General features: G+C 58.2%; 28 protein-coding genes, 2 tRNA genes and 1 pseudogene (1 of these 31 only partly in view). 17 read left to right on the top strand and 14 right to left on the bottom strand.

Going from position 1 to position 42855, the window contains the following annotated elements; all coding sequences use genetic code 11:
* Positions 1–220: 220 nt before the first annotated feature.
* Together EN846_RS19595 and EN846_RS19590 are read right to left on the bottom strand one after the other, a co-directional pair.
* On the bottom strand, positions 221–3523 hold the full coding sequence (locus tag EN846_RS19595) for a UvrD-helicase domain-containing protein (protein ID WP_135898838.1): 3303 nt from the start codon (positions 3521–3523) through the stop codon (positions 221–223).
* Entirely contained in the window at positions 3523–6165 is a 2643-nt protein-coding gene (locus EN846_RS19590) for a PD-(D/E)XK nuclease family protein (protein WP_135898840.1), read from the bottom strand. Before EN846_RS19590 ends, EN846_RS19595 begins: the two co-directional genes overlap by 1 nt.
* An 842-nt stretch (positions 6166–7007) precedes the next feature.
* On the opposite strand from EN846_RS19590, the gene EN846_RS19585 reads away from it, so the two are divergent.
* Entirely contained in the window at positions 7008–8600 is a 1593-nt protein-coding gene (locus tag EN846_RS19585; RefSeq protein ID WP_135898842.1) for a LodA/GoxA family CTQ-dependent oxidase, read from the top strand.
* A 1195-nt stretch (positions 8601–9795) separates the two neighbouring features.
* Positions 9796–11082, top strand: coding sequence for a hypothetical protein (locus tag EN846_RS19575; RefSeq protein ID WP_128346346.1), 1287 nt, complete (start codon positions 9796–9798; stop codon positions 11080–11082).
* A 548-nt stretch (positions 11083–11630) separates the two neighbouring features.
* Here the strand turns inward: EN846_RS19575 and EN846_RS35890 are convergent.
* A pseudogene (locus EN846_RS35890) lies at positions 11631–11804 on the bottom strand (IS21 family transposase); the annotation flags it as partial.
* A gap of 630 nt (positions 11805–12434) precedes the next feature.
* Positions 12435–12980: a hypothetical protein gene (locus EN846_RS19555; protein ID WP_128346347.1), complete on the bottom strand. Its 546-nt coding sequence runs from the start codon at positions 12978–12980 to the stop codon at positions 12435–12437.
* An 878-nt stretch (positions 12981–13858) separates the two neighbouring features.
* Here EN846_RS19555 and EN846_RS19550 point away from each other — a divergent pair.
* On the top strand, positions 13859–15226 hold the full coding sequence (locus EN846_RS19550) for a hypothetical protein (RefSeq protein WP_128346348.1): 1368 nt from the start codon (positions 13859–13861) through the stop codon (positions 15224–15226).
* A gap of 499 nt (positions 15227–15725) precedes the next feature.
* On the opposite strand, the gene EN846_RS19545 is transcribed toward EN846_RS19550, so the two are convergent.
* Together EN846_RS19545 and EN846_RS19540 are read right to left on the bottom strand one after the other, a co-directional pair.
* A complete protein-coding gene (locus EN846_RS19545; protein ID WP_128346349.1) occupies positions 15726–16181 on the bottom strand; it encodes a MucR family transcriptional regulator in 456 nt (151 codons plus the stop codon).
* Positions 16182–16364: 183 nt separating this feature from the next.
* Positions 16365–19133 carry a UvrD-helicase domain-containing protein gene (locus tag EN846_RS19540; protein WP_245493361.1) on the bottom strand — a complete coding sequence of 923 codons (2769 nt, stop codon included), beginning with the start codon at positions 19131–19133 and terminating at the stop codon, positions 16365–16367.
* 258 nt (positions 19134–19391) lie between these two features.
* On the opposite strand from EN846_RS19540, the gene EN846_RS19535 reads away from it, so the two are divergent.
* From EN846_RS19535 to EN846_RS35885, 4 genes are all read left to right on the top strand, one after another.
* Positions 19392–19937, top strand: a complete 546-nt coding sequence (locus EN846_RS19535; RefSeq protein ID WP_128346350.1) for a DUF6650 family protein — start codon at positions 19392–19394, stop codon at positions 19935–19937.
* Between the two features lie 71 nt (positions 19938–20008).
* Positions 20009–20998 carry a hypothetical protein gene (locus EN846_RS19530; RefSeq protein ID WP_189379623.1) on the top strand — a complete coding sequence of 330 codons (990 nt, stop codon included), beginning with the start codon at positions 20009–20011 and terminating at the stop codon, positions 20996–20998.
* A gap of 168 nt (positions 20999–21166) precedes the next feature.
* Positions 21167–21859 carry a TIGR02391 family protein gene (locus EN846_RS19525; protein WP_245518727.1) on the top strand — a complete coding sequence of 231 codons (693 nt, stop codon included), beginning with the start codon at positions 21167–21169 and terminating at the stop codon, positions 21857–21859.
* Entirely contained in the window at positions 21762–21968 is a 207-nt protein-coding gene (locus EN846_RS35885) for a TIGR02391 family protein (protein WP_348630827.1), read from the top strand. The genes EN846_RS19525 and EN846_RS35885 overlap by 98 nt, the downstream gene beginning before the upstream one ends.
* A 21-nt stretch (positions 21969–21989) precedes the next feature.
* Here EN846_RS35885 and EN846_RS19520 read toward each other — a convergent pair whose 3' ends face one another.
* Positions 21990–24161: a hypothetical protein gene (locus tag EN846_RS19520; RefSeq protein ID WP_128346351.1), complete on the bottom strand. Its 2172-nt coding sequence runs from the start codon at positions 24159–24161 to the stop codon at positions 21990–21992.
* A gap of 193 nt (positions 24162–24354) precedes the next feature.
* Here EN846_RS19520 and EN846_RS19515 point away from each other — a divergent pair, with 193 nt between their 5' ends.
* Both EN846_RS19515 and EN846_RS19510 read left to right on the top strand, forming a co-directional pair.
* Entirely contained in the window at positions 24355–25101 is a 747-nt protein-coding gene (locus EN846_RS19515) for a hypothetical protein (RefSeq protein WP_128346352.1), read from the top strand.
* Between the two features lie 157 nt (positions 25102–25258).
* Positions 25259–25882 (top strand): hypothetical protein, encoded by a 624-nt coding sequence (locus EN846_RS19510; protein ID WP_128346353.1) that lies wholly within the window; start codon positions 25259–25261, stop codon positions 25880–25882.
* A gap of 16 nt (positions 25883–25898) precedes the next feature.
* Here the strand turns inward: EN846_RS19510 and EN846_RS19505 are convergent, their stop codons facing one another.
* On the bottom strand, positions 25899–27026 hold the full coding sequence (locus tag EN846_RS19505; RefSeq protein ID WP_135898844.1) for a hypothetical protein: 1128 nt from the start codon (positions 27024–27026) through the stop codon (positions 25899–25901).
* A 228-nt stretch (positions 27027–27254) separates the two neighbouring features.
* Between EN846_RS19505 and avs3a the strand changes: the two genes are divergently transcribed.
* From avs3a to EN846_RS19485, 4 genes are all read left to right on the top strand, one after another.
* Entirely contained in the window at positions 27255–33560 is a 6306-nt protein-coding gene (gene avs3a / locus EN846_RS19500; RefSeq protein ID WP_245518725.1) for an AVAST type 3 anti-phage nuclease/ATPase Avs3a, read from the top strand.
* A 7-nt stretch (positions 33561–33567) separates the two neighbouring features.
* A complete protein-coding gene (gene avs3b / locus EN846_RS19495; RefSeq protein ID WP_128346625.1) occupies positions 33568–34335 on the top strand; it encodes an AVAST type 3 anti-phage proein Avs3b in 768 nt (255 codons plus the stop codon).
* 86 nt (positions 34336–34421) lie between these two features.
* Positions 34422–34859: a hypothetical protein gene (locus tag EN846_RS19490; RefSeq protein WP_128346626.1), complete on the top strand. Its 438-nt coding sequence runs from the start codon at positions 34422–34424 to the stop codon at positions 34857–34859.
* A 356-nt stretch (positions 34860–35215) separates the two neighbouring features.
* Complete coding sequence (locus EN846_RS19485) at positions 35216–36109, top strand: zincin-like metallopeptidase domain-containing protein (protein ID WP_135898846.1); 894 nt, start codon at positions 35216–35218, stop codon at positions 36107–36109.
* 50 nt (positions 36110–36159) lie between these two features.
* Here EN846_RS19485 and EN846_RS19480 read toward each other — a convergent pair whose 3' ends face one another.
* Together EN846_RS19480 and EN846_RS19475 are read right to left on the bottom strand one after the other, a co-directional pair.
* Entirely contained in the window at positions 36160–36408 is a 249-nt protein-coding gene (locus EN846_RS19480; protein ID WP_128346620.1) for a conjugal transfer protein TraD, read from the bottom strand.
* Position 36409: 1 nt separating this feature from the next.
* The gene (locus tag EN846_RS19475; RefSeq protein WP_189379721.1) at positions 36410–36736 is read right to left on the bottom strand and encodes a conjugal transfer protein TraD; all 327 of its coding nucleotides are present in this window, start codon (positions 36734–36736) and stop codon (positions 36410–36412) included.
* A gap of 172 nt (positions 36737–36908) precedes the next feature.
* On the opposite strand from EN846_RS19475, the gene traA reads away from it, so the two are divergent.
* Positions 36909–39944: a Ti-type conjugative transfer relaxase TraA gene (gene traA / locus EN846_RS19470; RefSeq protein ID WP_128346622.1), complete on the top strand. Its 3036-nt coding sequence runs from the start codon at positions 36909–36911 to the stop codon at positions 39942–39944.
* Positions 39945–40180: 236 nt separating this feature from the next.
* Here traA and EN846_RS19465 read toward each other — a convergent pair whose 3' ends face one another.
* The 4 genes from EN846_RS19465 to EN846_RS19455 form a co-directional block, all read right to left on the bottom strand.
* A complete protein-coding gene (locus tag EN846_RS19465; protein WP_128346623.1) occupies positions 40181–40582 on the bottom strand; it encodes a DUF5615 family PIN-like protein in 402 nt (133 codons plus the stop codon).
* The gene (locus EN846_RS19460; RefSeq protein ID WP_128346624.1) at positions 40579–41217 is read right to left on the bottom strand and encodes a DUF433 domain-containing protein; all 639 of its coding nucleotides are present in this window, start codon (positions 41215–41217) and stop codon (positions 40579–40581) included. Before EN846_RS19460 ends, EN846_RS19465 begins: the two co-directional genes overlap by 4 nt.
* A gap of 62 nt (positions 41218–41279) precedes the next feature.
* Positions 41280–41441, bottom strand: a complete 162-nt coding sequence (locus EN846_RS35195) for a hypothetical protein (protein WP_189379720.1) — start codon at positions 41439–41441, stop codon at positions 41280–41282.
* Positions 41442–41562: 121 nt separating this feature from the next.
* Positions 41563–41637, bottom strand: a tRNA-Asn gene (locus EN846_RS19455).
* 217 nt (positions 41638–41854) lie between these two features.
* Here EN846_RS19455 and EN846_RS19450 point away from each other — a divergent pair.
* The 3 genes from EN846_RS19450 to EN846_RS19440 form a co-directional block, all read left to right on the top strand.
* Positions 41855–42112 carry a hypothetical protein gene (locus EN846_RS19450; protein WP_127311795.1) on the top strand — a complete coding sequence of 86 codons (258 nt, stop codon included), beginning with the start codon at positions 41855–41857 and terminating at the stop codon, positions 42110–42112.
* A 267-nt stretch (positions 42113–42379) separates the two neighbouring features.
* Positions 42380–42453 (top strand) — tRNA-Cys (locus EN846_RS19445).
* Positions 42454–42548: 95 nt separating this feature from the next.
* A protein-coding gene (locus tag EN846_RS19440) for a protein-L-isoaspartate O-methyltransferase (RefSeq protein ID WP_127392898.1) crosses the window boundary here: on the top strand, positions 42549–42855 show its 5' portion. Its footprint extends 368 nt past the window's final position; 307 of the gene's 675 nt are visible here — the first part of the coding sequence; it begins with the start codon at positions 42549–42551; the stop codon falls past the right edge of the window.

The following is a 42855-nucleotide window of genomic DNA, read 5'->3' as shown; positions in this document are numbered from 1 at the left end:
GCGCGCGGGCTCGTGATCGCTGGATTTAAGCGTAAGCTCTGAAATCGTCATGTGTCGAAGCCCTCAAAGGCTCCGAACATCGTCCTTCACGCCGATCACCGAAAGGTGCCGTCGGGACATCGCTTACGCACGACCGCCCCCGTGGTGCCGTTTAAGTCTAGCAAATAGCGTCGACTGATCCGCTGGCTCGGCATGCGTTTCGGTTGTCTTGCGCGTCCGGTCACCGGGCTGGCAGTACGGAAACGATCTCGCCGGTGGTCATGTATATGATTGAACCGCGCGGCGCCGATGTCACCTCGAGATAGCGCCGCAGTTGCTCGACATGGGCAGCGCGCTGCCGATTTGTGTCATGGTCGCTTTTCCAGTCCAGCACTTCAAGGACTATGCCATTCTCGATCGCGATTGCATCGACCCGGCCTGCTAGAAGGTCGCCTGCGTCTGTCTCGCCCCATACGGAAAGTTCAGGCACAAGGATAGGCAATAGACGTTGCACATAGGGTAGCTGACAGGTCTTGAGGGCGGTGGCGGCAAGTTCGGCCGGGGCCGGGATCGGCTCATGAAGATCCTCGATAGCGGCAAGCTCGCGAAGCAGTTTTTCAGCGCGTGCAAAGACACCTCCCTGCGGGCTCAGTTCGCGTGTCAGAAGTTCCTCCATCAGCTTATGAAGCACTAGGCCCCGGATCCTGCCGGCGCCGACGGGTTCGATATGTTCGAATGCGCCATCCGGTTCGGCAGCGACGGCCTGCGTGGTGATTGCCGCTCGGTCCTGATCGTGAGAACTGGGGTTCACCCAGCGCAGCGTCGGCGAGGCTAGTCGAACGATGGCGGCCTGGTTTGCAAAAGTGTCCGCGTCCTGCGGCAAGACCACCGTTTCGGAAGAGACGACCGTTTTTCGCGTGAGCTGGTGGAAATCAAGCTCCTTGAGCAGATCAAACCTCAGGTTGAGCAGCTTCGACCACGCGCCTGTCTTGGCAGAAGGAAGATAGGGCACGACCAGAAGGTCGCGGGCGCGCGTACAGGCGACATACCACATGCGCTGATTTTCCAGCGCCTGGCGCTGCGCTTTTTCCTCGCGGGCACGTGCTAGCGCAGACGAAGACACGCCGCCAATAACCCAATGCAGCGTGTTGTCGGATGTGCGGTGGACGAAGCGGGGGGAGGGGCGTGCCAGCGTCCCCATATTGATGGGAATGACGACGGGCCATTCCAATCCCTTGGCAGTGTGGATGGTTACGATCTCAACTGCATCCGACGATGCGTCGATCCGACCTTCTTGCCGCATGGCGCGACCTTCCCATTCTCGCTGGAGATGGCGCACGAAGGCGCGAAGGCCCTTGACGTCGAAGGGCCGGGCGAGTTCGACGATCCGGTCCAGGTTGGCAAGCGAACGCGCGGCCCGGTTGTTACCGCTGCGCGCGGACAATGCGATGCGCAGCTGAAGCTGCTCGATCGCTTCGGCAAGCAGGATGCGCGGCGTTGTGATGTTCACGCGTGAGCGTAGCTGTTGCATGATTTCGAGGACGGCGCGCGCGACGCCGTGCGAAACCAGGGCAGGAGGTGTTGTGATGTCGAAAAGCCCGGTCGGTGAGGCGTCAGGTCCGGCCTTGTGGATTTCTTCGGCAATGTCGAGCAATTCCTCGTCGGTCAGTCCAACCATCGGGCCTCGCATGAAGGAGCCGAAGGCCAGCCGGTCACGCGAATCCGCCAGCGCACGCAACAGCGCCAGGACATCCTGCGTCTCCTGTTGTAGGAACAATGTCTTGCCGGCTTGCGATGCGACGGCTAGCCCATGCGATTCAAGCGCGCGTTCGTAACGCCAAAGTTCAGTGCCGGCTGGGGCAAGCAGCGCAATGTCGCCGGCTTGAAGCAACCGATGCCTGCCATCATTCATGTCCTCTATCTCGATCGCGCCGACAAGCTTGGAGCATATCAGCGCAACGGTCGATGCCTCCTCATCGCGAAGTTCCACCATGGACATCGTCCGACCGTCGCCGATGGGCACCTGTGATGCGCAGGACAGATTGTGGAAGGCGCCGTCGCGCGTAGCGGTGAGGGCGCTGTAACTTGGCTGGCCATCCGCGTCGAGCACCGGTTTGAAAACCGCATTCACGTAGCCGACAATGCCTGGCTGACAGCGAAAATTGGCGCCGACGTGGATGACGCGTTCGTATCCCAGACGAGCAATTGCCCTCTTGGCCTCGTTGTAGCTGTCGATATTGGCGCCGCGAAAGGCGTATATCGACTGCTTGGGATCTCCCACCGCAAAGAGTGCTCCGTCGCGAAGCTCGGCGTCCTGCCATCGCTCTGGCAGAGTGTTCGCTGCGATCGAAAACAGAATACTGGCCTGGATCGGGTCGGTGTCCTGAAACTCATCGACAAGGATATGGGCGAATCGCCGGCCCACTGCCGCTCGCACGACCTCGTTGGTGGTGACAAGGTCATGGGCGCGTAGCAAAAGGTCGTCGAAATCCAGGACAGCAGCCTCACTTTTGCGCTCGCTGTAGAGGCTGGTTACCGGGTCGAGCGCACGCGACATCTGGCCGACCATGGCATCGCCAATCTGGCCAACGAGCTCGCCAAACTGCGCCTCGCAATTGTGGAAGTGCAGCTCGGCCTGTTGGTTGAGCGTTTGCCCTTCGTCCTTTCCGTAGGCTGATCTCCAGCGGCCGAGATTGCGCTTCTCGGTGAAGGAGAACTCGTTTCGCTTCATCGATGGAGTTCGCGGTGGGTCGGCGAGTTGCCACAGTTGCGCGAAATTGGGCTCCGTCTCGAAGCAATTGTCGTAGAAGGCGGCGAGCGTTTCGAGCTCACTGATCAGCGCCCCGGTGCTGCGCTCCTTCGGGTAGCCTGCATGCCAGCGTCTGAACGCGCGCACGCTTTCGACGAACTCAATATCCTTGCGCAGTGACAAATCAACCGGCACCGTGCCGGCTCCAGGGTGTTCAAGCTTGAGCTTGGCGAGATCGAAGCTGTCCTTGACGACCTTCAGGGGCTCGAACCTGGAAAGGATCGCAATAGGATCCTCGCTTAACCTCGCTGGCAGGGAGAGCCGGTCATAGAGCCATTTGGAAATGACCGCCTCGAACATAGCGTCCGCGGCCGGCGCGTCCATCATCCGCGACCCGGGGTCGAGCCCCGTCTCGACGGCGTAGGCCATGATGATCTGCTGGCAAAAGGCGTGAATTGTGCAAGCAGTGATCTCGTCGAATGCTTCGATCGCCGAGCGGAGCACTGACTTCTTCTTGTGAAGCAGTTCAGCTGTCACTGCGCCGCGCAAGACTTTCGGGATTTCTCCGGCCAGGAGCTCGGTCGCGTAGTCGCGGATGCGCAGAGAGAGTTCACTTGCGGCCAGTTCGGTGAACGTGATCGCGGCGATGCTGCGCGGCGCCACGCCGTTAAGCATCAGCATGACCACGCGGCCAGCAATCAAGGACGTCTTACCTGTGCCAGCCGCCGCTTCGACTAGCAATGTCTTGTCAAGTTCGGTCAGAACGCGAAAGCGTTCAACGGCGTCGCTCAGCATCACCGTTCCGCCCACAATCGTGCCAGTTCATGTTGGGCGGCATCGAAGTTTTCGTCCTTGCGCCGCTGATAGCTATCCAAGGCTGCCGGCAACGCGATCCTGAGATCGTTGAAATTCGCGAACGCATCCGGTCCTGGATAAGCCGCTCCAGCTCTCAGTGCTTCGACAGCAACATCGATGAAATCGAGGAGGGTCGTCACCGCGTTTTCTAAAGCGTCACCAGCAAGGTTGGCCGGCGGTTCCATCGTATCAAGGTAGACAAGGCGCGAAATGATTGTGGAGGCTTCGGGCATGAGCTGCTTGATGGCGGCGGCGTAGAGCGCGCGCTGTACTTCCCTGCCTCCGTCAATGACAATCCCGTGGAGGTCCCGTGGCCGCGTCCCGGTCTTGTAGTCGGACATGCGAACGCCGCGACGGTCTGGCTTCACATCGATGCGATCAATGCGCCCCTTCAACCGGATGCCAGAGCGGCCGATCAGGACTTCCTGGTCTTCACGCCATGGCTCGACCCGCCCTGCCTGCGAAACATTCGTGCCGAACAGAACCTCACTGAAGCTGCGGGTTCCGGGACCGAAGCGATCATCGACCGTCAGGCCGCGGCGAGCCCGCCGGCGCGCCTCCGCGATGGTGTCAAGCCATAGCAATCTTGGTGGCACCGGCTGGCTGAGCGGCCAGCGCGTCGCGATGCTCTCTGCAGCTGCCTCCAGAACATTGTCGATCTCTACGGGCGTTGCACGAACCAGTCCAGGCAAGGGCTCGATCATGTCGACCGCAAGGCGAAGCATTTCGTGCACAAGCTCACCGAAAGCTGCTGGGTCGAGCTGCAGAGGCTGAACCGCCAGCTCGGGTGCGGTCATCCCAAGGACTTTGAGCCAGACAAACCCCAGCGGATCACGCAGCAGCCGCCGCAGCGAAGTCGCCGATTGAGGCAAGGACAGCGCGCGCATGACCGCAGGATGGTCTTTTCTGAAACCACCGTCATGCGCGGTGATCTCGGGCCTGCGTGTCCAACTTGTCCAGCAGGAAATGACGCGCCGGATGCGCGGCAACGCCTCGGCGTCGCTAGTCCGCGCCAGAAGGCGATCGCCTTCGCTGAAGGCGTGCTCTGGCGATCGCGTTCTAGAAAGAGGACGTTCCACAATACTGCGCTCAAGCAACGCGCTCCTGGCAAGAACTGTGCCCTCGGCGGATCGCCTGCTTCGCGAAAGCGTAATTTGAGCGGCCGGATGACCAGACAGGATTTCAAAGCTCAGACGGTCGCGGTCAAGGCGCGACAGGTCCACCAGTGCGCGCGCGCCAAGGATATGATCGGGCAAAAGGGGATCGGCGCTATCACCGCGCGGCCAGGTTCTGCCCGACAATCCAACCAATCGCATATGCTTGCGTGGTGCTCCCACAAGGTCTGCGGCTCGCGCCCACACCACATGATTGACGGGATCCTTTTCGTCAGCGACGCGAAGCGAGGCCAGGGTCATTTCCATTGCCGCAGCCGGGGCTCGGCGGAGGGCCTCCTGCCAAAGGCCGAGGCTCTTGCCGCGCAGCAGCTGAGTTCCAAGCCTGAGCGCTGATTTCGGACCATCGGCGACGTCCTGCAATATCGGCATAAGGATCGTTGCGAGCACGGCACCGTCAATGGAAGTCAGCCCGTGCAAGCTTCTCGCCCAGTGCTCCGGCTCGAAAAGACCTGCCTCGGACGGGATCGCCTTCATCCAGTCGGTGGCCAGCGTCTCAGACAGATAGGGAGAAAGCAGCGATAGGCGGCGAATGCGATCCTGAGACAAGCCGTTGATCATTGCATCCGCGAGCGCCGCGCAGGTCTGGCCTGCACGCGTGCTGAGAGCGGTGATCCCGCTGGCGAAGTGAACAGGAAGATCGCCCTGGCTGGCGAGCACGAGCATATGATCGTCCCACGTGCTGAGATCCGTACTCGTGATGGCGATATCGCTGGCTTTCGTCACGCCGTCACTTAGCAATGCGCGCGCCCAGCGCAGTGCCTCCACCACCTCCGCCCGCGGGTCGGCACAGACCTCGCAGATCATTGGACGATCTATCGAAAGGGGTGGTGATAGCATCTTTCCTGGAAACCAGGATCGGTCGCACCTGCCTGGAGCGTCCCATGTTGTTTCGACAACCGAGGCTAAGGCCCCGATCAATGGCCGCCACAACGGATCGACTGAAACGAGGCGATGAAGATGGATAGCGCCAGTCACGGCGCGCGCATGAGTAACGCGCGACAGCGCACGATCGCGCAAATCTCTCGGTAGCAGCTGACCTTCCGCAAGACGCTCGCGCAAATACACCTCGATACGGCCAAGATCACTCAGCCTCGGGCCTACGAAGGCTGGATCATCAAACCGGATGTTGGCCGCCCACATGCGTTCCAGGCTTGCGAGCACAGCGCGAGCCATACCGGGCCTCGCCTTGACCGGGTCTAGCTCGTCAAAAGCGAGCTCATGCAGCGCACTGGCAATGATTGGCATCAGGGTCGCATGATCGGCGGGTCGGACAAAACCGCCGGCCAGCCGCGCTGCCAGCAATGGCAAGGTGGTGATATCGAGCCCATGATCATCGTTTCGAGCGGCTTCGACGCGCTGCATGCGAAAGGCAAGAGTGCTTTCGACGACGACGGTATGACGCTTCATTGTGACAAGGACATTCGTTGCAGGCGTTACGAGTCGGCCGGTCCAGGACGATTGCAAACTGAAGTTAGACTAACAGTCATGACCTGCAAAGATCAGCCCAGAGGCCGCGATAAGTTTGACGCTCACCTACGACACACTGCCAGTCTTAAGTCATGGCCACCATAAGTGGCTTGTCATGCAAGCATTTTCCGCCTGTATTGGGTCAGTTGCCGGAGAGCAGGCATCCGCTTCGAGGACCCATACACCGGGCAGTCAGCTAGCGGCCCCAATGCTGACAGTTCTACAATTGGCCATCCGCTGGGGTTCCTGGAAGCTTTTCGAACTTTCTGGGTCGCTCCGCAGTCCGAATTGCGGGTGCTCATGGATAAAGTGGGATACTAGATTCGGCTTTTGCATGGCTCTGTAAGGGATCGACCCCCTAGCACGTTGCGCTCGATAGCGCGACGGCACGACTTCCAAGTACTATGTTTTGAACGGCAGCTTCGCGCCTCATGGCAGACGTTAGGGCAGAATTTTTGAGCGCCCGAAAGCGGATGTTTGTGCGGAAGCTTTTCGCGGTCATGCGCAAACCAAGATTCTAGCTTGTCGTTGCGGCGAGTATTGCGGCCGCCGCAGCCTGGAGACAGGGCTCTCGGTATGCGAAGGCCGGCATCGTCCTCACCGAACTCCTGCCTCGTGGTTCTCACATGACCTGAGCCCGCCCTTGTGCGCACTCGACTCGCCTAATCTATGGCATGAAAACAGAAAGAATCTAGACGCCCCTTGACTCATTGTAGCTTTCGATTTGTATTTCAGACAAGTACTCCATGTATTGAATTTTCGAGACGATCGAGGGGCGGGACATGGTTGCGTACTATAAAATTCATCCCGGTATTGGTATTGCAAGGGTAGGGAGAAGTCCGGACGGCTTCTTTCTGCGGGCTGAATTTGAGGAAGGCGAACCGTTCGAGCTAGCTGCCGGGGAAGAAGTTGCGTTCGGCGGCTATAAAGACGCAAGTCGGCTCATTCGCCGACAAGGCGTGCGATTTCGGATATACGAGTACGATAGAGATCCGGCGAGTGGATCGCTGACGTTCGTACGAGAAGTCACTCCCGACGTTGCGAGCATCGAATGGCGAGTGACGCTCGCGAATAGTAAGGCTGCCGGCTTGGAGATGACTGCCGGGCCTGGCCTAGGCGACTCCCTCGCTATCGTGCCGAACACTCAGGGGGTGCGCCGAAACGTTCCGCCAGCGGGCGGGAACGTCCAAGACTTCGTTGCCTCGGTCGATTTCACGGTTGCGGGGCTGAACCAGCCGTTTGGTCCCCGCAAAACCGGTACCGTAGGAGGTGTGGATGTATTTCTAGGGGAAGTGTGTACGGATGCGAGCGGCCGGCTGGTCGTTTTGGGCGGCGAAGGAAAGTCACAAAGCTGGGTGGCACCGGCGCCAAGGCTAGAGGATTACCTCAATAATCCCGGTTGGTTCGACGATGTTGCGGACGGGCCGGTAGACGCGACGATCACCATCGCGGGTCAGCCCGGTGCAGTGCCCGTCAATGAAGGCGCCTGGGTCGTTATTGGTCCGCCCGATTTCGCCCCCGATGTAGTACCGATTGTGAGCCTCTATGACATCATGTCGAACGCGCTCCAATTCGGAACGCCACCTGCCATATCCTTTGTCCAGGATGTGCTCCCCATCCTCCATCGCGTGGCCTCACACTTTTGGACCAACCGTCTGCGTGAAAACGAATGGCAAGCGGTACGAACCGCATTGAATGCAAATTTGTCCAGCTTGGCCGATCCTAGCGATGCCGCAGACCAACTGCGCCTCACCATTTTCAACGCAGTACTGAAAGCGCAAGACCTCAGACAGCTGCGGCTCACGCCGGCACAACAAGAAATTCTTGAGGACTGGCGCGATGGGAGCTTCCTCCCAGGGCCAGACCCTAGTCGACCAGTTGGGAACGAAGCCGACCGATTGGATGAGGTTGCGCTTCTTCGCACAATAGGCGGGGGCTTCTTCCCAGGCATCGAAGCCGGGTTCATCATGACCTATCCGTCGATCTATGCCGGAAAAGCCCGGATCACGAGAGGGCAATTCAAAGATTTCGACGGCCAGATGCGCCGCACCTATCCGGGATTGCTGACCGAGCGGATGGCCGTTCCCTGGCAAGCAGACTTCGTTGAGTGTGAGGGGTTGTGGTGGCCCGCGCAACGCCCCGATCTCGCCAGGTTCTCCGAGACCGGTCAGCCGCTCCCACTATCCACGAGATGGGACAGGCTTGTGGCAGTGACCGGCCTTGATGGAGCACTTGCTCACAACGCAGCAAGCCGGGCGAATATGGTCTCAAACTTCGCGCTTTTGGGCGTGGTCGAGAAACGTACTTTTGGCGGCCAAGAGGTGTTCGCGGAGATAGGACGTGCGGACGACAGTGAGTTCGCAATGGTGAGCTAAGAGACCTGCATGGCAAGGCCGGACATCGCTATCATCGGGTGCGGGCCAGCCGGAATGGCAGCGTCCATGGTGCTCGCTCGTCGTGGCTTCAGCGTCATCGCTTTCGATAGAGCGACGAAAACGACGACGCCCGGAGAAATTATCAGCCAAGATGTCAGGTTTGCCTTGTCGTCGCTCAACCTCTGGACAGCTGCTCAAGAACTTTTCCCACTTCGCGTTCAAGGTCGCATATCTGTTTGGGGCGGCGAGGCCACAGAACTCGACGCCACGCTCGACGCCCTAGACGGCGAAATCCTTCTTGAACGTAAGGACTTTGCCAGGTTCTTGCGAGATGCCGCTGTCACGCAAGGCGTTCAGCTGGTGAATGACGCATGCCATCTACGCGCAGACACCAGTCACTCCAGCCCAAGTCTTAGTTGGAGTGACCCAGCCGGTAGGCGACGTACTGCAAAGGTCGATTTTGTCATAGAGGCCACTGGTAGATCAGGCGGAACTGCAGGCTTACGGGCTAGGCATGCATTTGACGCCTTGGTCGGTTTGCTTGTGTATCCTGACACGACAGGCGACGGCGGGTTCGGAACACAGTTTCTCGTCGAGAGTGCTCCGCTGGGCTGGTGGTACTCGGCACCGCTGCCGGGATCACGTTCCGTATTTGCTCTTATGACCGACGCAGACAACCTGCCAACCGGCCGCCGGGCTCGCGCTGAATTTTTCATGCGCAATTTGCAAGCAGTGCCAAACACACGCGACCGATACGCGAAAACTGGCGGCCGCGCGCCTGATCCGGTCGTCGTTCCCTCGCGGAGCTCTGTTCGGCTATCCATCGGAGGCCCCAACTGGGTCGCCGTCGGAGACGCAGCGGTTTCGTATGACCCCATCACCGGAGCGGGCGTTGCCGCGGCTATGTCCAAAGGTGCCGCAGTTGCGCGCCTAATCTCCAACGAGCAATCATTCCATCGCGCTATCGCACAGTATGCCAATGCAGAGAGGGAAACGCTCGACCAATATCTGCGTCAATGGACAGCGATCTACGCACTCGAGACGAGATGGCGAAGGCAAAGATTTTGGCAACGCAGGGAGAGGGTGCGACATGTGCCCGAGTGCCTTCGCATACTGAATTAGAAACCATAGCTCGTTGAGACGCAACGCGGCGGAACATAGACCTTTCGTGGAGGAACTAGTGATGAGGTACTCGATGCCAGGCTTCAACAAGGCACTAGTCGCCGCGGCATTATCTGCCGTCCTGCTGTCCTTGCTTAGTTCACAAGCTCAAGAACCTGTTCCCGAAATAAGGATCTCAGAGTCGACTGGTCTACCGATAGTCTATCCGTACCACGGCATGCTCTTGAACCACGATCTTACCGTCATACAACCCACGGCTGAAAACATTGCGGCCGTGCTCACTGCGTTCAATACGTCGCTTGAGGAAACTCTGACGGATACCAGCAAAACGCGATTCTCTCCCATCAAAGCTGACGCTCGCCAAGCCTTTGCGGGTAATCCAGAAGGCCAGCTTCTAGCAGAAGCCAGCCTTACCTATTGGCTGATAGACAATGGATCATCTCAGCAGCAGCGATCCTATTATTCCGTTTTCAAGGCCGTCGAGGCCTGGGCAGGTTTGGCGCCGATATCAAGTAGCAGAATTAGGTTCAGCAAGTTACCTGCCGTCACGACGGAACTCCAAGGTATGGGTTTGGATCAGTTTTTTGCAGAGACTCCAGCAGCGGCGAACTATATTGAGACTTGTCGACAGAGCCGCGTTCCTATTCCTCCGGATTGGGGTTCGTCGCAATGGATACTCCAAGGGACGCTAGACGGAAATTATACGTTTGCTGGAGACCCGACCAATATCACGCAGGTATTTGCGTATTCTGATCCAAACGTCCCAGGTGCATGTCTCGCACTGCCACGCCGCGATAAGGATACAAATGAGATAGGTCTTCTCGGAATTATCTGCCAAAGTGCAGAGACTGGAAAAGCTTGCTTTTGGGATAACATCGACAAGACAACTGGACAACGGCTATCAGGCGCGGCCGGGGAAAAATTTGCTATCACGTCAATTCAAGATGGGTCCAACGTCGCTGAAAATTGTACGAACTGTCACCGAGGCTACAACGTATTCTTGATCCACCCTGGTACTGCACTCGAAGTTTCGGACCCGTTCATTACTGACCCGGCAGCGCGATACGAGCCAATATCGGGACAGCCCACATGGGGCAATCCAGCTCCACTTCTCAATGCAGGCAATGCTCCGTGCGCTCTATGCCACGAAATCCCTACCTTTGGAGGAAACAACAATACCCTCCCGCCCTTCGATTCGGCATTCTGCAAGATTCTAGAGGGCGTTGTTGATAAGACGATGCCGAGCATCGCGAAGCCGGCTGGATGGAAAACGCCCGCGCCGAAATTCGCGCCCCACGTCAACATGTTTAGAGAGATCTGTGAGGGAGTGGCGGTAGCTGGTGGCGGAAGCGGTGGCTAAATATCACCTGAATCGCATGTGGACTGCTCTCAAACCCCTCAGACGTTTAACACCCACCAGATCGGAGAGAATAGGTGGCACAAGTCGCTAATGTGGCAGAGCAAGCCGCGTATTTCGTCTTTGAGCAGAGCTCACCTGAAGGCCTAACAAAACAGTTTGTGTTCAAACTGATTGATCCTGCCAAGATCGCGGAGGCGCGCGCCATTGTTGCAGAGGGGCGGCGAAACGACAGCGTTCAAGGCACCGTAATACAGCGGCAAGTGCCATATAATCCATACTGGTCGTTCCACTTGGCGCCGAATAGTATCGGCTTTTTCGAGTGGCAAATTGAGGTCTGTGACGCGAATGTCACTTACGTCGAGGCGCATCTCGAAGAAGTTGGAGGAAGCTTCCTCCCACGCAGCTTTTGGTGCCCGTGGTCGTCGAAGCTGGTATCGGAGGTCACCGAACGCATTGATGAGGCAAGCGAGGTTCTTCTTCGGTAAAGTCGTGACCCCGTATTTGAGATGGAAACGGCTGATGTTACCACAGTCGTAGTGCGCCATCGGCCGAGGTACTGGAAGAATGCGTTCGTAGCGGAACTCGGTCTCGTCCGATCGCAGCACCTTGCGAACAACACAACCTTCCGGGGAGATACCAAGCTCCCGGCAGATAGCCTTGATCGACTTTCCCTGCACCGGCGACAGCCGACGCATCTTTGCAATCGTCTCCACCACCAACATCCAAAACACAAATGCCTCCGATCAAACCGGAGGCATCTTGATGACCCCACGTTAAGGGGTCCCGTTTGGACGAAAATCATCCCTCAAACGGGGTCGACGGGTCGACGCGTGCCGCTGAGCGTTTCTTGTAGACCGACGGTCTTGGTGGTCCAAGATAAATGGCAGCTTCCGACCTTTGAAGTCCAGGAGCCGACCGTCTCCTTCCGGCCCAAAAGCGGACGCCAGAGATTCTACTATTGGCCATCGACCAGGGTTCCTGGAAGCTTTTCGAACTTTCTGTTTTGCGGCTCCCGTCGAGATGCGCGCGCTTCTGAAGGAGGTCGGGGCGTCTGGATCCGATGTGGTGCAACCTTGATCCAAGCATATGGGGGTTCGAGTCGGTAGAGCGCTACCGCCTTTCCCCCCACTCGGAAACCTCGCGATATTTCCTACGGTCTTGGGCATGATGATCTGTATCGATGTTGCAAACACCAGTGGGTAAGGGCAAAACGCACCCGGGGCGGGCGCTCGTCCCTATGACGCAAACGGCAGCTTTGCGCCTCATGCCGATCGCTCACCTTCGACAACCCCTTTCGCCTTACTGCGCCAGATCGGCATCGCGGTATGGAAAGGGCGATAAGATTGATGCCCTTAGAATAAATTCAATAATGTACTTTCTGAGTTCTCAAGCAAAATGTATGGCTTCCTATTCCGTAACAAATCCTTATCAGATATTGCATATCGCCATTGTCTAAGGTTATCTCTTTCAAAATATGTGCCTATCAAAGGAACAAATTTTTCTGTATAACCGTTATCGGATCCTGCGCTTGCAATTCGAAATAGCATACACGTTCGTGCTAGAAACCTTCCCTTATTTTTGCTGAATGGGACAATAGCTACCTGAACGATACCTTTCTCGTCTAAGCTTACGCTGGAAGTTGATCCCGAATCGAGTAAATCTTTGTCGTTTACTTTGACGCGCAGAGGAACGACCTCTCCAGCTTTTACGATCGTTGCTGGGTGAATAATATTTAGAGATGTTTGACCCGGGTAGCCGTATTCACAATAATCATTTGAATTTGTATTTAGATATTTTTCGCCACCTGGTTGTAAAATGATTATTTTTGCGTCCAGAACGACAATATTCCTGTTGCCTTTATTTACGTATACCAAATCGATATCGGACCAAAGTTCCATAGTGTTTCCAGATGTGTATGTTCCACTCTCGTCAGATTTATACGAAGTCACTGCGTCGTTAATCGATAGAGCTAAGGGGGCTCCAAACACAACGCTAAGGTCGTCAATTTGCCGTAGCGAATTCAAATACAGAGAGGTAACAGACAGAATTAGTGCCGCCATGGACGTTGCCATGGATATTATGTCTTTTGTCGTCAATCGCGTCGGTATGGCCGGCGGTGATTGTCGGGCGTTTCGTCTTCCTGAACTGATACGACGTATCTCGGAGGATAGGCGTTTCGCAAACAACCAGCTCTGTCTGTGTCGATTTGCCATGTTTGACCGGTGGAACTGGCATCTGCTTTGCTTAAGATGAACGGATGGTTGTCAAGAAGTCAACCAGGGCTGATGCTTGGAATTCGCCAGATGCCTGGCCAACCAGAACGTCTTTTTTTTGCCAAAGCGATCTCATCGCTTCCTTAATATGTTCCCTGCCGCGAAAGATAGCCCCCCCCATGCGCAGCGTCGCTGCTCGAAAAGATAGATGGCGGAGTTGGCAGCCTAGGTTACTGAGCGAATGGGTCTCCAGAGAAAGTCATCCTGCTCTATGGCCATCCTGTCTTTTCAGCGCCTACAGGAAACAACTCGACCGCACTTGCGCTGGGATTGTCCGCAACTATCATGCACGCTATGTCCTGCATTGGCTGCGAAGCAACGAAGACCACTACTACGCACCTAGTCCCGACGCCGTTCGTCACCGGGACTAGAGCCGATCGCTGTGTGTATATAGTGGCGCCAGCAAGAGCGTCCGAGGCGAGGAGGCTGGGCCATTTGCTGGGCTCAGGTTCGTCTGCCGAGGAGTTCGTCTGGGACATGTGCGTCCATACGCGCCTGCAGGCATGAAGAGCAGTTGGATTTCGACGCTCATAGCGCATTTGCAGGCGAAGCCTATTGCTCTTTTGCGGCTAGACGCGGCCGAATGGTCGGCACTTAGCGCGTCGCGGAGAGGCATAGGCGAGTTCACGATCGCCATCCATCATCGCGCACTCGCTTCACTGAGGGCGCCGACGCTATGTTTGCTGGTCGCCGGCACGAAGAGTGGCGCCAAGATGATGGCCGGCGTAATTGGAAATCCGAGTGCGATCACGACAATTCAGTCGCGTGTGAAGCTCAAACGGGTATTTTCGATCGAGCCCTCGTCGCCGGACGGCCTCGTCGAGCTCCTCGACGATCCCACACATATTGCGGCGCTTCGAGCTAGGCTTGCGGAGCAGGAGCAACTTACCATGCTTTCAGCAAAGCTGAGCGGTCACATCGCCGAGAAGCTGGCAACGATCGAGAATAACTACGTCGCCTTCCGATCAATCTCGGCGTCGTTGAGCGTTCCACGTCGCGTGAGGGGAAACGATGCACTTCAAGAACAGAGCCTTAGGACGGCGCTCCGCTCGTTCGGGCTATCGTCCGAAGCGCCGGCGGAATTCGTTGAGCTTCTAGATGAAGATGAGACCGCGATCTCGCGAGTTGCCGTCGACGAAAATGACGATTCTGGAAAGTTTGACGCTTTCGAATCCAGCCGAGGCTCGCGCACGCATGCCATCGAAGACGGCTTCGTTGAGCATGACGCCCGGTGGGTAAGCGGCATGGATCTGGTGGGAAGCGATGCAACCGGCCGCGCGGTCTACCGCCGCGGCGACGAGCGCCTCGAAGTCATCACCGCGAACCGTCGTCCGCTTGAGCACGCGCTCGGAGTTGACCTCATTTACATTAACACCATCCAGCGCAACGTGGTGATGGTACAGCATAAGATGCTTGAGCCATCCGGAGGCGGCTGGGTCTATCGACCCGACGAGCAACTCGCGCAAGAGATTGCACGGATGGGCGCGTTCGGGCGACCAGGGCGTGGGGATGACACCGAGTATCGATTGCACTCGGGCGTGTTCTATCTGAAGTTCGTAAAGCGAAACGCGGCGATCCGGCAGGGGGGCGTCCTTCTGCCACTTGACCATTTCAAGTTGTTCGTTACGACCCCCGCGAGTCAAGGCCCGCGCGGCGGGTTGCGTATCGATTATGACGCACTTGGTGGACGTTACATGCGCGAACAGCCGTTCGTTGACCTGATCCGTGCAGGCTATATCGGGGCTTATGCGAACGACACGACGCAGTTGCAGACTATCGTGGAGGCGATACTGGCAAACGGCCGTGCGGTCGTCACCGCAATACAGTCTGCAGCAGCGCGGTCGTCGCCGGAGCATCAAGACCACTGGTGAGGCCAATTGCCGCCAAGGATCGCCCTGAACGACTAGGACACTGCCGCGCAATGCCGGCGATGCCGACGCCGCGATCGTCGCTGCAGGTATGGGGGGTGATAGATAACTGACCGCTTCAATCCGGATGTTCGCCGAGATGTACGCGAATCTAATTGTTCCCCGCGGCGTTTGGTTTGCCTTGGGTTATTGGAAGCTTTTCGAACTTTCTGCCTTGAGCCTTCAGCCGAATTGCGCGCGCTGATGAAGGAAATTGGCGGGTCTCGATCCGCAGTGTTGCGACTTTGATCGAAGCCCTTTTCTCGGCGTTCGAGTCGGAAGACCGCTACATCGCGAGACCCACTATCGAGGAAGCACTCTTCTGCTATCGGCGACGCTCAGTCTAAAGCGCAAAACGTCGCCGAAGATCGCACGGAATGATGGTGGACGCGCGGGTGGTCTCGATTGGCTACCCGCACCTGTTGAGGCGCCCGAGGTTGGACGTTCCGACTGCTTGGCTTCACTAAGCCCTGAGTTTGCGTTTGGCAGGACCCTTTTTGGCCGGCGTTGGTTGCGGTTTGCGTCCGAGCCCCGCAGCCTTCGCGAGCGTAGATCTTTGGGCCGCGTAGTTCGGTGCTACCATCGGGTAGTCTGGCTTCAATCCCCACTTTTCGCGGTATGCGTTCGGAGCCAGCCCATAGTGAACCGCAAGATGACGTTTCAGCGATTTGAATTTCTTCCCGTCTTCCAGGCAGATGATGTAGTCCGGCGTTACCGACCTTTTCGGATTGACGGCGGGTTCCTGCTGAGACGACTCGGGCACATTCGGCTGACCAAGGCCCGTAAGCGACGAATGGATCGACGCGATAAGGTCTGGCAATCCAGCGACGGGCAGGGGGTTTTGGCTGACGTAGGCAGAGACAATGTCTGCCGTCAGCCCGACCAGATCGGCCGTCGCGGCTTCGTTTTGATCACTCAAGTATTCGCTCCTGGTATGGGGTCAAATCCGCATCGCCCATTTTCCGTATATCGCAATTTTGAGCGATGCCGAGATAAATCTACCAGCCGCTTCTTTCCCCCGTCAGGCCAAGGCTCAGCTCAACGATCCTTAGAGCGTGAGTTCGTAAAGGTCCTAGTTCACCGTCACAATGAGTGCAGGCGGTTACCGTCTTCGCACTATGCTCGCCGGTTCCGTGTGCTTGCAGTCTGGAAACTGATTGCACCCACGAAACATCGATCCGTCCTTGCTGCGTCGCTCAACCAATTGGCCAACGTGGCAGGCCGGGCATTGGCTCAATTCCGCTCCCTCAATCGTCTCGAAGCGGACTTCATCGCCGGCGATCTCGCAAAGCTCTTGGATATAGCGGGACGGCTGACGGCGATTGGTGAGCATGTAGACCCCTCGGCTCGCGCGCGTTAGCGCCACGTAGAACAGGCGTCGTTCTTCGGCGTAGGCGAAGGTCTCGGGGCGGGGAATGACCAGGTTTAGCAGCTCATCGTCTTCGATGCGGCTTGGTACGCCGTAATTGCCCTCGCTGACATCGAGCAGGACCGTGTAGTCGGCCTCAAGGCCCTTGGCTCGGTGAAACGACAGCCCGGCCACCTCAATGTTTGCAAAGGACGGCGGCCGCCCCTCGAATGGATCGAGGACGTTGTAGCGCCACAAAACCAGAACCTTAAGCTTGTCGCGCTTTTCGTCGCGCCACCGGTCGGCGATCGCACCCAGAGCGGCATCAAGCCGTTGGAGCAGGCGCTGGCAGGCCGCCGCAAAGTCCGGCTTGTCGCGCTTATCCTCAATGGGAATGACACGGATCGATCGCGGGACGGCCGGTCGCGTTGAGCGGACGGACTTCTTGATCTGTTCAGGGTTGCGCTGGACGAACTTAGCGGCCGTTTCGGCAATGAGCTGGTTACAGCGATACGTCTGTTCAAGGCGCCCCTGCCAACTGGTCCCGAAGTTCGCTTCGAACCGTGTAAATATCGTAATGTCCGATCCGGCAAAGCGATAGATCGACTGCCAGTCGTCTCCGACCGCGAAGACCTTGCTGAACGCTTTCTGCTGTTTGAGCGCCTTGATGAGGTTAGCGCGCGGCTCGGAAATGTCTTGAAACTCATCCACGAGTATCAGCGAATAAGGGCTTCGATATCGGCCTGTCTCGACCAGTCGGACCGCATCCGCGATCATCGAATCGAAGTCGATCCGTTTCGTTTCCTCGAGCTTTCGGGAATATCCCTGAGTGATCGCCCAGACCACGCGAGCGAACAATTTGGCACGCTCCTTGTCGTGCAAGGTCTTGGCACGTTCGAGCAGCATGTCGAGCGTGAGGTGGCTGGCACGTATGTGCTTCAAGCAGGTAGATATCAGCTGATGATAGTGTTTGATAACGACCGGATCGAGCGCTTTGGTGATTTCAGTGTAGCTCCTGCGCTCGAAGGGTATTGAGCGACGCGCCAGTTCGGATTCTAGCGTGCTGAGTAGCGTCTCGTCGCTGGCCTGAGCGGAAGTGGTCTCGAAGAAATCGATTTCATTGCGGCGATATGCCTTTCGCTTGTTCTCGGCGTGCTCGGCGTAGTCCGCGAAGGGCGAGCTTCCGTCCGCATCGAGCGCGAAATGCTCATGCACAGTTTCAGTCTGCGGATAGTAGAAATCCGGGTGCAGATGGCGGACGCTGCCATCGTCTTCCTCCACCGCAATTTGCCGTTCGTATTCGAAGGCGACTGAATGCAGCCAAAGCCAGTTGGCGATCTTCTTCTCCTGCAACGACTTTACGATCACTGCGGACAAGGAACCGATCGTGGCATTACCCTTTCTAAGGGTGTCCGATACGTAGCGCCGGTAGTCAGCCTCCCCATCGAATACCTCTATCGGGATGTCCGCCTTGGGATGCACGACGAGAAGCTCGGCCCACATCCGGGCGAATTCCGGGTCGCCCTCGCTTAGATTCTGGATGATCGCCTCGATAACCCTTGTTTCGCCAGCGGGATGATCCACCCAGTTGGCGAGCTGGGCTGGCCGGCCCTCGATCTCCTCGATGATTCCGCGCCCAAGCGCATGAAACGTCGTGACGCGGCACTCCAGGGCGTCCTCCGGGACCTGCAGCTGCGCAGCGATCCTCGTCCTGAGTTCATCGGCTGCGCTCTTGTTATAGGCTAGGAGCAGGATCTCGTCGGGCCGATAGAGTTGCTTCTCCAGCACGTAGGCAACCTTGCCGACCATCGTCGCGGACTTGCCGGAGCCTGCCGAGGCGACCAGCAGGTTGTTGTCCTCCAGGCGGATACAGGCCTCGCGCTGCTGGTGGGAAAACGAGCGCCGATCGAGATCGTCGAAGAACGGCTGAAACCTCATCAATTCCGAGCGGACGAAAGCCTCGTTGTAGGCATGGCGGACGCCTGGGTCGGTTATCATCGCGAACGAGGCCGGAAGGGAGGCCTTCAGTCCTGCTGGCATCATGTCTGGGTTTAAAAGCGGGTGAGAGAGGGCGGCCGCAGCGGCGCCAGGGACTTCGGCAACAGCCCTGCCCAGATCGCCCTGTGCAAGATACTGTCTGTTGCCTTCGGTAAGCTCGCGAAGTCTGTCGTTGACCTCGAGCAGGCGCCCCTTCTCGGTGGCGATCAGCCCGAAAAGGTGAGTGTTAATGAAGGCATGAAGGTCCGCGGCCAGCTGTGTGGCCGCGTCACCCGATAGTGCCGATAGCAAATCTGTTCTGCCACGAGCGCGGATCTCAACAGTATGCCACAAGAGGGCCCTGCTGGTGGAAATTGACACGATTTCGAGGCAGCTAAGCTGCACTTCGCCATCTTGAGCGAGCCGAAAGTATCCCGAAGTTTTCGGGTCTAGGGTCAGTTTCCATTTTCCCCCTGGAAACATCCGCGCAAAGAAACCAGGCCGGTAGGTGCGCGAGCGGCCAGGTAGCAATTTGGTCAAAGCCACGTTCAATACGCCCGCAAAATAGGAGGTCTTCGAGGGCGAATATCAGCAACAGATTGAAATGTTCCAAATCATCGTCGTCGGACATTGATCGGGCCGCGATGTAGGCATGGCTCTTTTCGTCGCCCGTCACGGGAAACAACGCGAGAGCGTCCGCGCGTCAACGATTTCATTAGATGGTTGCGGCGAGTTACGCCCTGCCGGGCTTTCCTTTTACGTCCTACCGCGCCAATGATGCGAATCTGGAGTGGGGGAGAGTAGATGGCGATCGTTCGGCGAAGCTTCGATGCCATTCGAAGCAGGCTCACCGGCATCGGGTTCCTTAGTATTAGCGCGAGCTGGAATCCGCCAGTCGCGCAACGGACGGTGATCTTGCGGCTGTTCAATTTCTTAGAGAATCGGCGTGTGCTCTTCGTGCCGATGCATTTCGAGGTTCCGGACCAAGTTGATCAGTCGATGATTCAGATTCGCAATGAGCTTACGCAAATCTTGAACGACCTTCCCGAGAACTCATCAGCTGCACGGCGCGTCCGGCATTTGCGCACAGCCTCTCGGCATTTTCTGGAGGATGCCCTGCCGGACTACCGAAACATCGCCTATCGGCTGCGCGACGACGTTGATCATGGATCACCCGCCCGGTGGCATGATCATGGCGAGCGCCCGCTGACGCCCGGCTATTTCGTCGCGTTGGGGGAGTTACGGGCAATCTTTGGATTGCAGCTTTCGGCGCTCGCCGCCGAATTCGAGATAGACGTGGAGGAAGACCTTGCGTCGACCTTCCCCGTAGCTGTCGAGCGCCATGATTGAATCTGTAGCGCTAACAAAGCTGACGCAATACTGGCATGTGCGTTCGGATAAACGTCGAGCTGGGGGGCTACGTGACCGAACGTAGGGGTAAGGATTCAACCGGCGAGTGGCCAACTATTACCGAAAAGCATTGGTATGTGCTGTCTATCGTCAGTGCGACGTTCACGGCCGTGGCTATCGTAGCCGCCTTTCTCTTCATTTTCGGTAACGGCTTCGATGGGGAGCATGATACCCGCTTGGCCCAAGCGCTCGCCCCCTTCGGTGTTGCACTGTTCGCGTTGGTAACTTTTTGCACGGTTAGCTGGCGAGGCTCCATTAGCGTTAGGCAGGCCAATCAAGCTGAGAACGAAGGGCGCGCAAAACTGCTTCAGGAGGGAGCTAAACTTTTGAGCGAGCCAAGCAAACCATCCCATGTGTCTGCCGGTGTCGCCACCCTAAGTGTGCTCATTCATAGCGGGCAAGCGGACTATGCGCGAAGCGCAATGAACCTGCTCGCTGATTTTGTCGAAGATCATATGCGTAACTATCACGGCAACCGGCATCGAGAAGAGATTTCCGGTGTCATGCGATCGGGAGACGAAGCGGGTTTTAACACTGGTCGAAGCATCACCTTTTACGTTGTAGAACCAGAAGAGGATTATCATTACGACGATGATCCTGTATACTGGCACTACATTCCAGGGTTCGCCTCTGTAAAATATTTTGGAGGAGAATTTCCGTTCGATGACGAATATGAAATTGACAGCCTAAAGAATGCGTCATTTAACGGCGTAACAGTAGCGCGATGGAAGTACGTAAAAGTCGATGGTCGATTTGATAAGTCGATGTTCAAGAACTGCGGTATCGCCCGTGTCGACTCGATTGATTCACTAAATCATCATGCGAACTATAAATATGCTTTTGAGAGATGTGATTTTTCGAATTGCATATTCTCTGATGAGAAAATACTCGCGGTGGATTTTCGAGAGGGCGAAAATTACTTTTGGGCTGATGCCCCTCCTACACTCGCTGGCGGAACTGCGGCAATCGACTGGGCTGCGTTACTAAATCGGAGAGAATGACTGAACCTCATAAATCAATAACCTCCCTTTTGGGCCTTTCAGCTTCAGGTCCTGAGGCTTTGGCGGTTGTCCGCTTCGAACCAGTCGCCGCTTGGCTATCGAGGGATTCTACATGCTCTGTGACAATTTGGGGCTGATACGCTACCACGTCAGAACACAGGGGTTGTTGTGGCTTCGTTTTCCCAAGAACAGCTGCAGGCAATTGCGGATGCACTCGCGGATACGTCGGAGGGATTGAGAGGCCCCGAAATTGGTCACCTTCTGACGAGTTGTCGTATCAAGGATACCGATCCCGCCATCACGAAAAGACATCGCCTCTACAACGCCTTCGCGCATGAGCAGAATACGCGCCGCGATCGCACTCGCATCATTGGGTTCATCCGGAAGGCCATGAAGCCGGCGCGGTTTGTCAGCGAGCCTGAACGCTTCGAACCAATGCGTGCGAATCTCAACCGGGCGCTCGCGTTCACGGGGCTTTCGGTCGCCGCTTCTGGCGAGCTATCGAAGGCAGAAAAAGTCGAGACGCTCGGGCAGGCAGAGCGGCGGGCGCGAGAGCTGCGCGAAGACCTCGCTTCACGAGGCGTGCATCCGGACGTAATGAAGTTCTGTCGGCAAGAACTGCTGCAGGACAACTATTTCCACGCCGTGCTCGAAGCGGTGAAAAGCATCGCCGCCAAGGTGCGAACTCGCACCGGGCTCGATGACGACGGCGCCGTGCTCGTCGATAGGGCGTTCTCGGGGACACCTCCGATGCTGGCAATCAATGCCCTCGCTACCAAAAGCGAGGCAGGACGAGCAGAAGGGCTTCGGCAATCTCCTGAAAGGGACGTTCGGGATGTTCCGCAATCCCATGGCACATGAGGCGCGAATAAACTGGGCGATGTCAAAGGAAGACGCCGAAGACTTGCTGTCGCTTGTTTCGTTGATTCACCGTCGCCTGGACGCTGCCAGCATGCCTCCGCGGAGCTGATAGAAGGCGGTTGGCCTCCCTCTATTCGCCTAAAGCCGGACGCCGCTTTCGAAGTTCGCGCCACGCGCGGTCTTCTCTTCGCAGGAGTGACTGTTTATGCCTTGCACGCACGTTCTTAACCGCGTGTCCGACCTTGGCGATGTCGGCACGCAGCCGATCTGGTGAAGCGCCCAATGTCTCAGCTATAGATTCCGCCGTGGTGTTTTCCCGCATGAATTCGCGAGAAACCACTGCCATCTCGGGACCAACGGGGAATATGCTGCGGTGGATATCTATGTGGTTACCCACGATTTCCAACTGGAAGGGGTTGTCCAAAGCCCGGATGAAACGATCCGGCGTCGGCTGATCCCCGTGCCATAAATCGTAGAGAGCGGATCGATGCAGCAGAGTCACATCATCGGTGACGTGGTGCGCCGTCTTTGCGTGCACATACCTGTCCTGGAAGAACCTGGTAACAGCAGACCAGTCCGTGAAGTAGACGCCATCTTGCAACCCTGGCAAAGAGAACGGCAGCGAATTCAGGATGCAAGGGATGACCTCCTTGTTTGCAGCGTCCGGGCCAAATTCCTCGGTTAGGATATCCGGATGTTGCCGAAGCGCGCCCGCCAGGCGCTGGAGTTGGCGCGCGTTAGAGCGGTTTTCAAGCGCGAAGTAATATGCCTGTACCGGGTTTCGGCCCGAGAGACTGCGATTCTTACACTCAAACAGAAAAATACGGTCGCCCCAGACAAGGATGGCATCGAATTCATATACCTCTCCCTGGCGTTTGACCTTAAAGCCCCGGCAATCCATTCCGCGATCAATGAAAAACTTGCGTACGCTGGTCTCGAAAGCGGCTCCCTTGCGTGACAGCTGCTCACGCAGTCTGGAGAGGTTTGAGAGGACGACGCTGACGATATGGGTGGCGAGAACGGCCGGAGCGAACAGAAGAAGCTTCCCGCTCGAGGTCCTTACCAGCGGGCAGTCATACATGTCACGGCTAGTCCGTCCCAAGGACACATGCCCGAGAAAGATTCGCGTCGCCTCCGCAGAGAGCCCTACTTGCTGCAATCTGGCCGACAGTTCGGCCTCTTCGATGAGGATTACGCCAGCAGCGCTACTTTCGAAGCGCTCCTCCGCTAGGCCTTTCAAGAATGCGTAGCCACGCAGCCATTCGATCAAGCGGAGTTTGCCGGGCCGAGCAAGATCCTCGACCACCGCGTAGCCTAGTATTGCGGACAACGATACGGCCGAATGAGCCTCCTCGGCCGACACGTAAGCATCGGGAAGCAGAGGAGCAGGGCCAGCGATGCCGCGTAGTCCCTGACGCATTCGCGTTTCAAAGGACATCTCCAGGAATGTCTGCACCAGACGGTCCTGGAGCCGTTCGTTGGCGATGAAATCCCACAGCCACGTTTCCGTCGGGCCTGTGTCGATTACGAGCTGGATATTGTCGGGCAGCCCCTTTGGACGGGCCTCGCCCGTCAGTTCGGTCCACTCCGTCTCTAGAAATCTGTGGTGTTCCTCAGTGCGTTCCCACCGACCCCAACAGATACCGAGGATTTCGGTGGAGCCCGCCTTGTAGATACTTTCCTCATCCGCAGGTTCGAAATCTGGCACGACGAGCAGGCCGTTCTTGTCGAACCAATCGTTGGTATGCCCTTCCATCAAGAGGGTGCTGGTCAGAGTCCTGACGATCGCGTCGGTGGCCGCATCAGGCGAAAAGTCGTTGCCATCGTCGTCCTTCAGGACAACGCCTGCCATGGCCTCAAGCGTTTCTCCCTTGCGTATGGCCGCAGCGACGCGCTTATTTACGTCCTTATACTGAGCGTTTGCGCGCTGAAGATAAGCGGCTACCCGTACGTCAGGCAGCAACTTCGATATCTCAGCGCGAGAAAGCAATGTTAGAATGGCGCGGTAGCCATTCTCGATCGTTCGAAACGTCGTGCGGACGCCCTCAAAGCTAGACAGCGCGCCGTCTCCCAAGCGTTCCCTGAGGTATCCGGCCAGTCCGTCGAGCAGACCGTCTCGTAGCTTCTCGCGCTTCGGGTCTGGATGCCTGAGAACTAACCGCCCGCATCGCTTTACGTGGCCCAGCAGTTCGTCGGCGAGCGCTTCATCGAGCTCGATCGCGTCTAGGTGAGCTTTAAGTTTTTGCCACGACAAGTCGTCGAGGGCGTCTTTGATCTCGCCTTCACTAAGTTGCTTTTCCATGTGACTTATCTGCGGCTTGAATGCGCCGGAGTCCTTTTCAACCAAATGGCTGCAATCTCTGAGCGCAGATCTGGTGCTTTCGCAAGGGCACGTGCAACATTCAGTTGAGAACTCTACACGGCTCACCGTGAAAATTATGGTTTAGCTACTGAATGAGCCGATTAGAGTGCCAGCTGGCTCTTGGGAATCTGTCATGATCATCGACCAGAAGCATCCCATCTCTTGGTCCCTCGTCGAGCGCGGCGCAGACGGCCGGAAAGTGATGACGGATCCCGCAATCACAAAACCATTCCTCTATCACATGCTGGAATGGCGTTACGCCAAGCTGATTTTCGAAACAAACAAACTGCGGCTCTCGCCCGTTCGATGTTGGCAGGACCCCTATGAGCGGTGGTGGTGCGATCGTCTGTTCAATCGCCCCGGTCCGTTGTCGGGATTTCAATCGTACGGCTCGTGTTGGACCACAGGTGCACATGACGAACCGCGTTGGCGAATGGCAGGCTTTGGTCCCGACAAGGAAACTCCTGTTGTGCGAATCCGCTGTCGTGTGGACGCGATGGTGAACGCGGCAAAAGGCCTCCTCGAGAACAGCGCCGGCTCCGCTTTTCTAGGCCGCGCCCAGTATCGTGGCGAGAGAACTCTTGTTCGTCTGGCTCAGTCGATCGCAGAAGGATCGAAGAAAGAAGTTACCCGGATGGCCGCGACCATGCTCTTGCACAAGCGGCGGGCCTTCAAGTTCGAAGACGAAGTGAGACTCCTTTGGTTGGACAAGCAGGCATTGAGAGAGGGTGTCTATGTCGACATCGAGGCGAAGACGTTCATCAATCAAGTGATGATTACACCTCATGCAAGCCCCGCTGAAACGGCGAACATCAAACGGGAGATGAAGCTCTTTGGCGTATCTTGCCTCGCGTCTGGCGTGTTGAAGTCGCCGCGTTAGGTCGGTCTGCGAATTCTTGTTGTCTCACGAGCGTTTCAGCGACTTGCTAATGCCATGGCGGCCCGTTGGCTAAGCCAGTGGCGCCGCAGCTCTTGAATGGCCGTCTGCATCATCGCTACTGTCGGGGCAGCAGCGAATTTTCATCGAAGCAGTGCCTATGCCCCAAGATTTATTGCCTCGAATTTTTCAGGCCGACCTTCACCGTTTCTACACGCGCGTCGTGCTGCCTGCGCTGGACAACCTGCCACTCCATACCGGCGTAAAGATCAGTGGGCCTGCGGCATCTACGGCGGAGTTTCTCGATCACGCCCATATGCACACGTCGAACATGCTTGCTTTCGAAGCGCGGCGCAGCTTCGCGCTCACGCTGGACGGGCTCTTTGAGCGCCAGCTCCGGATTTGGGCGAGGATACATGTCCCGGAAGATCGGCGTGCCGGTATTGCCACCGTGGAAATCAATAAACTTGTCCGAGGGACCGGTTTGCGTCATGGCCTTGACCTGGAAACAGGGCAAGTAAGGGCGACAATCGAGGAATTGCACCTGCTGGGAAACGCCGTGCGGCATGGCGACGGAGGTTCTCTGACCAAGTTGCGTGACCGTGCTCCTCACCTTTGGCGTTATGCGGACAACACCGTCGCTGCAAAGTCGGAAGAGCATGCCATTCTCAGCGAAGGCATCCAGCTGTCTGACCGCGACTTCGCGCGCTACGTGCGTGCTGTAACGCGGTTTTGGGGATTGGCTGACCGGGAGCCAGGCGCCGTGGTCGACGTGCCGTATTGAAGGTGGGCGTTGAAAGTTAGGTGGTCGCCGCTTGCGCAAACCGCGCCGCGAGCTGGCCGGGTATCGCTTCATAGCTTCCGGCCTTTTCGACATGTCGAGCGAGGGCGGCAAACGTTTCCGATTTCTGCCGGGCAAGCCTGCAGGCTTCATAGGTTCGCTTGTCGACGTAGGTCACATCGGCATAGGCGGCGAGGCAGGCTAGATAGCGGTCTGTCAGTTCACTGCCGTCCCATTCATGCGTGTCAGGGTGAAAGCGTCGAATGGCATTGTAGATGATGCCCGAGGGCAATTGGTCCTCCCTTACCCGCGCAATGAGCTCCGGCCAGGGTAGGTTCAACTGCACGTTCAGCACTTCCAGCTTCCTGCGGAAAACTGCCATATCGCCAAGGTCGGCGAGGGTTGTTTCGGGGTCGATATCTGACAGATCAAATCCCCAGGCTTGCAGAATCCGAATCCCCGGGTTGTCGGGGCGGACAATTTCCGCACCGATGCGCATGACGTCTTTGATAAAAGCGCGCGATGTATCGTCCGCGTCGGGAATGCGCTTGTCGCCGCGCTGCCGAATATCTGCAGCAAGGCGGACATGGAGGCGCTGAAACTGCTGCAACATGTCATTCGGCGCGCGTATCCGATCCTTCAGAAGGTCCATGATCTTGGCATCGGCGTTGCCGGCGAAGTCGGATTTGGAAATCGCCACCACTTCACGGGTGCGTTCTTCGCTGTGAATAAAACTTTCACGCAGGGCCGTCCAGTTTTCTAGAAACGGCCGGACAAGGTCAGCACCGCTGGTGAGACGAAACATGGCTTTCGCCGCTTCTTCGCGCACCACTGCGGCGCCCGCAGCCGGATATTGGAATGCGGCAGCAATCTCGAAAGATTGCAGGCTGGCGGCCGAGCCGACAATGTCTTCTTTCTGGAAGGAGGCGATAGAGGCGACCAAGGGCAGCGATTGAAGGTATGCGACACGCTGCGCGGCTACTTCCTCACTTCGGTGCGAAAACAGTTCCTGAAAATGATGCCAGGAGAGCAGCAAAACACTACCGGTTTCCATAAAAGCCTGATCGAAGGCCTCGGCCCGTCTTACGCGCTCGCCGTCCTTACCAGCCTTGTCCCCGGCGATAGCGCCGAGATGGGAAGAATCCAAGGCAACGAACTTCGGGAGAAGAAACTTACGGCCAAGTGTTTCCAGTTTGGGTTCCCACCAAATGCTACCGCCATCGTAAGCCGGCCAAATGCGCTGGGAAGTAGTAACTCATAGCAAATTGAAGCGGTTAGCGGAAAGTTTTCGTCAGGAAGTATTTGGCCCAGCTATGATTGCGAATCAGAATCACACAAATCTCCAATCACGCCATCATGACGAGTTGATAGGCCCTTGAGCAAGCCCGCGAAAAAGAAAGCCGTGACGACCAATCTGGTCAGACCGAGCCGTGACGGCGACCAGTTTCACTACCTGTGGGCCGCGCGCCGCTGCCTTCATCTTCTTCCACCGCGGTCGGACCTCAAGTCGGTAACTGTCGAGGGCGCATCCCCGTCAGACAAGACCCCAAAGGGACCAATTACAGCCGGAGAGGAAGTGATCGATCTCGCCGAGTATTTCGGGGACCGTGATTTTGCTAGGGCAAGTCTTGTTCGCTATATCCAGCTCAAACATTCGACCGAGGCTCCAAATAAGCCATGGCCGGCAAGCGGGCTTGAAAACACGATCGCCGGCTTTGCCAAATGGTACAAAGCCATTCTTGCAGCTTCGGTAAAGATCGGCAGACACCCAACCCTCGAGTTTCTTTTCGTATCGAACCGGCCAATCAGCCAGGCGGTGACGGAAGCGGTCGAGAACGCCGCGAAAGGACTTGTGGTCAAGCCAGCAGATTTGAAGAAGCTGGAAACATATACCGGGCTGAAGGGGGCTAAGCTCGCCGACTTCTGCAAATTGCTGAAGCTTGAAGGCAGACACGATGCACTGTGGGATCAGCGAAACATCCTTTTCCAGGACGTCAGCCAGTATTTGCCAGATGCCGATGTCGATGCACCGACGCAATTGAAGGAACTGGTGAATCGCAAGGCGCTTTCCGACGCAGCATCCAATCCCAGCATTGAACGGATGGATGTGTTGCGGGCCCTGAAGGCGGACGAGAGTCGGCTTTATCCTGCGCCCTGTCTTATCGAGCAATTGAGCGACGTCGTCCCACGCAAGCAAGAAGGGGACCTGATCAAGGCTATTGTCCGTGCCGGAAACAGGCCGGTGGTGGTTCATGCCGAGGGAGGGATTGGCAAGTCGATCTTCGCTACCCGCATTCATCTCGGGCTGCCGCCTGGCTCTGAGAGCGTTCTCTATGATTGCTTTGGAAACGGCCAGTATCGCAGCGCAACCGGGTACCGTCATCGCCATAAGGATGCGCTCGTCCAGATCGTCAACGAGCTCGCCGGCAAGACCTTATGTCACTTGCTGATTCCGACCTCGCACGCGGGATCTGTCGACTATCTTAAAAAATTTATCTTTCGGCTCGAACAAGCCGTTAGCCTTCTTCGCGCCAAGAACCCGCGAGCCTTGCTGTGCATTATCATCGATGCTGCGGACAATGCGCAGATGGCGGCGGAGGAAATTGGCGAGGCGCGGGCATTCATCCGTGATTTGCTAAGAGAACAGATACCGGACGGCGTGCGTATCGTTGCGCTCTGCAGGTCGCATCGCCAGGACAAACTGGACCCACCGCCAAGCGCGTTGTCGCTTGAGCTGGAATCCTTCGGACGGGATGAGACCGCCGCACATCTGCGCCACGCTTTTCCGGACGCCAGTGAACAGGACATCGATGAATTTCATCGCCTCAGCTCGAAAAACCCGCGTGTCCAGGCGCTTGCCATTTCAGGTGGCGGGACCTTGGCAGAAATTCTGCGTGAGCTAGGCCCCAATCCGACGACGGTCGAAAAGGCGATTGGCAACCTGCTGGCTGCCGCGATAGCCAGGATGCGTGATGAAGCCGGCGCGGTGGGGAAGACGCAGATTGACAGCATATGCGCGGGTCTTGCGGCCCTGCGGCCTCTTGTTCCCATTGCCGTTTTGTCTTCAATGTCCGGCGTTCCAGCCTCCGCCATCAAGAGCTTTGCATACGATCTTCGGCGACCGCTTATTGTTACGGGCGAGACCATCCAGTTTTTTGATGAACCATCCGAAAGCTGGTTCCGGGAACGATTTAAGCCCACGGCCGCCGATCTCGGCGCGTTCATCGCCAGCATCAAGCCGCTTTCTTCTGGTAGCGCCTATGTTGCAGCGGCACTGCCGCAACTTATGCTGGAGGCGGGACAGTTTGAAGAGTTGGTGGCGCTCGCGCTCTCTTCGGAAGCGTTGCCGGAGCTCAACCCGCTCGACCGGCGTGATGTCGAGCTTCAGCGCCTGCAATTTGCACTGAAAGCGAGCCTTCGCGCCAAGCGCTATCTCGATGCTGCCAAACTTGCCTTAAAGGCCGGCGGCGAGACCGCAGGTGATGAGCGCCAACGGGCACTTCTCCAAGGAAACACGGATCTGGTTTCGGCGCTCATGGAAGCCGGCCGCGCTCAAGAACTCGTTTCGCGTAAAATTTTTGGATCGAGTTGGGTCGGCTCGCACAATGCTTATGAAGCGGCGCTGATGTCCGGCTATACCGAGCTGCAGGGCGATGCGCGCAGCCGATTACGCATGGCCACGGAGTGGATGCGCAACTGGTCGCGGCTTTCCAACAAGGAACGCGGCCGCGAAACGATGACCGACAAAGATATCGGTGAAATGGCCATCGCATACTTCAACATCCACGGCGCACGCGCATGCGCCAACAGCCTAATGGGGTGGACGCCGCCGTCGGTTCCTTTCAACGTCGGCCGGTACCTTGCGCATCGGTTCGTCGATCACAGCCGCTACAAAGACCTTGACGACCTTTCGCTTGCCGCAGGCGATAACGTCTATCTCCTGCTGGCTATTGTCGTGGAATTGCGTGAGGTCGATCGCACGCCCCCAAAAGAGGCTCTTGCAAAGTGCCTCAAGCAATTGTGCAAGCCATCCGTCACATTCGACGCGGGCGACAACTGGAACGCTCACGACCGTCCGTTGATGGCGGTGACCGCGTTGGTCGAGGCATGCCATCGCCTGTCTGTCGGCACGACGACGGTACTTGCAAGGCTTTTGTCACGCTATCTGCCCAAGGAGCCCCCACGGGGAGTAGGCACCCGTTTCAATGATGGGCGCGCACCGATCATTCGCGCTTACGCCGTGCACGCGGCATTGCTCGGAAAGACCCTGAATTTGCTTGATCTAGCGCATGCCGAGCTTCGTGCCGAGATTGAGAAGGAAAACAACTATTCCCAGTCGCAAGAAGCCCAGGAGTTCCAAGAAGACGTCGGGGCCTTGTTGCCGTGGCATACGCTTTGGGCGGAACGGCTGGTAAAAAGGGCCGGCAAGGTAGGGCTGGCGAGCGCCATTTCGCGATCAATCACGGAATCCGCTTCTGCCGCGCGGATCAACCACCGCGAAGAGTGGCGTACCGCCGATCAGGTTGCCCACCTCTGGTTGGCCATCCTTGTGCGCGCCAAAGCGACCGACAGCACATCCATTCAGAGGCTTGTTGACTGGACCGCAGGGCTAAAGAGGCCCCTTTATACTCCGACGCTCGCAGCGCTTGCGCGTTCCATGGCGCGTTCTGCGGGGCTATCAGCCAATGCGCTTCAATACGCGGCGCAAGCATTTCAACGGACAAAGGATGAGCGCGACCACGCCGATACAAAAGCCGAAATGTATGTAACCTTGGCAAGATCGGTGCTCGCCACAAGCCGGTCGGAAGCCGAGGCCTATTTCAACCAGGCCGTTGAGGTTGCCAGCAAGGTTGGCAACGAAAATGTGGACCGCTGGGCAGCGCTTTTGGATTTGGCCGAAGCTGCCGCCGATCAGGCGCAACCTGCGCCTGAAATGGCATACAACCTCGCGCGCTGCGCCGAAGTGACCTACGACTATGTTGCACGGGACAAGCATTTCGACTGGCATCGGACAGTTGAGGCCATCGCAGCTCTCTGCCCTGTATCATCCTTCGCCATATTAAGCCGGTGGCGCGACCGTGCCTTTGGCCGGCCCGGCAGGGTTTTGGCGGCAGCCGTTGAGTTCCTTGTTGAACGGAAAATGCTGGATGCGCGAAAGGCGCTGCCCCTGATCGGATTCCGTGCGGAATGGAATGAGGCAGATGTACTCGCTTCCGCGCTCGATGCCTGTGGGACGAAGGCCGAGAAACAGTCGGTTGCGGATCTCGGCTACCACTACATCAAGATGCAAGGACACACCGTTGCGACGTGGCGCAAGGTTCGAGACCTGTTCGCCAAGCACCGTATTGCCGCGCCTGATTTGCAAACGCGCCTTGACCAGCACGAGCGCGATGAGAGGAAGGAGGATGCGGACAATGAAGAGAGCGGCAACGGGCGCCCGTCGACACGCTGGAAAGAAGATGCCAAAAAGGATTGGCGCGCGATTTTCCGGGGCGTCAATCCGGTCGTGGCAAACGAACTCTCAAAAGCCCAGCAGCGATTCCGCAAATCCGAACCGCCATTCTATCAAGATCAATTTTTTCAGCAGGCCATTGCACGCATTCCTGCGGGGAAAGAAGCGGAATTTGTTATAGCTTTGGCCGAGGCGCCAGAATTTGACCTTTACCACGTCCGGAGCTTCCTCGAGACGTTTCCGGCCGCGTGGAAAACGAGGCTTTCCATCCAGGCAGCCCTAGCTGCCGCCTTACGCAGCTTCGGCCGCCGCTATTGCCTGGATGTGACTCGCGGCCGCCACTACGAAGTGCTGCCGTTCAAGACCGCCTGTGAATTGGCCGGCGTTCTTGAGGGCGATGTCATTGAAGTCGTTCTGACGGGTATCGGTGAGGTTACTGAGATTTTAGATGTCGGCCGGCTGTTTACGCTGGTGGGCCTGCTTGCCGGCAAGGTAACCCGAAGCGAAGCATCCGACGCGCTTGGCTTCGGTCTGAAACTTTTCGATGCAGTCCTTAAAGATACCGACGGCGACGGGCCGTGGTCTGCCGCGCTCGCGCCTGGAGGGGATATCGATAGCGCGGTTGCGGGGTATGTCTTTGGCGCGCTGGCCTCACCCCGCGCCACACGGCGCTGGGAGGCCGCGCACGCCGTTCATGCGTTCTGCGAGCTTCGGCATCGCCCGGTCATTTCGGCGTTGGTTGCGTATGTTCGCGGCAATGTGGGCGGCGCGTTTGCCGATGCCGGGCTGTTTTTCTACAACCTGCATGCACGTCAGTGGTTTCTGATTGCTCTTGCACGGGCAGCCAGGAATTGCCCCGATATTGTCGCCGCTCATTCTGATTTCATCTTCCAAAATATGCGCCCGCCAGAGGCTCACGTTGTCATTCGTGAGTTGGCGAAACGTGCAGCGCTTGCGCTGATCGATGCTGGATTGCTTGATCCAGAATTACGCGCACAAATCTTGGCCGTGAACGTATCGCCGTTCCCGGCGATCGAAGCACGCTCTTATGAGCGCGGAAGCGCACGTTCGTCGCCGAGCACGTATGACGAAGACCGTTTCTATTTTGACTATGACATGGAGTCGTATTGGTTCCCGCCACTGGCGAAGTGCTTCGGCCTTTTGAGCAGCGATATTCAGCGACGGGTGGCAGCCGTCGTTACGGACGACTGGCAGTATCTCGGCCGGTTGCATTGGCAAGAGGATGCGCGAAGCCGCCGGAAGATGTTCGACTACGAAGACACACGGCATTCAAATAGCTCATACCCAAGTGTTGACGACCTCCGTTTCTATCTGGGCTCCCACGCTACGATGATCGTGGCTGGGCAGCTTCTGGACACTGCGCCAACCTACCGTAGCCCCGACACGACCGAGGACGACTTTTCAGAATGGTTCCGATCATACCATGACCTGTCCCGCACGGACGGCTATTGGCTTGCCGACCGGCGAGACCCTATCCCGCTTGATGTTCTTTCCTGGAAAAATGACATCAAAGACGCCGATTGGCCTTCATCTGTTCGCCGCGAAGATATAGACCGCGTGTTCTCTCCGTCGCCAGAGGTGGTGACCCCTTGGGGTTACTGGAACGCCTCGTCAGGCAGACAACAGGAAGAGTGCACGATCCGAAGCGCCCTTGTTTCGCGTGAAAGGTCGTCGGCATTGCTCCGTGCTTTGCACAGTGCCGATGATCCAAACGACTACGCGATCCCTGAAGCCATGAGTGATCGGCAGATTGATTCCGGGTCGTTCCAGTTGAAGGGCTGGATAATTGATCGCACGCGCGAAAGGGGGATTGATGACAAAGATCCTTGGGCAGGGGAAATTCGCTACCCCGCGCCGCGACCGTCAGATGACGTTATCGATGTCATGGACCTGGTAGCCGACCGCGAAGGCCGGCACTGGCGGCTGGACGCGAAGGAACCGGCCTCCATGGTGATCGAAACCTGGGGGATGTTTCACGAAAGGGACGATCACACCAGCGACAACAGAGGCAGTCGGGTCCAGGCGTCGTTACCATTCATCCGGCAGCTGTTGCGCAAGCTCGATATGGACATGATCGTTAAAGTGGAAATCGAGCGGCGGCGCAGCTACTCTCGATACGAAAGCCGAGATGACGATGACAACAAGAAAGTCCCGCCCACGGTCCAACTCTTCCTCATCAAATCCGACGGAAGTGTCGAAACATGCTGACGCGATCTTGGCCCTTGGCAAAAAGCTCATCGCCGAACTGAAGCTCGCCGACACCAATGATACGCTGTCGCGCTGGATGGTCCATTACCTTGCGGAGCAAATCAAAAATGCCGAACAGAAAGCTGCGAAGGATCACCCGCAGCGCGTCATAGCGTGCCGCGATGCGATCCTCGCCCTTTGGCAACACAGACACGAGTTGCCAAGCGGCAGCCGCCCGTTTCAGGAACTCGAACCGATAATAAGAACGCTGGCGTCGCTTGATTCTGAGGCAGGGCCATATCGCTATTTCGCGCCTCCGTTGCCACCCGAGAGTGCGCGCAAAGAAAGCAAGGCATCGCAACAATGGCTGCAATTGGCGGAGCGCCTCGACTATTCTGCGCGCATCCTCATCAGGCAATGCCTGGCGAACGCAGCGGATAACGCAATTGATAAATCAAAGGTATGGGTCGTGCTTGCCCAGAAGGCCGGCCTTGAGCAGATTGAATTGCCGATTTTGCGCATCATCATTGCGGACGGCGACCTTGCCGACGCAACCGATCCCGACGAAGAGCAGCGGAAGCTTCTGAAGGATCGCGCGGACAAGCTACGCGGATTTGTGGAACTCGCAACGACGGTTATCGAGGAATACGACAGTCAACTCAACGGAAAGCCGGGCGCAAAAGCCAAAAAACCCAAAGCCCTTAAGGCGCCTGCTGTTTCCCGTTTGGCCAAGCCTGCACAGTTGATCGTTGAAGAGCGTCGGTCTCGCCGCAAGAGGGCAGTGAAGAAGCTTTAAGCCCTCGATAAACCACCTGACGATTTGTGGGGTCATCCCAAAGCTTGTCTTGCAGACTTGCGATCCTGTCAACTTGGAGGAATCCGATGTCTGATCCTTATGATGACGGGAGAGAGCTTGCCCGGCTTTTTGGCCGTTTTGAGCATGCTCTTAAGCGCACGGGATTCTTGAAGAACAGGTCCGACGCTCAAGCTGATTGGGATGCTTTCGCCAAGGCGCTTGGCCCGACGTTCTTTGCTGACGTCGTGAACGCGGGAGTTGCCGCAACGCTTGTCGGTGACCCGCCACGAAAGTTGATGAGTGAGGGCCTGACATGGCAGCCGGAGCACCCCACGCCCCTTGCCAATGTCCACCAGCTCATCGTGCAGGGAGTTTGCCGCGTAAGAAACAGCTACGTTCATGGCGAAAAGTTTCAGGGTGGATCAGAGACCTGGGCAAGAGACGCAACCCTCGTGGGCGAGGCTCTGGCGGTATTGCGTGAGGCGCAGGGACGTGTGCCCGCTGTATCCGCGCTTCTCGCGTAGCGCGGCCAGAAGTTGACGCGAGGCGGCCTCGGAACTGGCCGACATGGGTCATCCTGCTGCACAGGACCGGGCTCTAGGCGCACGCGCCCGAAGCCCCTGCTTCGCTAGAGCTACGCAGGGTCTTCGCCCTTCGGGTGACGATCCCTTGCCCAAGATGGGGGGCGACAGGGCTCCGCCCTCACGACCCCCAGCAACAACAAAATCGCCATCCCCCAATTCTCACTCCCTCGGCTCCGCCTCAGTCGCTGCGAACCGGGTGGTTCCCCCTGACGATTTTCTTGTTGCTCCCCCTAACCCGGTCTCGCCGACGGGCAGGGGTTCAGACGGAGCTGAACCCCAAACCAAAAGAGACCGCCATGAAAACCGACCTTTATCAACAGATCACCGACCAGATTATCCGCGCCCTCGAACAGGGCACGCGCCCGTGGCATCAGCCGTGGAATGCTGGACATGCCGCCGGCCGCATCACCCGGCCGCTGCGCGCGGGCGGCATTCCCTATCAGGGCATCAACGTGCTGATGCTGTGGGCGGCAGCGGTGGAGAAGGGATACGCAACCCCGTTCTGGCTTACCTTCAAACAGGCGCTTGATCTCGGCGCGCATGTCCGCAAGGGCGAGAAGGGCAGCCTTGTGGTCTATGCCGGCCGCATCACCGGCACCGAGACCGACACGGCAACCGGCGAGGAATCCGAAACCTCCATTCCGTTTCTCAAAGGCTATACCGTCTTCAATGCCGAACAGGTGGAAGGCTTGCCCGAGACCTATTATGCGAGACCGGCCCCGCGCGATGAGACGATCACGCGCATTGAACGGGCCGAGAGCTTCTTCGCCGCGCTCGGCGCCGATATCCAGCATGGCGGCAATTCAGCGTGCTACGTCATCTCCCGCGACCAGGTGCGGATGCCGGTCTTTGAAGCCTTCCGCGATGCCGAGAGCTATTACGCCACCCTCGGCCATGAAACTGTGCATTGGACGAAGCACCCGACGCGCCTCGACCGGGAGTTTGGGCGCAAGCGCTTCGGCGATGAGGGATACGCCATGGAAGAGCTGGTGGCGGAACTCGGCGCGGCTTTTCTTTGCGCCGATCTTCAACTGACGCCCGAGACGCGCGACGACCATGCGGCCTATGTCGCAAGCTGGCTGAAAGTGTTGAAGAACGACACGCGGGCGATATTCACCGCCGCATCACATGCCGGGCGCGCGGTGGAATTTCTGCATGCGCGGGCGAAGGTTGAGGGTCTGGCTGCGTGACCCTTGAGGCTGTCGGAGCCTTTGCCGCCCACCGCTCGCGCCGACCGCCGCTAAGTTCGTGGCCCCTTTTCCTCCTCGTGCTGTTCCGCTTCGAACGCTTGCCTTCCCTTCGCGGCCCACAGGTCTCGCGCATGCTCGCCTTCATGGCTCTGCAGCTTAGCAGCGATCCAGAGCAGTGCGCCGTAGATGATGGCGCGATTATCATTGGTCAACTCGACGAGACCCGCCTTAACGACCAGACCGCCGAGTTCAATCAGATGTCGGGTTCGCTTGCGTCGCTCAACCTGCCAAGCGCGCATATCATTGCGAGCCCGTGCCGCCTGACGGCGATTGTGTGCTGCCCGGTTGCGCTGCAGCGCTGCGATGGTTGCGCTGAGATGCCGGAGCAGTTCGCCGGGGCCTGCTTTCGAAAAACGTCACTCCACGCTTAGCCCATGCCTCACGCTTTGCGGCGTCTCTCGTCTCAGTGATTGCGACCAGCGCGCCGGCGAGTTCCTCGCTGCTGAGTTGATCGGCGCCGGTGGCGATCACCAGTTCGCCAAGCTGCTGCACCTTTCGCGTCTTGAGCTCCCGCGCCTTGTCTTCCAGTGCTTTCATTTCGGCGTCGAAGTCTCGGGGTTTGCGCATGGCTGTCTCCATCGATTGGCGATGCGGCGATGATAGGGGAGCGCCTGCCGGAAGGCTTCAGGGTCGCCGAGACAGCCCGGGACGGGCTGGTCCATCCCGAGAATTTTTCGAGGGAGGGCGCGCTTATACGTCGTGCCGACGTGCGCTTCGACGTGCAAATGATCTGTTCGCGATGGCGATCTATCATCTTCACGTCAAGGTCATTGGCCGCAAGGCAGGCTCGAGTGCAGTGGCGTCAGCGGCCTACCGCTCGGCTTCGCGGCTGCGTGACGAGCGAATTGAACGCACTCATGACTTCTCGGCCAAGCGCGGTGTCGTGCATTCCGAGGTGATGCTGCCGGAGAATGCGCCGGAAGCCTGGAGCGACCGCGAACGGCTGTGGAACGACGTCGAGGCGTTCGAGCTGCGCAAGGATGCGCAGCTGGCCCGTGAGGTGGAGTTTGCTCTTCCACGCGAGCTGAGCCAGGCGCAAGGCATCGAACTGGCGCGGGACTTCGTGCAGGCAGAGTTTGTCGGCCGTGGCATGGTCGCCGATCTCAACGTGCATTGGGACAGGGCGGGGGAGGGAAGCACTAAACCGCATGCCCATGTCATGCTCACCATGCGCTCAGTGGATGAGAACGGCTTTGGCCCGAAAGTACGCGACTGGAACAGCACTGAAATGGTCGAGCGCTGGCGCGAACGATGGGCCGAGCTTGCCAATGAGCGCCTTGCCGAACTCGATATCGACGCGCGCATCGATCATCGCAGCCTGGAAGCGCAGGGCATCGCCTTGGAGCCGCAAACCCAGATTGGCGCGCCGGCCCAACGCATTGAGGACGGTCACCTCGATGCTGCCGGCATTGAAGCAGATCGCGCCGAACTGCACCGCGAGATCGCGCGTAACAATGGCGTGCGGATCATCGACGACCCCAACTTGGCGCTCGATGCCATCACGCATCAGCAATCGACCTTCACCAGAAAGGACATTGCGAAGTTCGCGCATCGGCACAGCGACGGAATGGAGCAGTTCAACGATGTCATGGGCGCCATCGGCAACGCGCCCGATCTGGTCGAACTTGGCAAGGACGGACGCGGCGAAGATCGCTTCACCACCCGGCAGATGATCGAGACCGAGCAGCGCCTGCATCGCGCAGCGGAACGCATGGCCGGGGAGGAGCGTCATGCGGTGAGTGACCGGGATCGGGGCGCTGCTCTGGCGCGTGCAACACGACGCGGGCTTGTCTTGTCAGGCGAGCAGACTGATGCACTGGATCACATCACCGACGGCAGCGGTCTTGGTGTCGTCGTCGGGTTTGCTGGAACCGGCAAGAGCGCGATGCTGGACGTTGCCCGCCAGGCGTGGGCAGCAGCAGGCTACGAGGTTCGAGGCGCCGCACTCTCCGGCATCGCGGCCGAGAATCTCGAAAGCGGATCAGCCATCTCGTCGCGCACCATTGCCAGTATGGAACATAGCTGGGGACAGGGCCGCGATCTTCTCACCGCGAGCGATGTCCTGGTGGTGGACGAGGCCGGCATGGTCGGCACGCGCCAATTGGAGCGCGTGCTCTCCCATGCGGCGAACGTCGGCGCAAAGGTCGTGCTGGTCGGCGATCCGCAGCAGTTGCAGGCAATCGAAGCTGGGGCCGCATTCCGTTCGATCCACGAACGCCACGGCGGCGTCGAGATCGGCCAAGTACGACGGCAGCGCGAGGACTGGCAGCGAGAGGCCACACGCGATCTTGCAACCGGCAGGATCGGCGCTGCGATCGACGTCTATGACACACAAGGGATGGTGCATCGGGCTGCGACGCGCGACGAGGCGCGTAGCAATCTCGTCGAACGCTGGGATCGCGACAGGCAGGCACAACCAGAGGCAAGCCGGATCATTCTCACTCACACCAACGACGAGGTGCGCGCGCTCAACCAGGCAGCGCGCGAGCGCATGCGCGCTGCTGGAGATCTCGGCGACGAAGTTCACGTGGTTGTCGAGCGCGGTGCAAGGACCTTCGCACGCGGCGACCGGGTCATGTTCCTGCGCAACGAGCGGTCGCTTGGCGTCAAGAACGGCACGCTCGGCGTGATCGAAGAAGTCAGCGTGCAGACGATGACGGTTCAAACCGACGACGGCAGGTCTCTGCGCTTTGACCTGAAGGACTATGCCCACATCGACCACGGCTATGCCGCGACCATCCACAAGGCGCAGGGCATGACGGTCAACCGCACCCATGTGCTGGCGACGCCAGGCATGGATGCGCACAGCGGCTACGTGTCCTTGTCGCGACATCGGGATGGGATGGATCTGCATTACGGCAGCGAAGACTTCGCGACCCGCGAACGACTTGTCCGCGCGCTGTCACGCGACCGCGCCAAGGATATGGCGTCGGATTACGATCAGATCGACCCGGCGCAACACTACGCCGAGCGCCGCGGCATCACCTTCCGCGAGCGCGTGGTCGAGTTCGTGCGCCGGGTCGTACCGGAGAAGTTGCGCGACAAGATCAGCGGGCTGCTCGACGGGTTGCGCTCGCCCGCAGACGTCGGGCCCGGTCAGGACCGTGGGCGCATTCCGGGAGGGGAAGACGGTCGAGCGCAAAGCGGCGATGCCGGCGCCGTGCCTGAAAAAGAAGCTTCCGCCAGGGGAGCGCAGCGCGAGGCGGATGCGCCGGTGGATCCGGAAGCGGCGTTGCGCAACGCTCGCACGAAGGCGCTTGTGCGCCATGCTCGCGCGCTCGACGCTGCTATCCGCGCAGGAAATGCGAACGGGCAGGGGACTCCTGAGCAGATGCGCGAATTGAAAGATGCGCGCAACGCTTTCGAGAAGGTTCGGCCCTATGGCTCGCGCGATGCCGAAGCGGCCTACGTCAAGAATCCCGACTTGGTTCTTGAAGCGCGAGCCGGTCGCGTCAACCGCATCGTGCGCGCTCTCCAGCTTGAAACCGAAATCCGCACCGATCCAGACCGCCGGGCCGCCCGTTTCGTGGAAGACTGGCAAAAGCGGAAAAGGACAAGCCAGCGCCAATACCAGGCCGGCGATATGTCCGGCTACAGGTCAACGCGTTCGGCCATGTCCGACATGGCCAAGAGCCTTGAGCGCGATCCGCAACTGGAATCGCTGCTCGCCAACCAAAAGAAGGCGCTTGGCATACAGGTTGAATCCGGCCGGCGCCTGGGCGCGGAACTTGCGTTCAGCCACGGCATTGGCATTGGGCGTGGCAGGGGCATCTAAACTTATTACGAAATGGCATGTCGAGCGTGTCGTCGACGAAGGTAGTTCCCATCGACAACGACGATGATGACCATGAATGAGATGGAGTCGTCGAACTCTCCCTTGGTAAGGGAGTGCTCTACCGCTGCAGAGAGCAGATGTTCCCTGGGCCATCAGAGGCTTGCCCGTTTGCCGCTTTTGGCGGTGGTGTAGGCTGGTGCCTGTTCGGTGGGTGCTCGGTCGCTCCACGGCCGGGCTCACCGATAGGTCGTCATCCGGTGATTGGCGATCTCGAACCAGAGACGGGAAGCGGCCTTCTTTTGGCTGACCGCCCATTCATGTTCGATCATGCTCAGGGCCTGCTCAAGCCGCTTTGATGCCATCACACCGTTGCAGGCGATCTGGATCATGCTGAGCTTTTTGAAACGCTCCTGGTCAGGGTTGAAGCGTTTTGTGAGCTGCTTCATGTCCTTGTCGACGGCGATCAAGATCGCGCTGTTGGCCAAGGCGGTTTCACATACCACGATGTCCGAGGCACCTTCGGCGAGCACGTCGCTGTGCCGGATCGCTTTGTGCCCGGCCTTTTCGACCGCCAGCGCAACGGATTCGGGAGCGCTGGCGTCCAGCAGGAAAATGAGATGAGCTGCCAGCGCCTTCAAGCAGCGCTGTCGAATGCGAGCGCAGCTTCCACGTCCGACTTCGTCAGCGTGGGATATTCACGCATGATCTGCTCGACCGTGTAGCCCGATTCCGCAAAGGCTTTGATGTTTCCCACCGGGATGCGCGTTCCGGCAACGACCGACGTGTTGCCGAACCCATGACGCTTCTCGATACGGCCAGCGGCCGATGAATCGCGTTGGCGCCAGAGCCTAACACGCTCCTGCATGTCGCCAGCTACCACCTGCAACGGGATTTGTAGGACTCCTTGACCTGAAACGACCTCTTCGTGCTGGTTGGTTTCGTTGTTGACGAAAACCACCTTCTTCTTGAGCACGTAAAGGGTTGTCGACGCCCAGTGCTCTCCGAGCGCCAGGAGCTTGTCCTTGACCTCGCGAAGATGCTGCATCGAGACCCGAGATTCGTTGCGAAGCTCGTCGAGCACGCGCAGCGCCACAAGGTCCTTGAAGCTATACAGTCGAGCGTAGGCAAGCTTGCGATTCTCGTTGCCCAGGCTTGGCGCAAAGAAGTTCGTCCGGTCCCAGTGCCGCAGTTGGCGGACTGAAAGGCCGGTGAGACGCGCGGCGTCTTCTTCCGTGAAGGCCGCTATGACTATGGTCTCAGCCTTTTTGCTCATTTCCACATTGTAACGCGCTGCTTCGGTAAAAATACGGTGCACGCGGAGAATTTTTAAGGGGGCTATCCGGCGAGTACCAGACCGAACGCGATCCCGACGCCAATCGCGAGACCAGTCGCAAGGCTGCTGGTTATTCGGAGCGCCAACTCGGTTGCCGTGGCTCGCCACCGGCGTGCCGGCCGCTTCATCTGCAGGCCGATCAGCTCGTCAAAAATGCGTTCCATCGTAGGTTCTCTCCTTCCTGGTCCGTGTAGATCGGCGCCTAGCGAAGTCGAGTTGTGTAGATATGCTGTAGATCAGCCGTTTTTTGGCCGTTCCTAAAATCTCTGAAGACCTTGGAAATGTTGGCTCCCCGGGCCGGATTCGAACCAGCGACCAACCGGTTAACAGCCGGTTGCTCTACCACTGAGCTACCGGGGAACAGAGGCTCTTGTGTGAGTGGCGCAGCCTATAGCAAACCCGTTTCGGCTTTGCAAAGAAGCATTTCACATTTTTTTCCGCCATTTTGTGCATGGCGCTTTCTGGCAATCGACGGCTGGGCTCCTCATATGAGCGGTTCCGCAAGGAACGTAGGGCGGCGAAAGGCGTTGCGGCCTTGGGCGGCCGATGTCTTTAATCGATGGGAACCGAGATCGAGATGACTGCAGCAGGCGACGACGCACCGGCACGGAAAATCACGGTCTTCGGCCGTGAGTTCACCATGCCGCGCTCGCGCGGGCTCAGGATCGCCATCGGCGTCGTGCTGATTCTCGGCGGCATTCTCGGCTTCTTGCCCATCCTGGGCTTCTGGATGATTCCAATCGGATTGCTCGTGCTTTCCTACGAATTCGCCATGGTGCGCCGCCACCGGCGCCGCTTCGTCGTATGGTGGGAACGCCGGCGCCGTCCGGATTGATTTGGCCGGGCGCTTTGCCGGCCTCTCGCAGATCTCCTGGAGGCCTCGCCCGGAATCGAACAGGGCATGAAAAAGCGTTGCGGCGCTTCACGCCGCCGCAGCGCAAGCCGGGTGGCTCCGTCACAGGCGAAGGCTGCGCGCTCATGAAAACCGATCGGAAACGGTGTCCGGTGCTCGCCTGAGGAAAGCGCCGGGAATGGCGCGCGGGCGCTTGACGGCCTTTCGCCGCCAACATATTGAGTCCGCTCGGAACGCCGGGAGCAACGAGGCCTCGTGGCGGAGTGGTTACGCAGAGGACTGCAAATCCTTGCACCCCGGTTCGATTCCGGGCGAGGCCTCCAGTTGCCTGGGCTCCTTAGGGAGCAGGCGTTCCGGTCGGATTGGACCGCGGTCGTGGCGCGGCAGGCGGGCCTTGTTGGGCGGATTGGTTGGAACGATGAGCGCTGATTTCTCCGAACGCCGCGTCAAGATGGTCGATGGCCAGGTCCGCACCACCGACGTGACCAGCGCGCCGTTGATCGATGCCATGCTTTCGGTGCCGCGCGAGAGCTTTGTCGGCGCCGGCCAGCGCGATCTTGCCTATATCGATGAGGACATTCGCATCTCCAGCGGCGCCAACGGCAGCGGCGCGCGCTATCTGATGGAGCCTTCGCCGCTGGCCAAGCTCTTGCAACTGGCCGAGATCGGCGCCGGCGATTCGGTGCTCGATGTCGGCTGCGGCACCGGCTATTCGGCCGCTCTTC

The sequence above is a fragment of the Mesorhizobium sp. M4B.F.Ca.ET.203.01.1.1 genome (genome assembly GCF_004791025.1).
GTDB classification, from domain to species: domain Bacteria; phylum Pseudomonadota; class Alphaproteobacteria; order Rhizobiales; family Rhizobiaceae; genus Mesorhizobium; species Mesorhizobium abyssinicae.
The sequence above is the reverse complement of the archived record's forward strand: the minus strand, read 5'-3'. Positions and strand labels throughout refer to the sequence as shown.

Coding starts and splice junctions, on each gene's coding strand:
- EN846_RS19480 (WP_128346620.1), bottom strand. CDS start 36,408: ATGCGCGCTTGGCAGGTTGAGCGACGCAAGCGAACCCGACATCTGATT.
- EN846_RS19585 (WP_135898842.1), top strand. CDS start 7,008: ATGGTTGCGTACTATAAAATTCATCCCGGTATTGGTATTGCAAGGGTA.
- EN846_RS19590 (WP_135898840.1), bottom strand. CDS start 6,165: ATGAAGCGTCATACCGTCGTCGTCGAAAGCACTCTTGCCTTTCGCATG.
- EN846_RS19510 (WP_128346353.1), top strand. CDS start 25,259: ATGCCCCAAGATTTATTGCCTCGAATTTTTCAGGCCGACCTTCACCGT.
- EN846_RS19475 (WP_189379721.1), bottom strand. CDS start 36,736: ATGCGCAAACCCCGAGACTTCGACGCCGAAATGAAAGCACTGGAAGAC.
- EN846_RS35195 (WP_189379720.1), bottom strand. CDS start 41,441: ATGGAACGCATTTTTGACGAGCTGATCGGCCTGCAGATGAAGCGGCCG.
- traA (WP_128346622.1), top strand. CDS start 36,909: ATGGCGATCTATCATCTTCACGTCAAGGTCATTGGCCGCAAGGCAGGC.
- EN846_RS19520 (WP_128346351.1), bottom strand. CDS start 24,161: ATGGAAAAGCAACTTAGTGAAGGCGAGATCAAAGACGCCCTCGACGAC.
- EN846_RS19450 (WP_127311795.1), top strand. CDS start 41,855: ATGACTGCAGCAGGCGACGACGCACCGGCACGGAAAATCACGGTCTTC.
- EN846_RS19460 (WP_128346624.1), bottom strand. CDS start 41,217: ATGAGCAAAAAGGCTGAGACCATAGTCATAGCGGCCTTCACGGAAGAA.
- EN846_RS19595 (WP_135898838.1), bottom strand. CDS start 3,523: ATGCTGAGCGACGCCGTTGAACGCTTTCGCGTTCTGACCGAACTTGAC.
- EN846_RS35885 (WP_348630827.1), top strand. CDS start 21,762: ATGCCCTCGCTACCAAAAGCGAGGCAGGACGAGCAGAAGGGCTTCGGC.
- EN846_RS19550 (WP_128346348.1), top strand. CDS start 13,859: ATGAAGAGCAGTTGGATTTCGACGCTCATAGCGCATTTGCAGGCGAAG.
- EN846_RS19490 (WP_128346626.1), top strand. CDS start 34,422: ATGTCTGATCCTTATGATGACGGGAGAGAGCTTGCCCGGCTTTTTGGC.
- EN846_RS19485 (WP_135898846.1), top strand. CDS start 35,216: ATGAAAACCGACCTTTATCAACAGATCACCGACCAGATTATCCGCGCC.
- EN846_RS19535 (WP_128346350.1), top strand. CDS start 19,392: ATGGCGATCGTTCGGCGAAGCTTCGATGCCATTCGAAGCAGGCTCACC.
- EN846_RS19575 (WP_128346346.1), top strand. CDS start 9,796: ATGCCAGGCTTCAACAAGGCACTAGTCGCCGCGGCATTATCTGCCGTC.
- EN846_RS19515 (WP_128346352.1), top strand. CDS start 24,355: ATGATCATCGACCAGAAGCATCCCATCTCTTGGTCCCTCGTCGAGCGC.
- EN846_RS19555 (WP_128346347.1), bottom strand. CDS start 12,980: ATGGAACTTTGGTCCGATATCGATTTGGTATACGTAAATAAAGGCAAC.